Below are 55,827 nucleotides of genomic sequence, written 5' to 3' on the forward strand. Positions count from 1 at the left end.
CGCCGGCGATTCCCTCCGCGAGGGCCGTGGCGCTCCGGCGATGGAGAGGGGTCTCGGTCATACGGGGGCTTCCTTTCGGTAGACGGTGCGGCCGGCGACGTCGGTGCGCAGCACCGGGAGGCTACGCAGCTCGTCGATGGGGACGGCGGTGGGGTCGGTCGGCCACAGCACCCAGTCGGCGCACGCGCCCGGCGCGATCACGCCACGATCGTCCTCGGCGAAGGCGGCCCGGGCTGCGCCGGTCGTGTACGCGGCGAACGCCTCGTCGAGGGTGAGGGCTTCGGCGGGATCGAGAGGGCGATCGTCCCCGGCGATGTGCCGCGTGACGGCTTGCCACATGAGATGCCGGGGGTCGAAGGCGAAGAACGGGCCGTCGGACCCGAACGCCACGGTGGCTCCGCTGTCCTGCCAGCTGCGGAGGGGATTGGCCCGCTCCGCCCGTTCGCCGAGGGCGGCGCGCAGGCCGGCGCCGTTGTGCCAGATGATCGACGGCTGCACCGAGGCGATCACCCCGGCCCGCGCCGCCTGCGCGATCGCCTCCGGCGGTGTCTCGAGGTATCCGTGGATGACCTGGAATCGCAGATCCGGCACGGCCTCGCCCGCCTGACTCGCGGCATCCACCGCGAGGGCCACGGCCGCGGAACCGACCGCGTGGGTACCGACGCCCCACCCGTGCGTGCCGCACCAGGCGACCAGTCGCCGGTACTGGTCCTCGGGAAGACGTCGCAGACCCGTGTATCCGGATGCGTCCCAGGGGCGGTCGAGCCAGGCCTGCCCCTTCAGCGCCTCGCCGTCCAGGTACACCTTGATGCCTCCGAGCGAGAGGACATCGTCGCCGAACCCGGTCGCCACGCCAATGCCGGCGAGCCGGGCGATCAGGTCGTCGATCTCCGACGCCTCCCCGGTCGCCAGCTCGAGGTACGGCATCGCGACGGTGCGCATCGTCAGGAGTCCGCGTTGGCGTGCCACCTGGTACGCCCTCATCTCGTCGGGGGTGACCGCGGGGTCGACGACGGTGGTGATGCCCAGCGCGTGCAGGAGCGGCTGGACCCGCTCCACGGCCCGGATCCGATCGTCGAAGGGCGGGTGCTCGGGCCCGTCGTCATCGAAACTGTCGCGCATGGCCGCGATGAATCGGTCGACGCCCTCGCCTGGCTGCAGGTAGTCCAGGGCCTTCAGGCCCGCTCGCTGCATGTGCATGTGGGCGTCGATGAGCCCGGGCGTGACGACACCGTCCAGCTCCTCCTCGCGCGCCCGACCCGCCCAGCGCTCACGGACCTCGGTCAGGCTTCCGACGTCGCGGACGCGATCCCCGAGCACGACGAAGGCGTCGGCGGCGGGCTGCTCCGAGGTCATCGTGACCACGTGGCGGGCGCGGTAGAGCACGACATCCATGCGCGTCACGCCTCCGGGATCGCGATGACGACGCTCTTGGTCTCGAGGAACCCGCGCAGTCCCTCCTCGCCGAGATCGCGGCCGAGGCCCGACTCGCCGGTGCCGCCGAAGGAGAGGGCGGGATCGAACAGGTTGTACGTGTTGATCCACACCGTCCCGGCATCCAGGGCCGCCGCCATCCTGTGCGCACGGCCCAGGTCGCGCGTCCACACGCCCGCCGCGAGGCCGTACGCGGTGTCGTTGGCGATGCGGATGGCATCCGCTTCGTCGTCGAACGGGATGATCCCCACGACCGGGCCGAAGATCTCCTCGCGCGCGATGAGCATGTCGTTGGTGACGCCGGTGAACAGCGTCGGTTCGACGTAGAAGCCGGGCTCGCGCACGCCGCCGCCGGCGACCAGCGTCGCTCCCTCGTCGACACCCGCGCGGATGTACCCGAGCACGCGCTCGCGCTGCTCCTCCGAGACAAGCGGTCCGACGGTGATGCCGCCGTCCAGGCCGTCGCCGACGGGGACGCGGGCCACCGCCGCGCTCATCCGCTCGGTCATCTCGGCGAGGACCGACCGCTGCACGAGCAGGCGGCTCCCCGCGGTGCACATCTGCCCGGAGTGACCGAACGACGCGCGCATCGCGGTGAGGACCGCGGCATCCAGGTCGGCGTCCTCGAACACGATGTTGGGGCTCTTGCCGCCGAGCTCGAGCGTCACGCGCGTGAAGTCCTCGGCCGCGGCGTGCGCGACCAGCCGGCCGACCTCGGTCGAGCCGGTGAAGGTGATCTTGGCGATGCCCGGGTGCGCGGTGAGCGCGGCCCCGACCGAACCGTCGCCCGTGAGGATGCTCACCGTACCGGCGGGGACGCCCGCCTCGGCCAGGATGCCGCCGAGCCGAAGCAGTGTGAGAGGGGTGTCCTCCGCGGGCTTGGCGACCACGGGGCAGCCCGCGGCGAGCGCCGGGGCGAGCTTGAACGCGGCGGTCATGATCGGGAAGTTCCACGGCAGGATGATCGCGACCGGGCCGACCGGCTCCTGCACCGTGTAGACGTGGTGCCCGCCGCCGTCGACGGAGACGACGGTGCCCCCCAGCCGCGAGGGCGCGCCCGCGAAGTGGCGGAACGTCCGCGCCGCCATGGCGGTGTCGGCGCGGGAGCGCTCGATCGGTTTGCCGTTGTCGCGGGTCTCGAGGACGGCGAGTTCCTCGAGCCGTTCCTCGATGAGGTCGGCGACCCGGTTCAGGATCCGTGCCCGCTCGAGCGGTGCGAGCCCGCGCCAGCGCCGGTCGGCGTGCGCGGCGACGGCGGTCGCGACCGCAGCGTCGACGTCCTCGGCGGTGGCGTCGGCCACGGTCGTGAGCACCTCGCCGGTGGCGGGGTCGATGACGGCACGCGTGGCCCGCTCACCCCGTGGCATCCACTCGCCCCCGAGGAGGAAGGGCTCGTAGTCCGGGAGGGCGGTGACGGTGGTGCGAAGGCTCATGGTCGTCCTCAGAAGATCTCGAAGTACTCGCGCTGCTCCCAGTCGGAGACGTGGCGAAGGTAGCGGGCGAACTCCGCCCTCTTGATGGTCGCGTACCAATCGACCACGACGTCCCCGAGCGCGGCTCGGAAGACGGCGTCGGCCTCGAACGCGTCGACGGCGGCCCCGAGGGATGCCGGCAGCGACGGGGCGTCGGTGCGGTACGGGTCGGCGGTGGGTGCCGGCGGGATGAGACCGCGCTCGATGCCGTCGACGCCGCTGATCAGCTGCGAGGCGATGTAAAGGTAGGGGTTTGCGGCGGGCTCGCCGGACCGGTTCTCCAGCCGCGTCGCGGGGTCGCCCACGCCGCCGACCGCCCGCACCATCGCGCCCTTGTTGTCGATGCCCCACGCGATGCGGTCGGGGGCGAGCGAGTTCGGCTGGTAGCGCTTGTACCCGTTGACGGTCGGGGTCGTGAACGCCGCGGCCGCTGCGGCGTGCTCCAGGATGCCGCCGAGGTAGGCCGAGCCCACGAGCGACAGCGTCGTCCCCGGCGCGTCGGGCACGAACGCCCCGCGGCCGGTCGCGCGCTCGGTGAGCGACTGATGGAGGTGCCAGCCGGTCGATGCGCCCTCGGCTCCCTGCGGGCGCGACATGAAGGTCGCGTGGTAGCCGAGCCCCGCGGCGATGCGCCGGACCGCGGTGCGGCACAGGACGATGGCATCCGCGATCTCGGCGGCCGAGCCGGCCTCCATCGTGATCTCGAACTGGCTCGGACCGAACTCCAGCTCGATCGAGCGGAGCGGCAGGTCGAGCAGCGTCAGCCCGCGGTACAGCGCGTCCACGAGCGGCTGCATGCGGTCGAGCCCCTCCTCGAGCAGCAGCTGCGAGCCGCGCGTGGTCGGGGCCGCGATCGACGCGGCGCCCGGACGGCCCGGTGCGCCCACGTGCTCGGTGGCGAGCCCGGCGTCCTCGGCGCGGAAGACGTGGAACTCCAGCTCGGCACCCACCGTCATGTCGTAGCCGCGCGCGGCGAGCGCGGTCAGCTCGTTGCGCAGGATCGTGCGGGTGCAGAAGGGCACCGGGCTGCCGTCGGGGAAGTGCAGGTCGCAGAGGATCCACGCGGTCCCCGGCGCCCACGGCAGCACACGGAAGGTGGTGGGGTCGGGCACGAGGACGATGTCGCCGGCGCCACTGAAGCCTCCGACCCCGACGCCCGTCTCCGCACTGAACACCGAGAAGACGGACTGGCCCGAGGTGTCCTTCAGCAACAACGAGCTGGGCGCCGTGACCCCCGACCGCATCGCGGCGGTGAGCCCGCCCCGGGCGATCGTCTTGCCGCGGAGGATGCCGTGCTGGTCGACGAACGAGAAACGCACCATGTCGATGCCGAGTTCGTCGATGACCCGGCGCATCTGTCCTGCCGCGGCGTACTGGGCCTCGCTCCACAGACCGTGCCGGTGCACGAAGCCCTCGCGGTCGGCCGCGAGCATGGGCCGCGCGGAGATTCCGCCGCCGCTCTCGGAGACGGGGCGCTCGTCGACGTTCCGCTCACGCATCGACGGTCTCCTCGGCGGTGGCGCTCGACGCCGCCCACGGCGAGGCGGCGCGGCGCTCCTGCTCGCGCTGGACCCAGCGCTCCTGCCACGCGTCGTTGGCCGCGATCGTGTCCATCGCGAGGGGACCGGTGAGCCTCGCGGCGTCCTCCTCGCTCACGGGGTGCGAGGGCGTCTGCCCGCCCGCGGCGAAGGCGTCGATCGCGCGCAGCAGCAGACGACGGTTGGCGGTCACGGCGCGGTCCGAGACACCGAGGCGCTCGACGGTCCGATCCTGGATCGGCCCCATGCTCTCCACGGCCCACTGGTCGTGGACGTTGATGTCCAGACCCATACCGGTGTACGTCAGTTCCTCCTGCTCCTGCGGGTCGAAGCCCCAGTTGTTGTCCCGGTTGCGGGTGGGCCGGTAATCGGGAAGCGTCACGCCCTCCAGCCGCTGCTGCAGGAGCGTCTCCTTGTCGGTGACCTCGGCGAAGTCGTACCAGATCATGTACCAGTAGTGATGCTCGTCGTCGATCGGCACGTGCCACTGCGTGAACACCTTGGTGTTGCCGAACGGGACGACGAACGCGTTCGGGAACAACAGGTTCGTGACGCGGACGTGCTTGATGTCCTCGGTGAGCTGCCGCAGCGCGAAGACGCGGAGGCCGTGCTCGGCGCTCTCGACCTCGATGTCGGGGCGGTAGCTCTCGCCCACGAGCATCGAGAGCTTCTTGCCGGTGCCCTCGACCTCCTCGGCGAACTGCTGCCCGTACATCTCGCGCGGGTCCTCCTGGATGAAGCGGTGCAGGAACGACACGTGGCTCGGGTCGATGCCGCCCTCCAGGCCCTGCAGCCAGTTGCAGTCCCACAGGCCCTTGAACGCGAAGGTGTACTCGTCGGGGGCGACGAAGCAGTCGTAGTGCGGGAACGGCGGCGGGTCACCCGCCCCCATGTAGGTGAAGATGATGCCGTTCTTCTCCACGCACGGGTAGTTGGCGATGCGGATCTTGCCGAGGAACTGGCTGTGCTCGGGCTCGGCCGGCTGCTCGACGCAGCGACCCTCGCCGTCGTAGAGCCAGCCGTGGTAGAGGCACCGGATGCCGTCCTCCTCGAGGCGGCCGTACGACAGGTCGACGCCACGGTGCGCGCAGTAGCGGCTGATGAGCCCCCAGCCCTCTCTCTTCTTGAACAGCACGAGGTCTTCGCTCATGATGCGGACGGCTTTGACCGGTCGCTCCCCCGGCATCTCCGAGACGAGCGCGGCGGGCTGCCAGTACGAGCGCAGCAGGTTGCCGAGGGGAGTGCCGGGACCGGACCGGGTGATCTTCTCGTTGTCTTCCTGCTTCAGCATCGCCGTCGCCCTTCGTGATCGGTGTCGGTTGTGTCCGGGGCCTTCAGGCCTGGAGCACGAGGAGGGGGCACGCGGACCGCGAGACGCAGACCATCATGCAGTCGTTCGCGGCGCGCTCCTGGGCCGTGAGGACGAAGTCCCGGTGCTCGACCTCGCCCTCGAGCACGCCCGTCTCGCAGCTGCCGCAGATGCCCTCCTCGCAGTCGGAGAGCACGTCGACACCCGCTTCGCGGATGACCTCGAGCACACTCTGCTCGGGCTCGACGGTCAGCTCGACGCCCGTGAGCGCGAGGCGCACCGCGAACGGTCCGCCGGGCTCGTACTCCACGACCGGGGCGGTGAAGTACTCCAGGTGGAGACGACCGGATGCCTCGGGCACCAGGCGCGTGACCTCCTCGAGCATGCGCGCGGGTCCGCACGCGTATACCGCGGCGTTCGGGTGCGCCGCGAGCTCGGCCACGAGGTCGGCGCGCACGCCCTCGTCACGGGCGACGACGTCGACCGCCCCGCCGGGGATCGCGCCGAGGTCGTCGAGGAACGCCATCCGGGTACGGGAGGCACCGAGGTACAGCACCCGCCACGGCACGCCCGCTGCAGCGGCGGCGCGCACCATGGGCACAATCGGCGTGATGCCGATGCCGCCCGCGAGGAACAGGTACTCGTCGGCGGGGTCGAGGCCGAAGTGGTTGCGCGGTCCGCGGAGCGTCACGACATCGCCCGGGCGCAGCCGCTCGTGCACGGCGCGGGAACCGCCACGGCTCTGCTCCTCGCGCAGGACCGCGACCCGGTAGCGCGCCGAGCCGGGCTCGCCGCACAGGGAGTACTGCCGGACCGGGGCGCCCGTGAGCGCAAGATCGACGTGGGCGCCGGGCGTCCACTCGGGCAGCGGCCCGTCCACGCCCTCGAGTTCGACCGCCATCACGTCGGCGGTCTCGAGCGTCAAGGAGCGCACGCGGGCGCGGAGCTCGGTGGCATCCTCTCGCGTGGTCATGTTTGGATCCTAACAGATGTGGATTGGATCCCGACTGCGCGACCTGGGAGCCAGGTGGGCGTGGATTGCGTGGCATCCGGGTCCCCTTCTGCTAGGTTCGCAAGTCGCGGGAGCGCGACCACGACCGACGAAGAGGGGCAGCATGGCCGCACGGGGGGACACCGATATCTCGGCGACGGGAGGGCACGCCCTCGTCGACGAGATCGCCGCGAAAATCCGGGAACGCATCATGTCGGGCGATATCCCCATCGGCGCTCAGCTTCGTCAGGCCGAGCTCGCGAACGACTTCGGCGTGAGCCGCACCCCGGTGCGCGAGGCGCTACGCCAGCTGCAGACCGGCGGACTGATCGAAGTGCTCCCCAATCGCGGCGCCGTCGTGCGCGTGCCGGCGCCGTGGGAGGTGCGCGAGGCCTACGAGGTACGCGCCGAGCTCGAGGCGCTGGCCGCCGCGCGGGCGGTCGAGCGCATCTCACGGGGCGATGTCGCCCGGCTGCGCGAGGCGAACCAGGACATGTACGACCGCTCGCTCGCGCGCGAACGCGGCGAGGCGGACCCCGCGCTGGCCAGCCGCCGCGAGAACGACGTGTTCCACAACACCATCGCGCAGGTCTCCGCGAACGCGCGCCTGGCCCGTGCGATCGAGGAGATCAACGAGACCTTCCCCCGCAACGTGTCGGCCCAGCTCCTCGTGGGCGACGACCGTCACCGCGAAGAGAACTTCCAGGAGCACGTGCGCATCATCGAGGCGATCGAGCGCGGCGACGCCGAGGCCGCCCGCCGCGAGATGCGCGAGCACGTGCTGAAGGCCGGCGAGCAGCTGGCCCGCTGGTACGAGCGCCGCTCCGCGACGGTGTTCACGGGCTGAGTGCATGGCCCGGAAAGGTCGGGCCACGTCCACGTCGCGGAGAACAAGAATCCCCCCGCAAGGCGAGGGGATTCTGGGATAGGCACGACGGTCCAAGCCCGTCGCTCTGCACTCCACGGTACGTTCTAGGTCGTGTCGAGTCAACCTGATGTCCGGCGGCTCCTCCTGAGTGAGCCCCGATTGCGGCCCTATCTGGACGACGCCGGCGAGGATCTCGAGCGCGCCTGGTCGACCTATCTCTGGGCGAACGAACTGTCCGGCGCGCTCCACGCCCAGATCTCGCTGGTCGAGGTAGCGATCCGCAACGCTCTGGATCGTGCGGTGTCCACATGGAACGTCAGGAACGGCGGATCGGCAGAGTGGACTCTCGCGGGCAATGCCCAAGAGCCTCTCTATGCACTACTGAAGGACGACCTCAACAAGGCCCGAAGAGCCGCCGCACGTGAGGCAGGGCTTCGCACGACCGGTCACCCTCGACACGGAGCGCTCGCTGGGCACGATGACATCGTGGCGCAACTGATGTTCGGCACGTGGGTCAAGCTGCTGCAGCCCATGTCGAAGGTCGAATCACCTCATCGTCAGGTGGCCTTGTGGTCAGCTGGCCTGAACGCTGCGTTCCCAGGGGCGGACCAATCTGACGCGGGGAGGGCGAAAATCGGTGAGCAACTCGACAGCATTCGGCGTCTGCGAAATCGCGTTGCGCATCACGACAACCTCCTCAGCGTCAAGACGAGTAGCCGCCTGAACCAGATGCTCTCGCTCGTGCACAAAGCCAATGCGGCCTACCCCAGGCTCGTGATGGCGAACAGCAGTGTCCGGCGCATCGCCCGCGACGACCCCCGGCGGGTCAAGTAGCCGAAGGCGTTACGCGAGCCTGCCTCATTCTCGGACTCCTGCCCTCAGGCGCCCTCGCCGCCAGGCACCTCCCGCTCCAGCGCACCCGATATCCCGCGCACGGCTGGCGGCGCTCTATCGCACCCCGCGCGTCGACGTCATTTGCCACCGGCTCCACGTCGCTTACTCAGACTGGCGTGACCGCTGGTGTCACGTCAGTCTCAATAAGTTCGAATCGAGACTCACTGATGTGTACCGAATCGCTGTAATGGAGTCTCGGACGAATCATCCGGAGACGCATCAGGGCGGAGCGTCCCCACTCGGCCGTCGTCGCCCGCACCCCTAGGTCTCGTCAGTTGCAGAACTCGGCGGGCAGATACGCGCCCCCCACGTCGATTGCCCACACGAAACCCTCCGGCGTCACGCCCACGCCGATCTCGCGACCCGCGTCATGCAAGACGTACATCGATCCATACGGAGTATGGGCATTTGGCGCGACCCGGTACCCCAGCGCTTTCAAGTCCGATTCGGACGAGCCGAGCGTGATGCCTTCGGCCGTCGCCGGAGCCCCCTCGACCTTTGCCGATATCTCGCCGCCTCCGGCGACGAGGAAGATGTAGTGGGCGGGATTCTCGCCCCACACGGAAACGAACCAGTCCTGCGAACTCCCATCGCAGCGCAGCGCGTGGCTGCCGAGAGCTGGCTCGACCGTGGACCAGGGCCCGTCGAATGTCGCCGGTCCGATGCCCGCCCCTGAGATAAGCCATGGTTTCGGTGCGAGAGCCTGAGGATTCAGGGAGATCCTGAGTGCGCGGGTCTCACGGGATGCTGCTTGATCCGCCGAATAGTCGGTGAGGTCGATGAGTAGACCCAATCCCGAGAAGAGGATCGTCACCTGACCGAGCAGCTTCCCGGCGCTCTTCATCGCGGCCGACGGCTCCAGACCGCGCCGCGCGAGCTCGGCGGCATACGTCTTCATGATGAGATCCGTGTTCCCGTAGGCGCAATTCAGCACGGCCGCAGACACTCTGATGGCGTCGCCGCCGGCGGCGTTCACGCCGGAGGCGCACGTTGCGAAGATAATGCCGAAGGCGACAAGCCCGTCGGATTTGGCTGCGCCCATACCCGCAATGAGACGGGCGCCCGTAGACGCCATGTACTGCTCCATGCTGGGAGCCGGGAGCTCCAGCAAGAAATCCGAGGCGAAGCCCGTGAGCGCGGACGCAGGGATGCCGAAACTGATCTCCTCACCCGAGCCGACGAACCGTCCGGAATTGAACAGTTCGGCAATGGATTCTCCGATGGCGCTGTCGACGCCGCCGATGGTGTCGATCGCGGTTGCGAGGTTCTGCTCGTACGTCGAGTTGTACTCCCACACCGGATCAACCGCCAGATTCACCGGGAACCCGTAGCCGCGGTTCGATCGCGCCTTCAGGACGAGCACGTCGGGATTGCTCGCGTCGTGCCCCGCGCAGAAGCGCACAGAATCTTCCACAGCGAAGCTGACGGGGATGTCGCTCACCCAATTGGGCGTCGATTGATCGCACTCGGGCAGCTCGACCCGGGACGACAAGTAGCTCGCAGCTGTCCAATAGATGGCGTTCGCACCGTTGGTGGCGGCTTGCCCCAGCCACTCGCCCGCGTTCCGAGCTACCTCGCCGACCTTCTGACCCGCTTGAGCGGCCGCGTCGCGTACTGATGTCAGCGCTGCAGTAGTCCCCAACACGAAGTCGTTCCACAACGAGAAGTGGTGGACGATCGCTGTCGCCGTTCTCCGGTCCGCCGAAAGGGTCGTCGGAGTTGCGTACCAGGCCCCATACTCCTCGTTCCAGTAAGCGAACGTCGGGTTCGCGTCGTTCGGCAGAGGCGCGGCATATGTACGACTCAGGGTTGCACCCTCAGCAGGGAGTTCACCATCGAGTGAAACCTCGACCGGGGTTCCGAAGACGACATCGAGACCGCCCGCGATTTCGGACATGCCGTCGACGGCCGCCAGTGCCTCGCCCTCGGGAGCGGGCACCACGACTGTCGGCTGAACATCGCCCGGGACCGTGGCGGTGAGCGCAGTGGCTTGACCATTCGACGCGTCCGGGGATGGAATGCAGGCCGATAGACCGAGGACGAGCGCGGACGCCATCCCGACAGCAACAAGTCGCCTCACGATCGGATGACGATTCACGGCCAGCATCCCCCCGGTGTAGTCGTTGCCGAAGCATATCCGGACGGCCGCGCTGGTCGCATCAGCTTCGGCGCTGCTGCATTCAGCCCACGATGCAGACCGATGGACGGAAGCTCAGCGCACGATGGCCCTCAGCCCACCACCAGCGGCGCCGCCATCAGCACCGCCGACGCGCCCATCGCCAGCGGCGGCAGCCGCGTGACGAGGGGCCGGTCGCGATGCGCGGTGACGAACAGCACCACGCCCCCGACGGCGTACCCGACCACCCCGACGAGGGTGATGGCCACGAGCGGCAGGGCCCCCGCCCCGTGATGAGAAGAACCCGTGGATGCCGGGACGTGCGCCGCGAGCAGCAGCGCCGCCATGAGCACAGCGCCCAGGGCGTCAAACGCCCGCATCCTCCGCTCGGCACCGCGCCGCGCCGGCCCCGGAGCCACCGAGATCAACGCCGCGAGAAGCAGCACCGCCGCCCAGAACACCACCGGCACCCGCGCGCCGCCGACGACCATGTCGCCCATCGCGAGGAGCATCACCGCTGCGATCAAGAGCTCACGCACGCGTGACGCGGGGCGGTCGGCGGCGACGCAGCACGCGCCCGCCGCCGTCGCCACCAACGCCCCGGCATGCAGCACCTCCCCCATCAGTGCCCGTGGTGCTCGTGGCGTCCGTCGTGCCCGTGGTGGTGCTCGTGCCCGCCGGCGTCGTGCCCGTGGAGCGCGTGCCCCTCGGCCACCGCACCGCCCGCTCCCGGCGAAGGCGCATGGCAGTGATCCCCACCCGACGACGGGGGCAGGTCGAGCGAGGGGTTGCGGGTGAAGAAGCCGTCGGGCTCGAACCGCAGGCCGATGCGGTGCACCGGCATGATCGGCCACTCTTCAGGCTTGGGGTAGTGGTGCACGCCGACGATCGGCCAGAGCACCAGCTCCGCCCCGTCGAGCGGGCGGTCCGCCTGCTGCCACTCCGTGATGCCCTCGGCCTCGAGCGGCGCCTGGTTGGGGTAGTCGCCAGTGATGAAGCGCTCGTTCGGGTCGTACGCGGTGGCCCACAGGTGCTTCGAGACGAACGGCGCCTTGCGAGCGACGATGCTGCCGGGCTTGGCGAAGAGACGTGTGGTGTGCATCGCCGACAGCCGGTAGGCGGTGTTCTCGCCGAAGCGGTTGGTGCGCTCGGTGTTCTCCACCCGCCAGTGCACCGCACGAGACGCGTCGGCCATACGGCCGGCATCCTTCTCGGACGCGATGACCTCCGACACCATCTTGACGGCGTTGCCCCAGGGGTTGAGCTCCTCGTCCTCCTCGACCTCGGCGTGCACCTCGACCAGGCGGTTCTTCGGGCCGTCGATCGCGGTGTCCATCCGCACCGCGAAGTAGTGCTGGTGCGTGGGAGCCTGGACGTTCGGGCTCACCATGCGGCCGTACGCCGGCATCTTGCCGTCGTCGATTCCCGAGACCGACAGGATGCCGGTGAGCTTGATCTCCAGCTCGATCGAACCGTCCTGGTACAGCGACCAGTAGAAGCCGTAGTCGTAGTTGGCGACGGTCGCGAAGAACGAGATCACGAGGCGCCGCGAACGGCGGACATCCGCCTCGCCGGTGCGTGTGTTGACGTGCTTCCACAGGATCGAGGAGTCCTCCTCGTGCAGGCACACGCCGTTCGTGATCGTCTGGGCCTCGCCGAGCCCGTCGAGCACGTGGGCGTCGAAGTAGTGGATCTCGCCGAGGCAGTCGCATCCGAGTTCCAGGGATGCCGTGAGGGGCCCCGCGCCGTACTCGCCCCAGTCGAAGAAGTTCTTGCGGTACGCCGTCGGGTCGGAGTCCAGGTACGGCACGTACATCTCATTGACCGCGGCGCGGCGGAGGACCGGACGCTCGACATCGCCGTCGCGGTACGCGATGTCGTGGAGGACGAGCCCCTCGCGGTGCGTGAATCCGATGCGGAACGACCAGTTCTGCCACGTGACCCGGTGCCCCTCGACGGTGAAGCCGGGACCCTCGGGCTGGGTGATCTCCAGCGGCGCGACGTGTCGGTCGGGTCCCCACGTGCCCGACCGGTAGTTGCCGCCCTCGCTCGCCATGGGGATGACGCCGTGGTCCTCGATGCGGATGATGTCCAGCGTCTCGAGGTCGAGGATCGGCACGAGGCCGGCGACCGGCCGGGCGTAGCCGTTGTCATCCGCGCTCTCGCGGTACCAGACCGTGCCCCACGACAGCCGGCGGTCGACGAGGTCCTCCGGTTCGAAGCCTGTGATGGACTCGGGATCGACCCAGACGTGGGTGGTGTCGGTGATTCCGCGCTTGGCGAGGGCCTCCTTCAGGAGCGGATGCTCGCGGGCCGCGCGGGCGATCGCGCGCGCCTCGTCGCTCGAGACGCCGGGGCGCTTGGCATCCACCGGGTTCCAGGATGCCAGCGAGGCCTCGGCGCGGTCGGTGCCCGAGGTCCAGCCGGTGACCTCCCACGCGGCGTGGGCCGCCGGGTTCATGACCACCAGTCGCACGGGACGCCCTTGACCCGGCGCGAGGCTGCAGGCCAGATGCTCTTCGACCGCGATGCCCCAGAACCGGGGCTCGGAGCCGATGCGCTCGTCCGCGCGCACGAGCGCGGTGATCTCGACGATCTCGCTCGGGGTGAGGGGGTCGCTCCAGTGCCGGTCGGCGGTCATCGGGTCTCCTTGGTGCGGTGGGGCGGGTGGGGCTGGTCGATTCAGGATGCCGGGACGAGGACGGCGACCCCGTCGGCGCGGGGGTCGCTCGCGGCGTCGCGCACGCCGAGCCCCCCGACACGGCGGACGATCTGGACGTGACCGGCCTCGTCGGCGGGCCCGGGGAAGGCGGCGACGCCGATTCCGAGGGAAGCGGCGCGCTCGATGACCTCCGGGCGGACTCCCGGTTCGGTCACGAGCGTCAGCCGATCCCGACCGAGGTCGCGGTCACCGATCACCCACCGCGGGCGAGCGAGCAGCTCATCCAGATCGGTGTCGGCGTCGGTCGCGTCGGGCAGCAGCTGCGCGAGAATCCACGGCTGGGCGCGACCGCCCTGGCATCCGGCGATCACGGTCACGTCGCCGCGATCGACGATCGCGGGGGCGAGGGTGTGCGGCGGGCGGGCACCGGGGCGGATGGCCGCGGGCGAGGCCGGATCGATCGAGAACGCGCCCCCGCGGTTGTGCAGCAGGATCCCGGTCCCAGGATCGAGCAGTCCGGCGCCGAAGGTCTGGTAAACGCTCTGGACGATCGTCACGGCGTAGCCGTCGTCGTCGATCGCGACCACGGCGGCCGTGTCACCCTGCGGACGCGGCTCGCCCGGACCGGCGAGCGGGCGGGCATCGAGCGCGAGCAGCGCCTCGAGGTCGACCGGACCCGCGGCGGGGTCGCCGAGGTGCGCGGCGCGCGCCTGGGCGCCGCGCACGCTCGCCTCGAGCAGTCCGGCCGCCCCGGGCGCGCGCTCGCTCGCCGCGGCCACTCCCACCAGGATCGCCCCGACCGACGGCGGCGGCGCGACGCTGTAGTCGGCGTCGCCGATCCTGCGCGTCAGCGCCTGCACGACCTCGGGGCGATAACCGGCGAAATCGTCCTCGGTGTGGGTGCCGCCGTGGGCGCGCAGGGTCCGCACGAGCGAGCGCGCGATACCGCCCTCGTAGAAGTCGCGGGGGTCGACCGCCAGGCGGCGCAGGCTCGCCGCGAGAGCCGGCTGGACGAGGGCATCCCCCTCGGTGAGCAGCACGCCGTCGCGCGTGAACAGCGCGCGCAGACCTTCGTCCGCCCGGATGGCCTCCGCCCGCGAGACGAGGGCACGCGCCAGACCGGCGCTCACCGCCGTCCCGGCCTCGGCCACGTCCGCGGCCGCTTCGAGCGCGCGTGAGACCGGCAGCACCGCGCCGAGGTCGGCGATCGCGGCCCACCCGGCGAGCATGCCGGGGACCGTCACCGACCCGGCCCCGGCGCGCGGCACCTCGCGCCAGGACGCTGCCGCCTCCGCGATCGCGGCGGGGGCCGTTCCGGCGGCGACGACCGCGGTCGTCGTTCCATCCGGGCGGCGGACCAGCGCGATGAGGTCGCCGCCGACGGCGCACTGGTGGGGATAGACCACCGTCAGCATGGCGGCGGCGGCGAGCGCCGCGTCCAGGGCGTTGCCTCCCGCCGCGACGGCGGAACGGCCCGCCTCCACGGCGGCGGCGTGCGGAGCGGCCACGGCGATGGTCATGTCAGATCCCCCGTCGTGCGGTCGAGATGAAATCGAGGTCGGGGCGCTCGACGCCCTCGCACAGGTCCGCGACGGCATCGCCGATGGCCGGACCGAACTTGAAGCCGTGCCCCGAGCACGCCGACACGGCGATGACCTCCGGGCTGTCGGCGAGCGGACCGATGACGAAGCGCTTGTCCTCGGTCATCGTGTACAGGCAGGCCGCCGCCTCGACGGGCGCGGTGTCCAGTGCGGGGACGTACGCGTGCAGGAGATCGCGGAGCGCGTCGACCTCTGCGGGGGTCGGCGCGGCGACGGGCGTCTCGGGATCCCACACCTCTCCGGCATCCACCCCGAGCTTGACCCCGTTGCCGTCGGCATCCGGGATGCCGAAGACGAGGCCCTCGAGCCGGTCGACCGAGAACGCCCCGAGAGCGGGCGGTATGCCGGCGGACTGCCCCGCGCGGACCGTGACGGTGAGGATGCGCCACACCTCGAGGAGGTCGGACAGCTGCGGCAGGAGGCGCCCAGCCCACGACCCGCCCGCGACCACGAGACGCTCCGCGCGCACGACACCGCGGTCGGTGCGGACCTGCACGCCTCCCGAGGCGGAGTCCCACCCGAGCACCTGCTCGGTGTCGCGCACGTCGGCGCCGGCGGCCACGGCCAGCGTCCGCAGCGCGACGAGCGCCCGCTCGGCCTCGACCACCCCGGCCGACGGGTCGTACACGGCCCGGTACCCGTCGGGCACGACGAAGGACGGCATGAGGGATGCCATCTCACCCCGGTCCTCGACGAGGATGCAGTCCGGTCCCTGCAGCTGCGACGCACCCTCGTGGGCGTACATACCTCCGGTGCGGTGGATCAACGTCTCGCCGGAGGCCCGTTCGAGCCCCTCCCACGCGTCGAACGCCTTCTCGACCAGCGGGTTCCACACCGGGTTCGGATACGCGCGCCGGATCATCCGGGTGCGGCCGTGCGAGGAGCCGCGGGCGTGCCCGGCGGGGAAGCGATCGATTCCGACGACGCGCACACCGCGCCGGGCGAGGCTCGCGACAGTCGACATCCCGTGGATGCCGAGTCCGAGCACGACGACGTCCGCCGAGACGACCGCGGTCACCGCGAGCGTCCCGTGGCGATCGCCTCGACCCCGTCGACGAGGGCGGCCAGGTCGGCGGCGTCGTTGTAGATGTGCGGGGAGGCTCGGACGACGCTCGGCACTCCGCGGTCTCCGAGGTCCCACTGCCCGTGGGTCGCCGGGACGGACACGACCCGCACCCCGCGGCGCGCGAGCTCGACGACGGCATCGGCCGAGGCCAGGCCCTCGATGACGAAGGTCACGATCGCGGAGCGCGCGCCCTCGGGGTCGGCGACGGTCACACCGTCCAGATCGGCCAGGGCGGCGCGCAGCCGCGTGCCCGCGTCGACGAGCCACGCCTGCGTCTCGGGGATGCCGCGTTCGGCGGCCTCATCGAGGGCGGTGCCGAGACCGAGCCGGGCGGCCACCGCACCCTCCCACGTCTCGTAGCGACGCGCCGACGCATCCAGATCCCATGCCGTGCTCGACGTCCAGCGCGCTCCCCGCACGTCGGGCGCGGCGGGAAGCAACCGCTGGCACAGGGCTTCGCTGACGTAGGCGAAGCCGGTGCCGCGCGGAGCACGGAGGAACTTCCGGCCGGTCGTGACCATGACGTCGCACCCGATCTCGCCGACGTCGACGGAGAGGTGACCGACCGACTGGGTCGCGTCGAGGATGTACGTTCCGCCGTAGCGCTGCACGACCTCCCCGATCTGGGCGGCCGGCTCGACGAGACCGGACGAGGTGGGCACGTGGGCGACCGTCACGATCGACGGTACCCCGTCCGAGAGCAGGGTCTCGAGCGCAGCGACGTCGACGCGACGCCGATCGTCGTACGGCGCGATCACCAGGTCGATGCCCTGCTCGCGCGCCAGGCTCATCAGGTGCAGCGCGTGACTGACGTACGTGCTGCTGGAGGCGACGATGCGCTGCCCGCGACTCGGGCGCAGAGCGTCGAGCATGACCCGCAACCCGGTCGAGGCGCTGTCGAACAGGGCGATCTCGTTCGTCGAGGCGCCGACGAGCCCCGCGGCGGAGGCGTAGACCGCGTCGACATCGCCGCGTCGCTCGGCCGCGGCCTCGTAGCCGCCCTTGGCCTCCTCGAGACGGAGGTGCTCGACCACCGTGGCGACCACCCCGCGCGACGGCAGCGCTGCGCCGGCGGCGTTGAAGTGGCTGGCGAGCGTCGAACCGGTGGTGCGCTCACGCTCGGCGACGACGTCGATGGAGGATCCGTCCGCGGTGTGCGCGGGTGCCGATGCCGTGACGGCGTCTGCGGTGGGGAGTGGGTTCATGGGGGACGGGATACCTCCGAGTAGGATCCAAACATACTACATGTGGATCCAATCCATGATTTTCGATCCCGGAGGTGCCGTGTCCCGCATGCTCGCCTACGTCGCCCCCGCGCCGACGGACGCCGTCACCGCCCTCGGCGCGGATGTCCTGGCATCCTTCTCCGCGCTCTCCCGCGTGCACGCGGACGGCTGGGGTGCCGCGTGGCGCACCGCCACCGCTGTCTCGACCCGTGTCGTCGCCGGACGGCCCGCCACGCGAGCCGACCTGGCCGGCGCCGTCGCCACCCCGACGACCGCGGCCCTCCTCTACCTGCGCTTCGGCAGCTCCGGGACCGGCACCACCGAGGCCGAGGCGCAGCCGTTCCTCGCCGGCGATGCGGCTTTCCAGCACAACGGAGCACTCTCTCCACCGGACCGGCTACGAGCCGCCCTCACCCCCGAGGAGCGCGGCGGTCTGCGCGGGGGCAACGACAGCGAGCTCTACTTCGCCCGCCTCCGGCGAGCCCTCACCCCCGGGGCCGACATCGACCCGACGCGGATCGCGGATGCCGTGGCCACCGTGCGGGCGCTCTTCCCGGACGCATGCCTGAACGCCCTGCTGCTCACCCCGCGGGTTCTGATCGCGGTGCACTCCTCCGCCGGCCGCCCGGCGCCCCTCGCCGCCTTCGCCGCCCGAGGACTCGACGCCTCCACCCTTCCGTCCGGTCACGGCGACGGGTACAACCGCCTCTTCACCCGTCGCACGGCCGCCGGGGCCCGGGTCGTCGCGACCACCGGCATCCCGCTCGACGGCTGGGAGGCCCTGCCCGATGACGCGGTCTCGATGGTGACGCCGGCGGGCCTGGCATCCGTGCCCCTGCCACCCCCGGCGGCGTGAGCAGCCGGAAGCGCCGCCCGCGGGGGACGCCGAGCGACGGTCCTCGGCGACTCACGCGGTCTAGCGTGGAGGCATGGCTCGCATGCGCGTGGAACCCGACGACGCCCCGACGGCGCGTCTCTCCGACGGCTCGATCGCGCGGGTGACCGCCTCGACCTTCGTCTCGGGGTCGGAGCTCGTCGTCGACGGCACCCCGCAGTCGCACGTCGACCTCGACGATCCGACCCACCTCCACTTCGAATACGTCGCGCGCATGGCTGCCGTCATCGACCGACTGCGGATGCCGGGACAGCCGCTCACCGCGGTTCACCTGGGCGCGGGGGCACTGACGCTCCCCCGCTACGTCGAGGCCACGCGCCCGGGGTCCCGACAGCAGGTCCTCGAACTGGAACCGGCCCTGTGGGACCTGGTGCGCGAGAACATCCCGCTCCCCCGGGGGGCCTCGATCCGCGTGCGCATCGGCGACGCCCGCGCCGGCCTGGGGCGCCTCCCCTCGGGACTGCGCGGCGCGGTCGATCTTCTCGTGAGCGACGTCTACTCGGGAGCGCAGACCCCCGCGCACCTGACCACCGTGGAGTTCTACCGCGAGGCCGCGGCGCTGCTCGCACCCGACGGCGTGCTGCTGGTCAACGTCTCCGACGGTCCCGGGCTCGCCTTCGCACGCCGACAGGTCGCCACCGTGCGCGACGTGCTCCCCGAGGTGATCGTGCTCGCCGAGGTGCAGGTGCTCAAGGGCCGCCGGTTCGGCAACCTCGTCGTGGCGGCCTCGTCCGCGCCGCTGCCGGTGGAGTGGCTGCCGCGCCTCATGGCCGCCGGACCCCACCCCGCGAAGGTCGCCCAGGGGGCGGAGATCGACGAGTTCGTGCGCGATGCGCGCCCCGCGACGGATGCCGATGCGACGCCGTCGCCCAAGCCCTCGGCCTCCATCTTCGAGCGCTGACGAGGGCCATCCCGACGCTCCTCCGGGCGGGTTCGCGGCGCGCCGGTGTGGCGAGGCGGAGCATCGGGCACCGGCACCGCAGACTGGAAGGCATCGGCCATTCGAGAGGAGCGACGGTGAGCTACATCCACGGGTACGACCCCGACACGTTGCGCGAGATCACCGACTCTCGCGAGTGCGCGGAACGGCTCGAGGAGATCGGTTCGCAGCGCAGCCTCCCGGCCCTCCTCGAGCGCACGTGGCTGCTGAAGGTGCTGGACCGTTTCGACGAGGCCCTGACCGTGTCGGAGCAGTCCGTGCGCGTGGCGCGCATGGCCGGGACCCGACGCGATCTGCTGCGCGCCCGCATCCTGCACGCCACGATCCAGCAGTGCCGCGGCGCCTTCGCCGCCGCCGAGCAGGAGCTGACGGCATGCGCCGAAGAGGCCGAGGGACAGGGCTGGGCCGGCATCGCCGCCTTCGCCCTGCAGCACCGCGGCAAGGTGCACTACGACGAAGGCGACTACGAAGCCGCCCGCAGCGACTTCAAGCGCGCGCTGTTCCTCCGCCAGAACGCGGGGGCCAGCGACGCCGAACTCGAGTCGACGCTCCTCGCGATCGACGCGGCCGACCGGCGACGCTCGCGCGCGGTCGTGGCGAGCTGACGTCGGAGCCCCTCTCTACGATTCCCGTCATGTCCGATCTGCAGCGTGTGCGAACGTGGGCGGAGGCACTGATCGCCCTGCACCTCGACGATTCCTGGTCGTTCGCGTTCGACAACGCCAAGCGCCGGGCGGGCCTGTGCGACTACACGCGTCGGCGCATCAGCGTCTCGCGCTACCTCGCTGCCCGGTACGACGACGACACCAATCACCAGACGCTGCTGCACGAGGTCGCCCACGCGCTCGCGGGGGCACCCGCCGGCCACGGCCCGGTGTGGAAGCGGGCGGCCCGCGAGCTCGGCTACGTCGGCGGCACCACCCACGCCGGCGAGACCGCGAACGAGCTGGCGCCGTGGGTGGGCACGTGCCCCGCGGGCCACGTGGCCTACCGGCACCGCCGCGCGACCAGACCCACCTCATGTGCGAAGTGCGCCCCCTCGTTCGACCCCCGGTTCGCGCTGACCTGGGTGCGCCGCGAGATCAGCCCCGCGACGCGTCTGGCGGCGGCGACACCGCGCTGAGTCCCGGGCAGCGACGTCGCCGGACCGCGCGACGTCGCCGTGCCGCGGCCTCCCGCCGTGCCGCGCCTCCTCGCGACCTCGCCGTACCGCGCGACGTCGCCGTGCCGCGCGGGTCGTCGTGCCGCACGGCCTCCCGCAGAGGTCTCACGCGGCGGTGAAGACGCCTCCGCGCAGAACCGGGACGACGGATGCCGCGTCGCGCTCCGCCGCGGCGAGCACGAGGTCGCGCTCGCCCGCGTCGGCCCGCAGGCGCCCGGTGCCACTCGCGGTGAGGAGGTGACGCACCGCCACGCGCAGCGCCCGGAATCCTTCACCCGCCACCGCCGCATCGGGCGAGGCGTGATCGATCCCGAGGTCGCCGAGCGCGGCGACGACGGCCCCCGCCCCGAGGAGGTCCTCGACGGCGAATCGAACCCCGGGCTCCGCGGCATCCGCGTCGCCCGCCGCGATCACGGCGATGCTCGTCCGATCGCCGCGCGAGCGCTGCACCTCGAGAACGTGAGCGGCGACGGCGGCGGCGTTGCGGATCCCGGCGACCACGACGCGGGCACCCGCCCGCTCCGCGGCCAGAGCCACGCGCCCGGCAGCGTCGGCCGAGGGGACCGCGAGCTCGCGCCCCTCCTCGACGGCTGTCAACGCCCGCGCCGTGAGGCCCAGGGTCTGCACCACGACGACGACGTGCGACGGGGCGATCCGATCGAGCCCGGCCTCACCCCACTCCAGGCGCACCTGGTAGTTCGTCTGCGCGAGGGCGTCGGGGGTGTTCGGCATCCCTCGAGCCTACGATGAGCGCCCCGCATCGCACGGCCCGTCAACCCGGCGGCGTCCGTGCGGGAAGTTGGCACAATGCGAGCATGCGCATTCTGCTGAAGTTCGAGATCGACTGCGATCCGGATGCCGCCTGGCGAGCCCTCCACTCCCCCCGCGCGGTCGCGGAACTGTACGGCCCGCTCCTGGACGTCGAGCCCCTCGAGGAGGCGCCGACGTCGTTCGCCTCGGGCGCGGACCTCCCCGTGCAGATGCGCGCGGCGGGGGTTCTGCCGCTGGGGCGTCAGCTGATCTCGGTGGCCGACCGGGAGACGTCCGACGGGAACGGCCGGGTCCGCGTGTTCCGGGACTGGGGTGTGCCCCTCACCGGCCCCCTCGCGGCCCTGGACGTCTGGGATCACCAGATGGCGGTCTCGGCGGTTCCGGGCGACCCGAACCGGACGCTCTGGCGGGAACGGCTCACGATCGGCGGCGCCGCCGCACCCGCCCTGTGGCCGGGTCTCTGGGCGGTGTGGCAGTGGCGCGCGGCCCGCATCCGCGCGCTCGCGCCGACCTGGGCGCACGACCCCGAACCGCGCGGGGACGAGGCCGCCCCCGCACGGTGAGCCGCGCCGTCAGACCAGGCCGTGACGGTAGGCGAAGACGACGAGCTGCACCCGGTCGCGGAGCGCGAGCTTGGTGAGGATGCGGCTGACGTGCGTCTTGACGGTCGCCTCCGACAGGAATTCGCGCGCGGCGATCTCGGCGTTGCTGAGCCCCGCGGCGGCGAGCGCGAAGATCTCGCGTTCCCGGTCGGTCAGGGCGTCGTAGGTCGCCGGCAGCGGGTCGGCCGAACCGCCCTGCGCGATGTGCGCGAACAGTTCGCGCGTGGCCTGCGCCGCGATCACCGCGGAGCCGGCGTGCACCGTCCGCACGGCGGACAGGAGGAACTCCGGGTCGGAGTCCTTCAGGAGGAACCCGCTCGCACCGTGCTGGATCGCCCGAGCCGCCGCCTCGTCGAGGTCGAACGTGGTCAGCACGACGACTCGGGGCGCACCGGGATCGCGCAGGATCTCCGTCGTGGCGGCGAGCCCGTCCATCACCGGCATCCGCACGTCCATCAGCACGAGGTCGGGCCGGGTGGCACGGACGACCTCGATGCCCTCGCGGCCGTCGGAGGCTTCCCCGACGACCTCCAGGTCGGGCTGCGAATCCAGCACCATCCGGATGCCGGCGCGGAACAGCGCCTGGTCGTCGACGAGCACGACGCGGATCGGCGTGGTCATAGGGTCAGGTCCTTCCGCGGGACGGGTGCGGGACGGCATCCACTCTGCCGCGAACGCACCGCGGGAGCGAACGGACCCCTCACGACGACGTGCCGATCGGCAGGGTCGCGCGGACGACGAAGTCCTCCCCCTCCGGCTGCGCGGACAGCGTCCCGCCGGCGAGCTGGGCGCGCTCGCGCATACCGATCACGCCGTGTCCGCCCGTTGTCGGCGCGGCGCCAGCGGCGCGGCGGTTGCGCACCGACAGCTCCACCCTCTCCGGATGCCACGCGAACCGCACGCTCACCCGACGGTCGACGCCGTGGCGCAGGGCGTTGGTGAGCGCTTCCTGCAGGATCCGGTACAGCGCGAGCTGGACGGCCGCCGGAGGCTCGACGCCAGGACCCGGATCGACCATCGTGTGCAGCTCGACACCGGCCGCGCGCACCTGCGCGTAGAGGGTCTCGACGTCGGCGAGGGCGGGCTGCGGACCGTCGGCTTGACTGTGACGCAGCTGAGTGAGCAGCAGTCGGACATCGGTGAGGGCGGCGCGGGCGGTGGACGAGATCGTCGACAGGGCCTGCGTCGCAGCCGCGGGATCCTGCGCAGCGGCGTACCGCGCTCCGTCGGCCTGGGCGATCACGACGGCGAGCGAGTGGGCGACGACGTCGTGCATGTCGCGGGCGATGCGCACCCGCTCCTGCTCGGCGACGGTGGCCTCCTCGGCGGCGCGTTGCGCGCGCGCGTTCGCCGAGGCCCGGGCGGCTGTGCGGACCAGGGCGCCGGTGACCCAGGAGAGCAGGAAGGCGAAGCCCGAGCTCAGCAGGACCGCGAGGACGGCGAAGGCGTCTTGGGGGTGGTACACCTCTGCCCCGCCGCGCACGATCAGGTAGACGGTGACCACGACCGCCCCGCCCACCGACGATGCCAGTCCCGCCCAGAACACGCGGCGGCTCCCGTACGCGGCGGTGCCGTAGAGCACCGCGAAGATGACGACGTCGGTGGGGGTCGGGGAACGCAGGAACGCCATCTGCGCGATCGCCCCGGCCCAGGCCAGGGCGAGTCCGACGCCGGGGTGCAGCCGCCGGAACGCGAACGCCGCTGCGAGCAGGGCGACGAACAGCACCGCGCCGAGGTTGCCGCCGATGTCGCCGGGCTGGAGTTCGAGCACGATCGCGATCAGGCCGAAGAGACCGGCCGCGACGAGGTCGACGACCAGTTGGTAGCGGAGCAGGGGACGCAGGGCGATGCGCATCCCCGTCACGCTACGCGGGCGCCGGGCCGTCGGCATCCGTCGTCAGATGTATTCGGTCGGGGTGCCGGCCCTCCGACGACGGGCCCGACCCGAGCCGTCCTGCGGAGAACGTCGATGACACGCCGTCCTGCGGCATCCCCCACGGCGTGTCCACCCCGACCTCCGCACGACGGCACGCCGACCTGCGCGGCCAGAACGCCGTACCGCGTCAGGCCGGGAAGTCGGCGGGCTCGATGGGACGCGCCTCGAAGAAGGTCTGCAGCACGATCGTGGTGCGGGTGTTCACCTGCGCGGCCGCGCGGATGTCGCGGATCAGCGTCTCCAGGTCGCGCGGGGTGGGCACACGGACGAAGAGCATGTAGGCCGCGTCGCCGGCGATGGAGTGGCACGCTTCGATGGCGCTGAGGTGGGCGAGCAGTTCGGGGGCGTTGTCGGGTTGGGCCGGGTCCAGCGGTGTGATCTCGACGAACGCGGCGAGCGGCCGGCCGAGGGCCTCGGCGTCGAGCACGGGACGGTAGCCGCGCACGATCCCGCGGGCCTCCAGCCGCCGCAGCCGTGACTGCACCGCCGACACCGACAGCCCCACCCTCTCGGACAGGTGGGCGAGCGTGGCGCGCGCGTCGAGCGAGATCTCGCGCACGATGGCGGCGTCGACGGTGTCGTCGAGTCGCGCGCGGCGAACGGAACCGTCGGGCATGGGGCCGACAGTACCAGTGCCCGCGCGATTGCACGCTCGCGTTGGATGAACATTTTCCGCTAGCATGCGTGTTTGACCGGAATATTTCCCGCATCTCGATGGGAGGCCGCCATGACCCTCGCAACTTCTCCGCGCTCGACGCACGACCTGCTCGCCGACCACACGGCCGATACGGTCGAGCACTCCCCCGCGTGGACCCTGCTGAAGGATGCCGCGACCGATCTGCAGTCGCTCCAGGCTCAGGACGGGTCCGTCCCCGAGGCAGCCGATCGGGCCCGGGCCGCCGGGCTCGTCGCCGACATCGTCGCCGCGATCACCGCCCTCACCCCTCTCTTCCCTCACGACGAGGCATACCTGCGCGCTGCCGTCGCGGACTTCGAGCGGTGGGCGGATGCCGGGTTCGGCGTGCCCGATTTCCTCGACTCCCTCGTGGCCTTCCAGCCGCAGCAGCATCGGGTCGACGGCATCCGTCACCTCGTCGTCTTCCCCATGTACACCCAGAACGGATCGCGCGACCGGCACGTCGAGGCCGTTCTCGTCGAGGTCATCTGGCCGGAATTCATCGCGCGACTGGAGACCGAATACACCAACGGGCTCTTCGTCTCGCTGCGCCTGGTGGACTTCACGCCCGGCTACGACACCAACTCCGCCGTGCTCTTCCCCGAGACCGTCGCGATGCGCGAGGTTCCGACCTTCACGTGGGGCGCGATCTTCCAGGACCGCGAGGCCGCCCGGTACCGCCGGGTGACGCGCGCCGCCGCCGAGATCACCAAGCTCGACCTGCCCGAGGGCGCCGCGCGGCTGCTCGACGATCAGGACCTCGCCGAGCGCACCTTCGTGATGTGGGACATCATCCACGACCGCACCCACATGCGCGGCGACCTGCCCTTCGACCCGTTCATGATCAAGCAACGGATGCCGTTCTTCCTCTACTCGCTCGAGGAGCTGCGCTGCGACCTCACCGCGTTCCGCGAGTGCGTCGAGATCCACAAGCGCCTGTCGGCGCGGGACGACCTGGATGCCGCCGAGCAGGCCATGCTCGAGCACGCCGAGCTCGTGCAGTACGCCGTGATCTTCGACCGCATCTTCCGCTTCGCCATCACCGGCTCGCGCGTGCGCAACTACGACGGCCTCGGCGGTCAGCTGCTCTTCGCCTGGCTGCACCAGCGCCGCGTGCTGCATTGGACCGACACGTCGCTCGCGTTCGACTGGGACGAGGTCCCCGCCGCGGTGGTCGCGCTGGCCGATGCCATCGACGACCTGTACTGGCGCTCGATCGACCGACCGAAGACCGCGCACTGGCTGGCCGCGTACGACCTGGTGCGGTCGGTGGTCACCCCTCACCCCGCCTCGGTGTGGGCGCGCGGACTACCGGACGAGGTGCTCGCCGGGCTCCCCAAGGGGTACACGGATGCCGTGCTGGACGACGAATTTCCCCTGTCCATGTTCTTCGAGGCGCTCGAGAAGAAGATGCGACCCGTGATCGCCTCGACCGAGGGCATCACCGGACGTGACTGAGCCCTCCGGGTCCCCCGTCCGCGGTCGCGGCTGACCGTCCGGCGGAGTCCATCGACGACACGCCGACAGGGGTGGCGGTCGCACCGGCGTGTCGGCCACGATGTCCGCACGACGGTACGCGACGGCGCGCCGTCGGCCGCAACGGCATCCAACGAGGGAGTGGGAGGGGCCATGGACACGGACACCGGCGTGTACGGCCGCACGGTGCTGCTCGCCGGCGGCACGAGTGCGGTGGGGCGCAGCACGGCCCGCGCGCTGCGCGAGGCGGGCGCGACCACGATCGTGGTCGGCTCCGACGCCGGGCGCCTGTCCGAGGTGGCCGAGGAGATCGAGGGGGTCGTGACCGAACGGTGCGACCTCACAGACCCGGATGCCGTGAGCGCGCTGCGCGACCGGGTTCACGCCGCGCACGGGGATGTCGACGGCATCCTGCACCTCGTTGGGGGCTGGCGGGGCGGCGGCGGGCTCGCCGGGCAGAGCGATGACGATTTCGCGTTCCTGCTGCGCTCGTTCACGGCGCTGCGGAACGTCACCCGGACCTTCGACGCCGACCTTCGGGCTTCGGATGCCGGCCGACTCGCGATTGTGTCGTCGACCGCGGTGGCGCGTCCCCTCGCGGGCGGTGCCAACTACGCCGCGGTGAAGGCGGCTGGTGAGGCATGGACGCGGGCGGTCGCCCAGGGCTTCGCGAAGGCAGCGCGCGACGCCGGGCGGGAGCCCTCGGCGGCGGCGGTCGTGTTCCGCGTGAAGAGCCTCGCGGGCCTCGAGGACGCCCTCGCGCTCGCCTTCCTCGGGCTGTGGGGCGACCCGGCAGCCGACGTCAACGACGTCGTCATCGAGCTCGCGGAGGCCTGAGCAGAAGCCGCCCCCTCGCCGAACGAGCGGCCGCCGGCGTCCGCAGACTCGGACACCTCCGCGTCACGCGTCGGAGCCCGGGGCCCGTTCGGGGGCGTCGCGCGCGGGAATCTCGGCATCCGGTACCCCACCGGCCCGCGCCGCGAGGGAGGATGTCTCTTCGCCCGCTGCCGGCACGGCGGTCGCCTCCGCGGCGGGATCCGCGGGCGCCGCCTGGTACCGGGCGGAGAGCACCCGGTAGGAGCGGGTGAGGAACGCCCCCGCACCCACGACCACCATGATGAGCCCGGCGAAGACGAAGACGAGGGCGATCCCTCGCCCGATGCCGTCGCCGAGCAGCCAGCCCCACGTGGCGCTTCCGTCGGGACCGTCCATGTACGGGATGATCACGAACTGCGCGATGGGCGCGATGAGGAACGCCGTGATGGGCGCCGAGGCGGACTCGAACGCGGCGGCGAAGCCGAACACCCGCCCCTGCGTCTCGAAGGGCACGACCTTCTGGATCACCGTCTGCTCGGCTGCCTCGACCGCGGGGATGAGCGCCATGTACACCCAGATGCCCACCCCGTACAGCCACCACCAGTCGCGCAGGGTGAAGGCAGCACCGAGCACCCCCATACCGATCACGATGAGCAACATCGTCCGGATGGGGTTGCGCCCGAGCCCGAACTTGGCCACGAGCGCGCCACCGATGATGAAGCCGGTTGCGGTGACCCCGAGCACGAGACCCCAGGCCTCGACCGTGAACAGTTGGAGCCCGTACGGGTCCATCAGTGCGAGGTAGACGCCGCCGATGAGGTTGTTGAACGTCGAGAAGATCAGCAGGGCGAACAGTCCCGGTGAGGCGCGGACGGCGCGGACCGCACCGCGCACATCGACCGCCGGCTGGCGCTCCCCCGTGGACTCGGGGCGCTTCTCGGGGATGCGGATCGTGAACAGGTGCACCAGCGCCACGAGGGTGAGGGCGATCGCGATGGCCAGTGTCCAGCCCATGCCGAGCTGACCGACGGAGAGCCCGCTGAAGACGCTCGTGACGACGAACGACAGGCCCTGCACGGTGCCGACGAGTCCATTGGCGTTGGCCCGACGCTCCTCGGGGATGAGCAGCGTCACCGTGGTCGACAGCGCGATGTTGCGCATGTTCTCGACGACGGCTCCGCCGAGGACGACAGCGGAGAAGATCCAGAACCAGGGGCCGCCGAGATCCAGCAGCGCGCTCTCGGGCAGTGCGAGCCACAGGGCCCCGGCGAGGAGGAACGCCACGAGGGTCACGACACCCGACACGACCATGACGCGGTGCTTGCGGTGGCGGTCGACGACCGTGCCGAACAGCATGGCGAACAGGGCCAGCAGCAGCATGTAGGCACCGCCGATGATGCCCGTCGCCAGCACCGACCGCGTCTCGAGGAACACCCAGAAGGTGAGCGCGAACCAGAGGTAGCTCGTCGTGACGTTCGCGGCGGCGGTGTTGACGAGCACACCGAGGAATGCCCGACGGCCGGCGTCGGGCCCCACGATGGGGGCGCCGGCCGCGGCGGGGGACGGTGACGTCTCGGACATGCCGATCACGTTAGCCACCCCCTCCGACATCGGCCAGAGCCCCGGCGTCGGCCGGCCTCGCCGTGACTACGCTGGAGGGGTGACCCCCCTGCATGACACCGCCGTCCGCGGCTTCGCGTCCGACAACTACTCCGGCATCCACCCCGACGTCCTGGCCGCGATCGCCGCCGCGAACGAGGGCCACCAGGTCGCGTACGGCGAGGACGTCTACACCGCCCGTCTCCAAGAGCTGTTCAGGGGTCTTCTCGGCGAGGGCGTCGAGGCCTACCCCGTCTTCAACGGCACGGGCGCCAACGTCGTGGGTCTGCAGTCGATGCTCCCCCGCTGGGGCGCGGTGATCTCGGCATCCACCGCGCACATCAACGTCGACGAGGGCGGGGCTCCCGAGCGGGTCGGCGGCATCAAGCTGCTCACCGTCCCCACCGAGGACGGCAAGCTCACCCCCGAACTGGTCGACCGCGAGGCGTGGGGATGGGGCGATGAACACCGCGCCCAGCCGTTGGTCGTCTCGATCACCCAGTCGACCGAGCTGGGAACGCTGTACTCCGTCGACGAGATCCGTGCGCTCGCCGACCACGCGCACGCGCACGGCATGCGCCTGCACATGGACGGCGCTCGCATCTCGAACGCCGCCGCCGCCCTCGACGTGCCGCTGCGGGCCTTCACGCGCGACGCAGGGGTCGATGTGCTCAGCTTCGGTGGGACGAAGAACGGCGCGATGATCGGCGAGGCGATCGTCGTCCTCGACCCCGAGGCATCCACCGGTCTGACATACCTGCGCAAGCTCGACATGCAGCTGTCGAGCAAGATGCGGTTCGTGTCGGCGCAGCTGGTCGCCCTGCTGGAGGACGACCTGTGGCTGCGCAACGCCCGCCACGCGAACGCGATGGCGCAACGGCTGCGCGCCGGTGTCGAGGCGGGTATCGCCGACGGTTCCATCCACGGAGTCGCGTTCACGCAGCCCACGCAGGCCAACGGCGTGTTCGCGACGCTGCCGGAGGGCGTCGCCGACCGGCTGCGCGAGAGCTTCCGGTTCTACGACTGGGACGAGATGCGCCGGGAGGTGCGCTGGATGTGCTCGTTCGACACGACCGCGTCCGACATCGACGTGTTCGTCGCCGCGATCGCCCGCGAGACCGCGCGCTGAGACCGGGCCGGCCGACCCGTGTGGGCCGTGGCATCGATGAACGGATGCCACGGCCCCCGACGTCTCAGGCGCCGGCGAGCCAGTCGCGGTAGGCGTCGAACGTCGTCGGGCGACCGAGGAACGTCTCGACGAGGTCGCGGGCGTCACGCGTGCCGCCCGGCTCGAGGATCTCGCGTCGATAGCGCGCAGCGGTGTCGACGTCGAACAGGTCGTCCCCGAACGCCGACAGGAGGTCGCGCGCGATGACGAGGCTCCACTGGTAGGTGTAGTAGCACGCGCCGTAGCCGGTGAGGTGCCCGAAGCCGGCGTACGAATGCGCACCCTCGAGCGGCGTGATCGGGCTCGCCGCCCGGTAATAGCCGTCGACCACCGTCGCCAGATCGGTCGGGCGGTCCACGTGGAGGCGGTACGACGTCGTGGCGTGCCCGAGCTGGCGCGTCACCTCGAGAGCCCGGCCGAAGGCGTCGGCGGTGCGCATGCGCGCGACGAGGTCGGCGGGGATCGGCTCGCCGGCGTCGTTCACGGCGAAGGAGGCCAGTGCCCCGGCATCCCACGCCCACTCCTCGAGCAACTGACTCGGCGCCTCGACGAAGTCCCACTCGGTCGCGACGCCGGTCCAGCGGCCCCAGCGCTGATGGCCGCCGAGGATGTCGTGCACGAGGTGACCGAACTCGTGGAAGAACGTGACCACCTCGTCGTGCTCGAGCAGCCCGCGCGAGAAGTTGCACAGCAGCACCGACTCGGGCAGCGAGCGGCCCGCGATGCCGGGGACGAGGCCGAAACACGCGGCGTGGCTGTACTTGCCGTCGCGCGGATGCAGGTCGAGGTGGATGCGCCCCAGACGCTCGCCCGCACGGACGACGTCGTAGGTGCGTACGTCGTCGTGCCAGGAGGGCGCTTCGACCGGCACGTAGTCGACATCGAGCAGGCGCCCGGTCGTGGCGAGCACCCCGTCCAGCACGCGGTCGAATCGGAAGTACGACCGCACGAGCTGCGCATCGACGTCGTACTCCTCGCGCTTGAGGGCGCCGAGGACGTACCAGAAGTCGGCGATCGTGACCGCCTCGACGGCGGGGTCGTCGCGCCGCAGCCGCTCGAGCACGCGGGCATACTCGGCGGCGGCCGCGGGCGCTGCGGCATCCGCGATGCGCGCGAGGAAGGACGCCACGGCGGCGCTCGATCCGATCATCCGCGTCTCGGTCTCGTAATCCGCCCAGTCGCCGTAGCCGAGCAGCGCCGCCCGCTCGGCGCGCACCGCCAGCAGCTCGGCGAGCACGGGCTCGTTGTCGGGCCAGGCCAGATCGTTGTACGTCGACATCAGCGCATGGCGCACCGAGCGGTCGCGCGCGTACTCGCGGACGGGCATGAGGTCGGTGTACTCGGTCGTGAGCGTCACCATGCCCTCCTCGTCGGCGGGGTGCTCGGCGAGGAAGTCGGCGGGGAGACCGTCGAGGGCCGATGCGGGCACACGGATCGACCTGCGGCCCTCGCGGATGTTCCGCGAGAACGTCAACGACAGCTCGGTGTCGCGGTCGGTCAGTTCTCGCACCCGATCGCGGTCCGCGTCGTCGAGGTCGACGCCACCGCGACGGAAGTCACGCCGGACATGGGCGAGGAAGCGCAGCTCGTCGGCGGCGAGGCCGGCTGGGTCGGCGTCGGCGAAGACACGCCACAGGTCGCGGTCGAGCAAGCGGCGCGATTGGGCCGCATCGACGGCCTGCGCCTGCTTCTCAGCGGCAGCGCGCACCGCGGCGTCGGGGTGCGATTCGCTCAGCAGGTGCGATGGGGCGGCGGCTTCGGCGAGGGCGATGTCCGCCTCGTTCCAGAGTGCGAGGCGCTCGCCGAGCGTCAGGTCGGGTTCGGCGACGAGGCGCGCGTCGATGGCCGCGACGCGTTCGAGCCGTTCCGTCGGGCGCGTCTGGACGAACGCGCGCCATCCGTCGAGGTCGCGCGGGAGGGAGAGAGGAGCGAGCGGGGAGTCCGACATCCTTCGACCCTAGGCAGGGCCGCCGACGCCGGCAACGACCGACGTGCCGACGGGGGAAGGGATGCCGCGACCTCCCGATCGTGGAGGAGGGGTACCGCGGGCCGCTTGCCCGCCTGTCCGGCCTGAATCCCCGGTCAGGACCCCGGTCGCCCCAGCACGACGGTCTTCACCGACGGCTGCCAGTGCCGGGCCACGTATTCGACGGCTTCGTCGACACCCAGCGCCCGACTGGAGTTGCCGACGCGAACCCACAGGTCGGTGGCGGAACCGCCGTCCTTGGGCTGGGTGAGGAAGACCGGTTTCGGAGCGGGACGGCACACCACGACGCACACCGCGGGGGCGCCCTCCCCCGGCGAGGCGAAGACGATGCGAGGCTGCGCGGCGGCGTTGCGACCGAGCGCGGTCGAGAGCATGTCGCGCAGCCACAGCTCGAAGCGGTCGTGGTCGGGGGTGCGGAGCGTGGCCATGTCGCGATCGAGGCCGATCGCGGTCCCGTCGTCGGCGGCACCGATCACGAGCGTTCCGCCCCGCGAGTTGAGGAACGCCGCGATCGACTTGGCGATCGCGACCTCCATCCGCGTATCCTTCCGGTTCTCGCGGACGTTCCAGCGGGCGGTCTCCTTGAACTCCACCCGATCGGACTCGCCCGCCCGCAGCAGCGCCGCGACATCGATGTCGCCTCCGTCCCGACGGGCGGTGGCCACCGCCGCCGCGACGACCGCCGACAGTGCGATGCTCGCGCCGACCGAGAACAGGATCGTCGTCGGCACCCACAGTCGTGCCGCGCCGCCGACCCACGCCGACAGCAGCAGTCCGACGCTCACGCCCAGCACCCCGATGACCGTCATCGTCGGGAGGCTGAGCGAGCGCGCGGGGCCGAAGAGACGCCGCAGCACCACAGCGATGATCCCGGCCAGTGCCAGGACGACGGGCAGCGCGATCGCGAGGTCGACGAGGGAGGTGTCCATCGGCATCCGGTCCGAGCGGTCAGCGCAGGGCGCCCACCGAGGCCAGCCCGAGCCGGATGAGCGTGCCTCGCCCGCCTTCCATCTCGGCGGAGAGGGCATCGGATGCCGCCTCCTCGGGCGAGAGCCAGGTCACTTCGAGCGCGTCCTGCCGGGGTTCGCACGTGCCGGTGACGGGGACGACGAAGGCCAGGGACACGGCGTGCTGTCGGTCATCGTGGAACGCACTGACCCCGGGCAGCGGGAAGTACTCGGCCACCGTGAAGGGGGCCGGCTGCGGCGGAAGCAGCGGGAAGGCCATCGGGCCGAGGTCGTTCTCGACGTGACGGAAGAGCGCGTCGCGGACCGTCTCGCCGTAGCGCACACGACCCGAGACGAGCGTGCGCGTCATCTCGCCGAGCGGCGTGGCCCGCAGCAGGATGCCGACCTGTGTCACCGCCCCCATGCCGTCGGTGCGGACCGGCAGCGCCTCGACGTAGAGCATGGGCAGCCGTCGACGGGCCTCGGCGAGCTCGACCTCGCTGAGCCAGCCGGGGTTCGTGTTGGGCCCGGGCGCCGAGGGCGCACCCGAGAAGGGCGTCGAGAGCGATTCGCGCTCGTCGCCGTTGTCGCCGGGATCGGGGTCGGGTGTGCGCACGGGCATGCTCCCTGTATATCAACCGTCCGGGGGGATGCCTACGTCGCCGGACGGATGCCGGGGAGCCGGACGGAGGTCCGGCGAAGGCGCCGCCGGCGTGTCGGAGGCGTTTGCCACAATGGCCGCATGAGCGAGCGTCCGATCCTCGATCCGTCCGTCGTCCGCTGGTCGGTGCCGCCGACCGAGATCGGCGACCGGCCCGTGCTGCTCCTGCTCCACGGCTACGCCGCCGACGAGCACGACCTCTTCGGCCTCGTCCCGTACCTGCCGGGCGACTTCGCGATCGCGAGCGTCCGCGCGCCGCTCACGCCGCCGTGGCCGACGCCGGGCGCCTCCTGGTACCCGATCGAGGGTCTGAACGGCCGCGATCCCGCCGCCATCACCCGGGCGGCCGAGTCGCTGCTCGCGTGGATCGCCGACCACGTCGGCGACCGTCCGGTGGGGCTCCTCGGCTTCTCTCAGGGCGGAGCCGTTGCGGTGCAGACCCTGCGCGTCGCCCCCGACGCGGTGTCGTTCGCCGTCGTCCTGGCCGGCTACGCCGCGGGCGGCGAACTGCCCGGCGATGCGGTTCTGGCCGCGCGGCGCCCGCCCGTGTTCTGGGGACGCGGCTCCCGCGATGACGTCATCCCGCCCCCGTTGATCGACATGACCGCTCAATGGTTGCCCGCCCACAGCGCACTCACGGGACGGGTGTACCCGGGACTGACGCACTCGGTGTCCGAGGACGAGCTCGCCGATGTGCGCGCGTTCCTCGACGCACGGCTGGCGGACCGCGCCGCTCCCGCTTGACGGTTCCGCGACCAGCGAACGTCAACCCCGGCCCGATGTCGGAGGTCCGGGAGAGGATGTCGGCATGGCCGACGTTCTCGACAGGTTCGGTCCTGCCACGCAGGACTGGTTCCGCGGTGCGTTCTCGTCACCCACGACCGCGCAGAAGGGGGCATGGGAGTCGGTGGCATCCGGCCGCAACGCCCTCGTGGTCGCGCCGACCGGCTCGGGCAAGACGCTGTCGGCCTTCCTCTTCGCGATCGACCGGGTGTTCCGTGAGAAGGCGCCCGATGTCGCGGATGCCGCTCCCCCGCGCCGCGGCGCGAAGAAAGCCGCGAACACCGCGCGCACGCGGATCCTGTACATCTCCCCGCTGAAGGCGCTGGGCGTCGACGTCGAGCGCAACCTGCGATCACCTCTCGTCGGGATCGGACAGTCCGCTCGACGACTGGGGATCGACGTGCCCGCGGTCACGGTGGGGGTTCGGTCGGGCGACACGACCTCCAGCGATCGCCGCAAGCTGGTCACCGACCCGCCCGACATCCTCATCACGACCCCCGAGTCGCTCTACCTCATGCTCACGAGCCAGGCCGCCGAGACCCTGCGCGGCGTGCACACGGTGATCATCGACGAGGTCCACGCGGTGGCGGCGACCAAGCGCGGTGCGCACCTGGCGGTGAGTCTGGAGCGGCTGGACGCGCTTCTGGAGGCCCCCGCGCAGCGGATCGGCCTCTCGGCGACCGTCCGCCCGATCGACGAGGTCGCGCGCTTCCTCGGCGGCGCCCAGCCGGTCGACATCGTCGCACCCAAGGCGACGAAGGCCTTCGATCTGTCGGTCGTCGTGCCGGTCGACGACATGCTGAACCCGCCGCCCCCGCCGGGGGCCCCGGCCCCCGACGATGCGACCGACGGCGAATGGTTCTCCGAGAGCACCGAGATGTCCGGATCCGTGTGGCCGCATGTCGAGGAGGCGATCGTCGACCGCATCCTCGAACGGCGCTCGACGATCGTGTTCGCCAATTCCCGACGCCTCGCCGAGCGCTTGACGGGACGCCTGAACGAGATCTACGCGGAGCGCCAGGGCATCGACGTCCCCGAGCCGACGGTCCCGGCGAGCATGATGGCGCAGGCCGGGTCGTCGGCGGGGGTCGCCGCGATCCTCGCGAAGGCGCATCACGGCTCGGTCTCGAAGGAGCAGCGGGCGCAGGTCGAGGACGAACTGAAATCGGGCACGCTGCGCTGCGTCGTCGCCACGAGCAGCCTCGAGCTCGGCATCGACATGGGCTCGGTCGACCTCGTGATCCAGGTCGAGGCGCCGCCGAGCGCGGCATCCGGTCTCCAGCGCGTCGGACGCGCCGGTCACCAGGTCGGCGAGGTGAGCCGCGCGGCGCTGTTCCCGAAGCACCGCAGCGACGTGCTGCACACCGCCGTGGTCACCGAGCGCATGCTCTCGGGCAGGATCGAGGCGATCGCCGTACCGCAGAACCCGCTCGACATCCTGGCGCAGCAGACGGTCGCGGCCTGCGCCCTCGGCGCGATCGACGTCGAGGAGTGGTTCGAGACCGTCAAGCGCAGCGCCCCGTTCCGCTCGCTCCCTCGCTCGGCGTACGAGGCGACCCTCGACCTGCTCGCCGGGCGCTACCCCTCCGACGAGTTCGCCGAGCTGCGTCCGCGTCTGGTGTGGGATCGCGACGCCGGCACCCTCACGGGGCGTCCGGGGGCCCAGCGCGTGGCGGTCACGAGCGGCGGCACGATTCCCGACCGCGGACTGTTCGGCGTCTTCGTCGCGGGCGAGTCGCAGAACGCCCGTGTGGGCGAGCTCGACGAAGAGATGGTCTACGAGTCGCGCGTCAACGACGTCTTCACCCTCGGCACGACCAGCTGGCGCATCGTCGAGATCACGCACGACCGCGTCAACGTCGTGCCCGCCTTCGGGCAGCCGGGCAAGCTGCCGTTCTGGCACGGCGACGGTCTCGGCCGACCCGCCGAGCTCGGCGAGGCCCTGGGCAAGTTCTCGCGCGACATCGCCGGTGCAGACCGCGCGAAGGCCGAAGCGCGCCTGCGCGAGTCCGGGCTCGACGACAACGCCATCACCAATCTGCTGGCCTATCTCGCCGAGCAGCGCGAGGCGACGGGGAGCCTGCCCACCGACCGCACGCTGACCGTCGAGCGCAGCCGCGACGAGGTCGGCGACTGGCGCATCATCCTGCACTCGCCCTACGGCCTGCAGGTGCACTCTCCGTGGGCGCTCGCGGTCAACGCACGGATCCGCGAGCGGCTGGGCGTCGAGGGCGCCGCGGTCGCGAGCGACGACGGGATCATCGCGCGGGTGCCGGATGCCGCGGCCGAGCCGCCCGGCGCCGACCTCTTCGTCTTCGAACCCGACGAGCTCGAGCAGATCGTCACCGACGAGGTCGGCGGATCGGCGCTGTTCGCGTCTCGGTTCCGCGAGTGCGCCGCTCGCGCGCTGCTGCTTCCGAGACTGAACCCCAACCGACGGTCGCCCCTGTGGCAGCAGCGTCAGCGTTCCGCTCAGCTGCTCGAGGTGGCCCGGCGGCATCCGTCGTTCCCGATCATCCTCGAGACCCTGCGTGAGGTGCTGCAGGACGTCTACGACCTCCCCGCGCTCCTGCGCGTCGCGCGGCAGATCGGCGAACGGCGCATCCGCCTGGTCGAGACGACGACGAGCCAGCCGTCGCCGTACGCGCGCGATCTCCTCTTCGGTTACGTCGGCGCATTCATGTACGAGGGCGATTCGCCCCTCGCCGAGCGCCGCGCGGCGGCCCTGTCGGTCGACCCGTCCCTGCTGAGCGAGCTTCTCGGCAAGGTCGAGATGCGGGAGCTTCTCGACCCCGACGTCATCGCGCAGTTCGAGCGCGAAGCGCAACGCCTCGACCCCGACCGGCGGGCACGCGGCGTCGAGGGCGTCGCCGACCTGTTGCGTCTGCTGGGCCCGCTCGACGCCGCGGAGGTCGCCGCCCGACTCGAGGGAGGCTCCGCGACCGAGGCCGCAGCGCACCTGCAGACGCTGGTCGACGATCGGCGGGCCATTCCGATCACGATCGCGGGGATCCCCCGCGTCGCCGGCATCGAAGACGCGGGCCGCCTGCGCGACGCCCTCGGCGCGGCGCTGCCGATCGGCATCCCGAACGCGTTCCTCGAGCCCGTGGCCGATCCGCTCGGCGACCTCGTGGCGCGGCACGCTCGCACCCACGGTCCGTTCACCACCGACGCGGTGGCCGGGCGTCTCGGAGTCGGCGTCGCCGTCGCGCGTCTGACGCTGCAGCGGCTGGAGTCGCAGGGGCGACTGGCGAGCGGGTTCTTCCTTCCCGAGGCGGTCGGCGGCCGCGGCGACGACACCGAATGGTGCGATGCCGAGGTGCTGCGGCGCCTGCGCATGCGGTCGCTCGCCGCGATCCGCGGGAGCGTCGAGCCCGTCCCCCCGGCGGCGTACGCCCGCTTCCTGCCCGTATGGCAGCACGTCACCCGCCCGCTCGAAGGTGTCGACGGCGTGCTCGCCGTCGTCGAGCAGCTCGCCGGCGTGCCGATCCCGGCGAGCGCGTGGGAGTCCCTGGTCCTCCCCTCGCGCGTGGCCGACTACACCCCCGGGCTCCTGGACGAGCTGACCGCGACCGGCGAGGTGGTCTGGTCGGGCCACGGCACACTGCCCGGCCGTGACGGGTGGATCGCGCTGCACCCCGCCGAGGCGGCTCCCTTCACGCGGCAAGACCCCGATGATCCCGAGGATCCCGCGCCGGACTCGCTCGAGGCCCGTCTGCTGGCGGCGCTCGACGGCGGCGGCGCCTACTTCGCCGCGCAGCTGAAGCAGCTGGTGGGCGCCGAGAACGAGCAGTCCGTGAACGACGCGCTGTGGGCGCTGACATGGGCGGGGCGCGTGACGAACGACACCTTCGCGCCGGTGCGCGCACTGCTCGGCGGTGGTGGTCAGGCTCACCGGGTGGCCCGTCGCGCGCCGCGCGCACGCATGTATCGCGGCGCGACCCTGCCCCGCCCCGCCGCGGCCCCGCGGCCGCCGTCGCTCGGCGGGCGCTGGTCGCTCCTGCCCGAACGGGAACCGGATGCCGCCGCCCGGGCGACCGCGACGGCGAGCCTGCTGCTCGACCGGTACGGCGTCGTCACGCGCGGTGCCGTGCAGTCCGAGGGCGTCCCCGGCGGGTTCGCCCAGGTGTATCGCATCCTGGCCGGCTTCGAGGAGGCCGGGCGCTGCCGCCGCGGGTACGTCATCGAGAAGCTCGGTGCCGCGCAGTTCGCGGCGTCGGCGACCGTGGATCGGCTTCGGGAGTTCGCCGCGGTCGCGGACCCGCCGCCGCTGCGGACCGTGACGCTCGCGGCGACCGACCCGGCCAACCCGTACGGCGCCGCGCTCGGGTGGCCGTCGCTCGAGGGTGTGAGCCACCGACCCGGGCGCAAGGCCGGCGGCATCGTGGTGCTCGTCGACGGTGAGCTGACGCTGTACCTCGAGCGGGGCGGACGCAGTGCCCTGACGTTCACCGACGATGAGGCCCGGCTGCAGGCCGCGGCGCGCGACCTTGCCGACACCTCGCGACGCCGCCGGCTCGACACCCTCACGGTCGAGCAGGTCAACGGCGAGTTCGTCTACGGCACCGCGGTGGGGCGAGCCCTGCGCGAGGCCGGCTTCGTCGAGTCGCCCCGCGGTCTCACGCTGCGCCGACTGACCGCCGGAGACGCGTTGCGCGAGGCCGCGCGTGCCTGAGGGCGACACCGTCCACCGGGCGGCCGCGAAACTGTCGGCGGCGCTCGCGGGCCGCGCCGTGACGAGGTTCGACATCCGCGTCCCCGGCAGCGCGACGGCCGACCTCCGCGGCGAGACGGTTCACGAGGTGGTCGCGCGGGGGAAGCATCTTCTCGAACGCATCGGCGAGTACACCCTCCACTCCCACCTGAAGATGGAGGGCCGGTGGGACGTCTACCGGCCCGGCGAACGCTGGCGGCGCCCGGCCTTCAAGGCGCGGGCCATCGTCGGGGTGACCGGTGTCGAGACCGTCGGGTTCGACCTCGCCATGGTCGAGGTGCTGCCGACGGCCGACGAAGACCGGGTCGTGGGGCACCTGGGTCCGGATCTTCTCGGCCCCGACTGGGACGAGGCCGAGGCCGTGCGCCGCGTTTCCGCTGACACCCGCGCCGCCCACGTCGCGCTCCTCGATCAGCGCAACGTCGCGGGTTTCGGCAACGTCTACGCCAACGAGCTCCTCTTCGTCCGCGGCATCGCCCCGACCACCCCCGCCAACCGGATCGACGTGCCGGCCACGATCGCGCTCGGCCGACGGATGATCCAGGCCAACCTCCCCCGCGCCGAGCGCACCTTCACCGGCGACAATCGGCCGGGTCGGCGCATGTGGGTCTACGGCCGCGAAGGCGCGCCCTGCCGACGCTGCGGGACGCCGATTCGAGCGACCGCCCTCGGCGCCTCGGCCACGAGCGAGCGCGACGTCTTCTGGTGCCCCACCTGCCAACCGGAGTGAGAGTGTCCGCGGGGCCGCTGTCAACCCGCCGACGCCCTGCGGCCAAGCGTGCGAGAACGGTCTGAGACAAACCGGCGTGACGGAAAAGTCCGTGGTCCGGCGGGAATCCGCCGGGGCGTCGGCGCCGAACAACCATGCACGGGAATGAGATCGAACCCGCATCGGTTGTCACACAAGTCGGCTCACCCGAGAGCCGATCGGAGGGGATCGTGGGAAAGAACTACATCGACATCGAGAACGACCACGGCGAGACGCTGCGATACCGCAAGCACGTCAACGGTCGTGGACTCGTCGCGCACGGCGCGAAGGTCCACCCGTCGGCACTGGTGGAGAACGGCGCGTACGTCGAACCCGGAGTGCAGATCGCGGCCGGTGTCCGTGTCGGGCGAGGGGCGTGGATCGAGTCGGATGCCGTGATCGGGCCGGAAGCACGCATCGAGCCGCACGCGCACATCTGCGCGGGAGCGGTGATCGGCGCGGGCGCGCACATCGGCGTCCGCACCCAGGTCGGGACCAACGCCCGCGTCGCCGTCGGTTCGCTCATCGGGGACGACGAGGTCATCAACGACGGCGAAGCCGTCGCCACCGACCGACGAGGTCTCCGCCTGGCCGCCTAGGTCCGCCGCTTCGAGGCATCCATCGCCCGCACGTCTCTTCGGAGCGTGCGGGTTTTTCTTTCCTCCCCCGACTCGTTCGCTATCGAGGCGATGAAAGGCCGTTTCGCCTCGTCATCGAACGATGTCGGTCGAATGTGATTCGACGTCGAGAGATTCCTCCGGACCGGACTCTCGGCGTGCGAGGAGGGCGACGGTCAAGCGAGCACCGTCAGAACGAACCCGATGAGCGGGAGCGTGCCCTGCACGGCGGCCGGGCGCAGGTACTTGCGTCCCGAGGTGAGGAGCACGAGGGCGGCGGCGAGCATCGAGCCGAGCGAGAACAGCAACAGCGTCCGCCCGGCGACATCGCCCACGCCGTTCACCGCCCAGAGCACGACACCCAGACCCGCACCGATCGCGAGGAACAGGTTGTAGAAGCCCTGGTTGTACGCCATCGGCTTGGTGGTGTCGGCAGCCTCCTGCGAGGTGAGGCCGAAGATGCGCCACACACTCGGGTGCGACCAGCGCACGCTTTCGAGGACGAAGATGTAGACGTGCAGGAGGGCAGCGAGCCCCGCGACGACGAGCGCCAGGATGCCGAGCATGCCCCCACGTTAGCCTGGGGGCATGACTAAGAGCGGAAGCGGAGCACGGGGATCCCGCGGCGGTGCCCGCCGCACGCGTCCGGGTTCCCCTGCCCGCGCCGGAGCCGCCGCCCGCCCGGCACGCCGGCCCGCCGCCAGGCCCGCACCTCCCGCGGTTCCCGTCGAGGAGCCCCGCACGTTCACCCTCGGGGCCGTGCCGGGTGCGACGCCGGGCAAGTGGATCGGCCTCTGGCGGGATCGGATGCCGCACGTGCCGCTCGCCCTGCGCGAGATCGCGGTGTCGGCGCAGCGTGTCGCCCTCGACGACGTCGATGCGGCCCTCGTACGGCTTCCGATCGAGCCCGCCGACGACCTGCACGTCATTCCGCTGTACGAGGAGCTCCCGGTCGTCGTCATGTCGACGCAGTCCGCGCTGACCGCGGCCGATGAGGAGATCGCGATGGGCGATCTCGCCGGGGAGGTCGTGATCGTGCCCGCAGACGACGTGCTCGGCGCGACGGTCCCGGATGCCGTGCCCCCGAGCTTCGCGCCCCCGGCTGACACCGCCGAGGCGATCGCGACGGTCGCGGCGGGCATCGGCGTCGTGATCGTGCCGATGTCGCTCGCGCGGGCGCATCAGCGCCGCGACGTCGAGTATCGGGTCCTCGCGGAGGGGCCGGTGTCGACGGTGGCGCTGGCCTGGCGTCGCGAACGGACGACCGACGACGTCGAGACCTTCGTCGGCATCGTCCGCGGCCGCACGGCGCGCTCCTCACGCTGACGCGGCGACCCCTGAGCGGGCACCGCGGCGCCGCCGATCAGCGCTTCGTCGTCCGCCGCACCTCGTCGACCGTCGCCCCGCCCCGAAGGCCCCGCTGACGGGCACTGCGCAGCACCGCCTCGGCGTCGACGGTCGTCCCCTCCGACAGAGCGTGGAGGTCGATCCGCACCGGGGTCGGGAGGCGCTGACGCTCGCGGTCGCGGCGGGCCGCGGCGGCCGCCTCGACCTCGTCCACCGCGTCACCCGCGAGCGTTCGTACGGTCAGCCCGCAGTCCAGGTCGGCGGCGGCGGCGCGCAGCACGACGACGACATCGGCGAGATTCTCGACGTCGGTCACGAGCAGGGTCGAGGTGGTCATGCTCCCATTGTCGCGGGAGGTCACACGGAAGGGGGCCGTCGGGACGGCCCGCATAGAATCCCTGGGTGACCGGTCCCTTCCTCTACGTCTGCGCGCGCCCGCAGCGCGAGGCCGCGAACGCGGAGTGGGCGTCGTTCCGCGACGGTCTGGGCCTCGACGGAGCCGACCTGATCCACCACGATCTCGTCCGCGAGCCGCTTCCCACCGATCTCGACCGCTTCGCCGGCGTCGTGGTGGGCGGAAGTCCGTTCAACGTCACCGACCCCGCCAAGACCGATGCGCAGCTCCGGTTGGAGCGCGACCTGGAGGCACTGGCATCCGTCGCGCTCGAGGGCCGGACGCGGGCGATGTTCACGTGCTTCGGCATCGGGGTCGTCACGCGTCTGCTCGGCGGTGTCGTCACACTCGACCATCCCGAGGACACCGGCCCCGCCGAGATCACCCTCACCGCGGACGGCAGACGCGATGAGCTGTTCGGCATCCTCGCCCCCCGCTTCCACGCCCTCACCGCCCACAAAGAAGGCACGGCGCACGTCCCGCCGGGAGCGACGCTGCTGGCGAGCAACCCCGCATGCCCGGTGCAGGCCTACCGGGCCGGTGCTGCGCTGTGGGCGACGCAGTTCCACCCCGAGCCCACCGTCGACGCCTTCGTCGCCCGCATGGCCGTCTACCGGGCGGCCGGCTACTTCGATGCGGACGCCTTCGACGAGGTGGCCGCGCACGTGCGTACCGCGTCGGTCGAGCAACCCGCCCTGCTGCTGCGGACGTTCGCCGCGCACGCCCGGGCGGAGTGAGCCGCCCGCGCCCGGCCCGGCGCCCCGCGCGCCGACCCTGTCAAGCCGCGGCGAAGAAGGGGGCGCCTTCTCTAGGGTTCCAGACATGAACGCGAGAGATCAGACGACCAGCACGACGCGGGGGGCGGATCTCGCACGGCAGATCGTCGTCCTGTCGACGGTGTCGTTCATGCTCATCGCCGCCGTCGTCGGCGCGGGCGCGTTCGGCAACACCGCCGTCGAAGACCAGCAGGGCGGCGCCTTGGACACCGATGGGTCGTACCTGGCTCCGGCAGGGCCGGCTTTCTCGATCTGGTCGGTCATCTATCTCGGCCTCATCGCCTACGCGGTGTGGCAGGCGCTCCCGCGCCAGCGGGCCTCCGTCCGCCAGCGCGCGATGGGCTGGCCGATCGCCGTGACCATGATGCTCAACGGTCTGTGGCTCGTCGCGGCCCGGTTCGGCACGCTGTTCCTCACCGTCGTGGTGATCGTTCTGCTGCTCGCGGCGCTGGGCTGGGCGTTTCGAACGGCCGTCGTGACCCGCGATCCCCGCGGCGGCGTCGTCGACTCCGTCCTGATCGACGGCGTCACCGGATTGCACCTCGGCTGGGTGACCCTGGCGACCGTCGCCAACACCGCAGCGTGGCTGACGACGGTCGTGCCGCCCGTGTGGGAGGAGTCGGCCGACGCGATCGGCATCGCGGTGCTCGTCGTGGTCGCGCTCATCGGTCTCGCGATCGCGTGGCGCAGCGATTGGCGCGTCGCTCCGGCTCTCGCCCTCGCCTGGGGCCTCGCCTGGCTCGGGGTGGAGCGTCTGAGCGGCGAGCCGGCCAGCACGCCCATCGCCGTGACCGCGGTGATCGTCGCCCTCGCCGTGCTGCTGCCCCCGCTGGCCGTGTCGGGCCTGCGTCTGATCCGCCCCTCGATCGACTGAGCGCCCGAACCTCGTCCCACTTATTGCGGTCTCCGGCGCGCCCCAGCCGTGAAAAGTGGGACACGCTGCGACCACAAGTGGGACAAGGGAGGCCCCGCCCGACCCGAGGTCCGGCGGGGCGCGCGCGCGTCGGTCAGAGAGCGGGCGCGGCGATCGCGCTGCCGCCGGCCGGCACGGTCAGCGTCGCCTCCTCGAGCGTCACACCGTCGACGGTCGCGAGCAGCACGCCCGCCCCGGATGCCACCGACACCGCGGCCACGGCATCCGACAGGTTCACCACCACGACGAGGTCGCCCCGGCGCAGCTCGTAGACCCGGCCGCCTTCGGCTTCGGCGGTGCTCGCCGACAGCCCGTCGCGGGAGGGATCCGTCAGCTCGGGCCGCTCGCGCCGCAGCTTCGCCAGTTCGCGGTACAGGCCGAGCAGCTCGGCGTGCCCGTCCTCGTCCGGCTCGGACCAGTCGAGCTTCGACCGCTCGAACGTCTCGGGGTCCTGCGGGTCGGGCACGACCGACTCGTCCCAGCCCATCTTCTCGAACTCCTCGACGCGGCCCTTCGCCGTCGCCTCGCCGAGCTCGGGCTCGGGGTGCGACGTGAAGAACTGCCACGGGGTCGTCGCCCCCCACTCCTCACCCATGAACAGCATCGGCGTCCCGGGCGCGGTGAGCGTGAGGACGGCGGCCGCGGCGAGACGGTCGAACGGCAGCGACTGCGACAGACGGTCGCCGGCGGCGCGGTTGCCGATCTGATCATGGTCCTGGGCGAAGGTCACGAGACGCCAGTTGGGCACCGCGTCCGGGACGGGGTGCCCATGCGTGCGCTCGCGGAACGTCGAGTAGGTGCCGTCGTGGAAGAACCCGCCCTCCGACACCTTCTCGAACGCGTTCAGCGCCGCGAAGTCCTCGTAGTACCCGATCGTCTCTCCGGTGAGGGCGACGTGAGCGGTGTGATGCCAGTCGTCCGACCACTGCGCCGTCAGCCCGTATCCGCCCGCCTCGCGCGGGAGGATGAGCTTCGGGTCGTTCATGTCGGATTCGGCGATCGTGGTAAGCGGGATGCCGCGGTGCGCCGACAGGGCGTCGGTGCGCTCGGCGATCTCCTGCAGCACGTGCACCGGGCGCTCATCGAGCAGGGCGTGAACGGCATCCAGGCGGAGTCCGTCGACGTGATAGTCGCGCATCCACATCAGCGCGTTCTCGACGATGAAGGACCGCACCGCGTCCTCGTCGAGGTTGACCGAGTCGCCCCACGTGTTGCGGCTGCCCTCGCGCAGGTACGGACCGAACTCGGGCAGGTAGTTGCCCGACGGACCGAGGTGGTTGTAGACCACGTCCTGCACGACGGCCAGACCCGCGGCGTGGGCGGCGTCGACGAAGCGCTGGTACGCGGCCGGGCCGCCGTAGGCCTCGTGCACCGTGTACCAGAGCACGCCGTCGTACCCCCAGTTCCAGAGCCCGTTGAAGCCGTTGACGGGCAACAGCTCCACGTGGGTGACGCCGAGGTCGACGAGGTGGTCGAGGCGCCCGATCGCGGCATCCAGGGTCCCCTCGGGCGTGAAGGTGCCGAGGTGCAGCTCGTAGATGAGACCGCCCGCGAGCTGACGGCCGGTCCACGCGGCATCCGTCCAGGTGTGACTCGAGGGATCGAACCACGCGGACGCCTCATGCACGCCCGCGGGCTGTCGACGCGATCGGGGGTCGGGGCGCAGGTCGTCGCCGTCGCCGAGGACGAAACCGTAGCGCTCACCGTCGGCCAGGCGCACGTCGGCGCTCCACCAGCCGCCGGATGCCGGGGCGAGTTCGAGGTCCTCCACGATCTGCTCGCCGCTCTCGTCGAGACGGCGCAGCCGCACCCGTTCGGCCTGGGGGGCCCACACTTCGATGCTCATGGCATCCTCTTTCTTCGTTCACGCGCGTGAGGTGTGCAGATGTGTCGCCGCAGGTTCTCCGCGGGCGATCCCTTCGGACGGTTCACGCGTCGGCGGTCAGGAACAGGCGGGCTCGTCGACCAGGAGCGCCACCGGCAGGTCTGCCAGCACCTCCGACAGGAGCACCGGGCCGCCGGGGAACCGGCGACCGGTCAGCACGTCGACCGCGGGGACGTCGGGGCGCAGGAGCACGGTGTCGCGCCAGCCGCCGGCCGCGCGGAGCCCGTGCGGGAGCCGGGTCGCGACCGCCGACACACCGCCCCGGTCGAAGGCGACGACGTGAGCGGATGCCGCGCCCGCCGCCTCGAGGGGGCGGTACAGCGAGAAGCGCTCGGTGCAGTCGCGCCGCACGCGCAGCGCGCGGGAGGTCACGAGGAGCTTCGCGCGGCCGCTCTCGTCGACGGCCGGGGTGTCGGCGCCGTCGGCGTCGATCTCGGCGAGGAGGCGTGCGCGCTCGTCGAAGTCGACGGGGCGACGGTTGTCGGGGTCGACGAGCGACTGCTCCCACAGCTCCGAGCCCTGGTAGACGTCGGGCACCCCGGGTCCCGTGATCTGCAGCAGCTTCGCGGACAGGCCGTTCGACCAGCCGTCGGCGGCGATCTCGTCCACGAAGGCGCGGACCCGGGATGCCGCCGACCCGGTCGCCGCGTCCACCACGGCGTGCATCCGCGCTTCGAACGCCTCGTCCTGCTCCCACCAGCCCGTGACCTCGGACGCCTCACGCGCGGCCTTCTCGGCGTACGCGTGGAGACGCTCGCGGTACTCGGCGAGCCCTTCGGGGGTGGATGCCGACGCCGGCCACGCGCCCACGATCGCCTGCCACAGCAGGGCGTCGAACGGTCCGTGTCCGGTCGAGGCGATGGCCCGGAACTCCTCGAGTACCTCGGCCCACCGCTCGGGGATCTCGGCGAGCACCGCGATACGCGCGCGGGTGTCTTCGCCGCGCTTGGTGTCGTGCGTGGACAGCGTCGTCATGGCTGTGGGCCACGAGGCCTGGCGTCCGGCCTGGGCCGCGTGGAAGCCGTCGACGTCGAGGGAGAACTGTCCGGGATCGCCGCCGACCTCGGTGAGCGAGCCGAGACGCGTGAAGCGGTAGAAGGCCGTGTCCTCCACGCCCTTGGCCATGACCGGGCCCGTGGTCTGCTGGAAGCGCCACGCGATCTCGAGATCGGTGTCGGCGAGCACGGGCACGAGCCGTTCGATCACGTCGCCGAGCTCGGGGCGGCGCACCTCGGCTTCGCCCGCGGCGGCGTCGAGGTGGCGCCGCCCCGCCGGAAGGTACGAGCGGTACACGGGGAAGCAGGCGAGGATCTCGGCGAGCGCGTCCTGGAGGTCCTCGACGGCGAACTCCTCCCGCAGCGGAGAGGGGAGTCCGCGGACGATGCGGCGGATCTCGGACACCTGGATCGTGTCGGCGATCCGGCGCTTGGTGTCGTGGATGAGGTCGTGCCACCCGGTCAGCTCGGGCAGGCCGCTCTCGCGGCGCAGGCGGGCATCGAGGCCGTTCAGCGCGGCCTCGCCCGCGGGGTCGGTGAGCACGCGGTCGATCTCGGCGAGCGCGTCGTAGCCGGTCGTCCCGGCGGTCTTCCACCACGAGGGCAGGGCTTCGCCGTGCTCGAGGATCTTCTCCACCAGCACGTAGCCGGCGTCGGGTCCGCCCGCCTCGGCGAGCGCCGCGGCCAGCAGGTCCAGATATCCGCCGGGGTCGACGAGGCCGTCCGGGTGGTCGACGCGCAGCCCGTCGGCGAGCCCCTCCCGCACCCAGCGCAGGATCTCGGCGTGCGTGGCCTGGAACACCTCGGGGCGCTCGACGCGCACGCCCGCCAGGGTCGTCACCGCGAAGAAGCGCCGGTAGTTCAGGTCGGCGGCCTCGTCCTGCCAGAATCGCAGCTCGAAATGCTGCGCCTCCAGCAGCGCGGTGACGGCGTCGCGCGACCCCGCGGCCGCGGCATCCGTCCCCGTTCCCGGTGCGACCGGGAAGACGTGGTCGTAGTACCGGATCAGGCCGTCGGGGGCGTCGGGCGCGGGCGTCGGGTCGTACGAGATCTCGCCGATCACCTCGGCGAGGTCGGCCCCGAGCACGGGCACGCGCACCCTGCCCCCGCCGAACTCCCAGTCGATGTCGAAGGCGTCCGCGTGCGCCGAGGCACGCCCCTGACGGAGCACGTCCCACCACCATGCGTTCGCGCGCGGGTCGGACACACCCATGTGGTTGGGGACGATGTCGATCAGGATGCCGAGCCCGTCGGCACGCGCGGCCTCGGCGAACCGGGCGAGCCCCTCGGCGCCGCCCCGCGCCGGGTCGACGCGGGCGACGTCGACGACGTCGTAGCCGTGGTCCGACCCCGGCGTCGCCTCCAGCAACGGCGACAGGTACGCCCACGACACCCCGAGATCACGGAGGTAGCCCGTGATCTCGGCGGCGGTGTCGAGGGGGAAGGATTCGCGGATCTGCAGGCGGTAGGTCGAAAGCGGATGCCGCATTCTGGATCAGAGCTCCGGTTTGGGTGCCTGCCCGGGCAGGTCGTCGGTGGCGGTGATGGCGATCTGCGCGGTGAGCGACGCGGCGACGGTGTGGTCGATCTCGGGCTCGGGCAGGTGGTGCTCGCGCAGCACGATGAGCGACTTCGGCTCGAGCTGCAGCGCCTCACCCGGCGCGATCGGCTCGGTGTTGGCGCGCTCGCCCGCGGTGTCGACGTACACGTCCCACTCGGGCGAGTACTGGATCGCGGGGACGTGGAAGTCCACCGGCTCATCTCCGGCGTTGAAGAGCACGAGGAAGTGGTCGTCGCTGATCGTCTCGCCGCGGCGGTCCCGCCCGCGGATGCCCTGGCCGTTGAGGAACACGCCCACGGCGCGACCGAAACCGGAGTCCCAGTCCTCGGGCTGCATAAGCGTGCCGTCGGGGCGCAGCCACACGACGTCGGGGATGTTGTCGCCCTCCTCCATCTTCACGGGGCGACCGTCGAAGAATCGGCTGCGACGGAAGGTGGGGTGCTCCTTGCGGAGGCGCGCGAGGGCTGCGGTGAACTCGACGAGCGGGTGGTCGACACTCGACCAGTCCACCCACGTGATCTCGTTGTCCTGCGCGTAGCCGTTGTTGTTGCCGCCCTGGGTGCGGCCGAGCTCGTCGCCGTGCAGCAGCATCGGAACGCCCTGGCTCAGCAGCAGCGTCGCGATGAAGTTGCGCTGCTGCTGCGCCCGGCGCTTGAGCACCTCGGGGTCGTCGGTCGGCCCCTCCACGCCCATGTTGCTGGAGCGGTTGTGGGATTCGCCGTCGTTGTTGTCCTCGCCGTTGGCGTCGTTGTGCTTCTCGTTGTACGAGACGAGGTCGCGCAGGGTGAAGCCGTCGTGCGCGGTGACGAAGTTGATGGATGCCACGGGCCGACGACCCGAGTGCTCGTAGAGGTCGGCGGACCCGGTGAGACGTGACGCGAACTCCCCCAGGGCCTGCGGCTCACCGCGCCAGAAGTCGCGCACGGTGTCGCGGTACTTGCCGTTCCACTCGGTCCACTGGGGCGGGAAATTACCGACCTGGTAGCCGCCGGGACCGACGTCCCACGGCTCGGCGATGAGCTTGACCTGCGAGACCACCGGATCCTGCTGCACGAGCTCGAAGAAGGTCGCGAGGCGGTCGACGTCGTAGAACTCGCGCGCGAGGGTCGAGGCGAGATCGAAGCGGAAGCCGTCGACGTGCATCTCCAGCACCCAGTACCGCAGCGAGTCCATGATGAGCTGCAGGGCGTGCGGGTTGCCCACGTTGAGGCTGTTGCCCGTGCCGGTGTAGTCGGTGTAGTACCGCTTGTCGTCGTCCTCGAGGCGGTAGTAGGCCTCGTTGTCGATCCCGCGCATCGAGAGCGTCGGGCCCATGTGGTTGCCCTCGGCCGTGTGGTTGTAGACCACGTCGAGGATGACCTCGATGCCGGCCGCGTGCAGCGCCTTGACCATGGCCTTGAACTCCTGCACCTGCTGGCCGTGGTCGCCGGTCGAGGAGTAGGTGTTCTGCGGGGCGAGGAACGCGATGGTGTTGTAGCCCCAGTAGTTCGACAGCCCCTTCTCCTCGAGCGTGGAGTCGTTGACGAACTGGTGCACGGGCATGAGCTCGATCGCGGTGACGCCGAGCTTGCGCAGGTGGTCGATGATCGCGGGATGCGCGATGCCGGCGTACGTCCCGCGCAGCTCCTCGGGGACGTCGGGATGCAGCTGGGTGAGGCCCTTCACGTGCGCCTCGTAGATGAAGCTCTCGGCGTAGGGGGTCTTGGGGTGCCGGTCTCCGGTCCAGTCGAAGAAGGGGTTGATGACCACGCCCTTCATCATGTGGGCGGCGGAGTCCTCGTCGTTGAACGAGTCGGGGTCTCCGAACTCGTAGCTGAAGACGGGCTGGCCCCAGTCGATCTGGCCCTCGACCGCCTTGGCGTACGGGTCGAGCAGGAGCTTGCTCGGGTTGAACCGCTGGCCGTTCGCGGGGTCGTACGGACCGTGCACGCGGTAGCCGTAGCGCTGTCCCGGCTGGATGTTCGGAAGGTACGCGTGCCACACGAACGCGTCGACGTCCACGAGCTCGATGCACGTCTCCGTCCCGTCCTCGTCGAAGAGGCAGAGCTCGACGCGCTCGGCCCCCTCGCTGAACAGGGCGAAGTTCGTCCCATTGCCGTCATACGTGGCCCCGAGGGGATAACTGGATCCTGGCCATACCTGCTGCACGACGCTCACGATAGACCAGCAAAGTTGCGGGCGCCGGGCGCGCACGTCGTCGTTGACAGCACCCCCGCCGACGACTATGCGCGCGGGGTCCTATGCGCGCGCCGGCGGGTGGACCAGCAGGTCGACGCGATCGTCCAGATAACGGGCGAGCGGGACGTATCCGCCGCGCGCGCTCCACCGCACGAGGGGCTCGCCGTCACGGAGGGCGAGGGGTGCCGTGCTCGCGCCGAGCGCCAGCGGATCCACCGCAGTCCAGCCGATGTGCACCGTCTCCCCCTCGGGCACCCCACCCCGCTGAGCGGCGGCGGCCAATTCGGCGCGTCGCCGCTGCGACTCCGCCGCGAACCCGCGGCGTACCTCGGCCCGCGAACGCACGATGTCGCCGGTGGCGAGCACCGCGTCGTCGGTGAGCAGCAGCACGCCCACATGCCAGGCGCTGCCGCGGTCCACGATCCGGGGGGCCCGGCGGATGCCGAGGACGCGCCGACCTTCCTGGAGTTCGCCGATCCGTTCGCGCGGGACCCCCGCGAGGCGGGTCCGCGCCGCCGCGAGCACCTCGGTGAGGCGCGTCGCCCCCTCCGCGTCGCTCACGATCCCGCGTCCTCGTCGAGGACGGCGCGGGCGCGCTCGAGGTCGTGGGCCGCCGCCTTCTCGGCCTCGCGGGCGGCCGTCGTCTCGTGCTCCGCGTCGCTGACGGCCGACTCGGCCGCCTCCGCGTCCTTCTCGACGCGCGCCATCTCAGTGCGCAGCGCCTCGAGCCGCTCCCGGATGCGATCGGCGCGCTCGCGCGCGGTCGCCTCCCGCGTCTTCGCCCCCGCCAGCGCGCGATCCGCTTCCGAACGCGCACGTTCGGCCTCACGCACCGCACGCTCCGCTGCCTTGCGCGCGCGCCGCTGTGCGAGATCGTCCCGCGCGGGAGCGTCGACGACGGTTCCCCCCTCCGGAACCGAACCGGCCACCGCGGCGCGCGGATCCGCCTCGGCGGCCAGGTCGACGGATGCCACCAGCCGACCCGTCAAGACCATCGCGGCCGCCTGAGGGTCGATGATGGCGGCGTTGACCGTCTTCTCGACCGCGTCCCGCATGGCCGGACTCAGCGGTGAGCCGGCCTCCGCGGCGAGGTCGCCCGCACGCCGGGCCAGCGCGGCCACCAGCTGACGGCGCTGTCGACCGAGGCGCGTGAGCTCGGCGGCATCCACGTCGTCCTGCGCCTCGCGCAGCGCCTGCGAGAGTTCGACGGCCTCGGCCAGCTGCCCGTCCCGGGCGAGCAGGTTGACGGCCCACGCGGCGAGGGTGGGCTTGCGCAGCTTCGCGATGCGGCGCCCCACCGGGCCGCCGACCTCCTCGGCGCGGGCGTTTCGAGCCGCCGTGAATTCCGCCGGCGGAAGCACGAGGAGATCGGCGGCGGCCTCGTCGAGGAGGGTCGCCGCGTCGCTCATCCCCCCATTCTGTCCCGTCGCGTCAGAGCGGGACCACCCCCGGGCGAGGACCGCGGATCTGCCGGTGCAGGCGTTCCATCCGGGCGTCGAGTTCGGACGCCGTATCGGCGGCATCCTTCAGCTCGGCGAGCAGATCGGCGGGAACGAGCCGGTCGTACTTGTAATAGATCTTGTGCTCGAGGCTCGCCCAGAAGTCCATGGCGATCGTGCGGAACTGCACCTCGACGGGCACGTCGACCCGACCGGTCGAGAGGAACACGGGCACGTCGACGATCACGTGCAGGCTCTTGTACCCGTTCGGCTTCGGCCGGGCGATGTAGTCCTTCACGTCGCGCACGGTGATGTCGTCCTGCTGCGTGAGCAGGTTCGACAGGCGATAGGCGTCGTCGACGAAGCTGCAGGTGATGCGGATGCCGGCGATGTCGGTGATCGCGCTGCGGATCGAGTCGAAGTCGGTTTCGATGCCTTTGCGGCGGACTTTTTCGACGAGGCTGTCCGGTGACTTGACCCGGCTCGAGACGTGCTCGATGGGGTTGTAGTCGTGCATCTCCTGGAACTCCTCACGGAGGATGGAGATCTTCGTCTCGACCTCGGCGAGACCGAAGCGGTACTCCATGAGGAAGCGCTGGAACTCGTCGCGCATCGCGCGCAACGAAGCCCCGGACACCGTGATCTGCTGATCGTCCAGCGGGTCGGACATGTCGTCGACCGTAGCGGGGACTCCTACGAGCGTGCTGGGAGGTCAGCCGCTCGCGGGCTTGGGGGCCCGAGGGATGAGTTCGCCGTCCACGACGTCGATCCCGGTGAGCTGTTCGAAGACGTCGGGGAGGTCACCGGTGTCGTCCGGGTCGGAGGGGAAAGGGAATCGGCTGTCGCTCACGGCGGGGTCCTTTGAGTGGATGACCACACCCTGACAGAGCGGCGAGGCGCGACGGGTGGCCTTGACACCCCCGACGACGGCGCCTAGTTCCGTGGGATGCCGCCGGTATCGTGGACGGCATGGGAACGATCTTCTACGGCGGCGGCGGCACGGCGGTCCACATCGAGGACCGGGCGCTGGCGCATCTCAAGGTCGTCATCTCGACCAAGCTGCGCCGCGGTGAGAGCTTCACGCTCTCGTGGCAGCACCCCGAGGGCCAGCCGCGGGGGCGGAGCACCCTGTGGCTGCACCCGGCGATCCCGCTGCGCTTCGTGTTCGACCAGGCCGAACCCACCACGCTGAGTCGGGAGTGGGTCGAGCGCCTGGCGGATTCGGCCAACTCCTCGGGGGGCATCCTGCTCGTCCCGGAAGACATCGCCCCGGCCGAGGACGCACCCCAGCGCTGAGGTCAGCCCTCCTCGACGAGGGTGTCCTCCGAGGGCTCGGGAGTGATCGCCAGGCCGTTGGGGCCGGATGCGGCGAGCATGAGGTCTTCCACCCAGACACGGTTGATCCGCGGTTGCCGACTGCCGTAGAAGTGGAACTGGATCGGCACGGACGGGTGCATCCAGAAGCTGCGTCGTCCGCTTCCGTCGCCGACCTCGACGTCGAACATGAACGACTCCGATCGGCGCAGCTTGTTCATCACGACGATGCGCAGATGCGCCAACGTGCGGTCATCGATGTCCACGGCGTTCGCGACGGTGTCGTAGATGAATCGGCCCATGACAGCGAGCCTATCCGAGACGCATGGTGGCCGCCGCGCGAATGCCACGGCACAGCCCCGCGAATCAAGCCCCCCGTGACAGACCGGCGGCGACGTTACCGTTCTGATCGTGGGAACGCTTTACTACGGCGACGTCGCGACCCCCATCGAGATCGAGGATCGCGCGCTCGCCCACGTCAAGGTCGTCATCGCGACCAAGCTCCGCCGCGGCGAGAGCTTCACGCTCTCGTGGACGCACGGCCCCGGTCAAGAGGTCGGTCGCAGCACCGTCTGGCTGCACCCGTCCATTCCGCTGCGCTTCGTCTTCGACGATCCCGAGCCGGCGCTCCTCAGCCGGGCGTGGGTGGAGGAGCTCGCCAACTCCGCCAATTCCTCGGGCGGACTTCTCCTCGTGCCCGAACCGGGGACCGACGACTCGCCGGCCTGAGTCAGACCGGGCGCTGGTCGAGGATCTCCCGGGCGCCTTCTTCGACGGCAGTCGGGATCACGAGGGGCCGACCGGCGGAGAAAGCCTCCCACTCGCGCAGGACCACCGTCTCGATATGGGCGGGGTCCTCGCCCGGGTAGTCCACGCGCAGTCGTGAGACGACCGAATGGAGGGAGGCCACCGGCACTCCGTCCACCGTATGGACGGCGTCGACGGCGGTCGCGCTCGCGCACGCCTCGATCACGTTGTCGTCCATTTCTTCATGGTTTCACGGACGCCGGGTGATTCCTAATACTCAGAATTCAACTAGGCTGCCTAGCTTCTTATGCACCGTGAGCGTTTCGCTCAGAGGACGACGTCGGCCGCGATCGGGGACGGCTCGACCTCGACGTGCGGGTCGACCTGATCCACGGCATCCTGAAGTCGCCCCAGGCACGCGATCACCGTGGCACACTCCTCCGGCGACATGTCGACGACGGCCGCCATCATGCGCGAGTGCATCGAGCCGAGGGTTGCCCGCACCTCCGCGTCGCTGGCCACGGTCGCGACGATGTAGATGCTGCGGCGGTCCGTGGGGTGCGGGACGCGCGTGACGTGTCCGGACTTCTCGAGCCGATCGATGATCGCCGTCGTGGACGCGGTGGACACGCCCAGGTACCGCGTGAGTTCGCTCGGCGACACCTGGCGGTCCTGACCGGACGCCCGAAGGAGGTAGCGGAGCACGAGAAGTTCGTTCTCACCCATGGACATCGACTCGCGGGTCCGGCGACGCATCGCGACCTCTGCGGCGCGGTAGACCCGGAACGCCTGCAGCACATCGACGGCGCGGCGGCGGCGGTCCTCTTCGCTCGCGCCGTACCAATAACGCGACGCCTGCGAGCCGTTCTCCACCCCCGCATCCTATGTCAGCCGAGCACGGCGGAGGCCCTGCCGCTTCGCATCACTGACAGGTACGATGATGAATATATCGGCCCGCTACTTGATCGGTAGCTGAGATACAAGAAGGACGAGCAATCCCGAACAGGGGGTGACGAACGCATGACCACGCCCGAAGACGTGGTGAAAGCCGCCAGAGACCTGTCCGAATCCGGCGCCGCCTCCGAGCGCGTCGCGCTGCACTCTCTCGGAGTCGGGCCCAACGACGCGCGGGTGCTCCGGTTCCTCCTGGACCGCGAGGAGTCGACCGAGCCGGTCACCCCGCGGCTTCTGGCCGACATGCTCGGCATCTCCTCTGCCGCGACCACGGCTCTGATCGACCGTCTTGCCGATGCCGGCTGGGTCGAGCGCGTGCCGTTCCCCGGAGACCGCCGGTCGATCGTGATCCGCCCGACGATCGGGGAGACCTCCCCCGCCCGGAGCCTGCTCTCCGTCCGCCGGTCGTCGGTCGCCGAGGCGGCATCGAGGTTGGGGGCCTCCGAGCGTCGCGTGGTCGCGGAGTTCCTCGACGAAGTCGCCCGGGCCGAGAGGGCGCACACGCAGCGCCTGAGCCCGCGGACGGAGGAGTCCCGCCCCGCCTGAGCGACGGGGCGGGCCCGGTTACCCGTTCGAGCGGCCGGTCTCCTGCTGCAGGCGCTCGATCTGCTCGGACGCCTCGGCCTTGGTCAGGTCGGCGGTGATCTCTTCACCGGCTTCGCGCGCAAGGGTGTCGAGGTAGCTGCGCTGCGGTGCGGTCATGCGCTCGTCCCCGGTGACCCAGTCGGACGGGTCCTTCTCTGCGGGGTTCTCGCCCTCGCGCGGAGCGCCGAGGGTCTCTTCTTCGTGGTCCTGTTCGTGGTCCTGGGAAGCATCGGTCATGGCGCCAGGCTAGGTCGGCGAGGCGACCGGGCGTCCGGGATTGACAGTGCCGGCCCCACGGGTGCGGCATTGTGGAGGGATGCCCGAGGACGCACGCCCGGCCGATGTGCACGTCGAGACGTTCCGACGCGGCACCGCGCAGACGAGGGTCACCGTCGCGTCGACGGGCGCCTCGGGTCGCCCCTTCGTGCTCGTCGCCGGGATCGGCGTCGCCGCGAGCTACTTCGAGTTCCTCGCGCCGTTGCTGGCGGAGCACGGGGATGTGTACGCGCTCGATCTGCCCGGATTCGCGGGGGTTCCGGCATCCGGCGACGAACCGACCGCGGCGTTCTTCGCCGATCAGGTCGACGGCGTGATCGCCCACTACGGTTTGCGCGACCCGGTTCTCCTCGGACACTCGATGGGCGCGCAGGTGGTCACCGAGGTGCTGGCCCGCCGTCACGACCTGTCGCACGCGGTGCTCGTGAGCCCCGTGGTCGACGAGGAAGCATCGTCGCCGGTCGTACAAGCGGTGCGGTTCGCCCAGTCGACGGCCCGCGAGTCCCCCCACATCGCGGTCCTGGCGATCTCGGCCTATCTCCTCTGCGGTTTCCTCTACTTCGCCGAGGTGCTCCCCCACATGCTCCGATACCGGATCTCGGACCGGATCGGCCGCGCCGGCGCTCGTCTGCTGCTCATCCGCGGCGAGTTCGACCGCCCGTCCCCTCGACGTCTGCACTCGCGCCTCGTCGCCCGGGCACGGCACGCCCGCCGATGGGAGATCCGCGGGGCCGCCCACTCCACGGTCAACGGCCACGCCGTGGGCGTCGCAGACCTCGTCCTGCGCC

54 protein-coding genes (2 of these 54 only partly in view) are annotated in these 55,827 nt (G+C 71.3%); 21 read left to right on the plus strand and 33 right to left on the minus strand.

Annotated features, from left to right (window positions below; genetic code table 11):
* The 6 genes in view from LL239_RS06750 to LL239_RS06775 are tightly spaced (at most 43 nt apart) and all read right to left on the minus strand, a layout consistent with a single transcriptional unit that may run on beyond the window.
* Positions 1–61, minus strand: partial view of an amidase gene (locus LL239_RS06750; RefSeq protein ID WP_228162686.1) — the start only. It extends 1,367 nt beyond the left edge of the window; 61 of the gene's 1,428 nt are visible here — the first part of the coding sequence; the start codon lies at positions 59–61; the stop codon falls past the left edge of the window.
* A complete protein-coding gene (locus tag LL239_RS06755; RefSeq protein WP_228162687.1) occupies positions 58–1,395 on the minus strand; it encodes an amidohydrolase in 1,338 nt (445 codons plus the stop codon). The genes LL239_RS06750 and LL239_RS06755 overlap by 4 nt, the downstream gene beginning before the upstream one ends.
* A gap of 5 nt (positions 1,396–1,400) precedes the next feature.
* Positions 1,401–2,867: an aldehyde dehydrogenase family protein gene (locus tag LL239_RS06760; protein WP_228162688.1), complete on the minus strand. Its 1,467-nt coding sequence runs from the start codon at positions 2,865–2,867 to the stop codon at positions 1,401–1,403.
* Positions 2,868–2,875: 8 nt separating this feature from the next.
* A complete protein-coding gene (locus LL239_RS06765; RefSeq protein ID WP_228162689.1) occupies positions 2,876–4,405 on the minus strand; it encodes a glutamine synthetase family protein in 1,530 nt (509 codons plus the stop codon).
* Entirely contained in the window at positions 4,398–5,735 is a 1,338-nt protein-coding gene (locus LL239_RS06770; protein ID WP_228162690.1) for a Rieske 2Fe-2S domain-containing protein, read from the minus strand. The genes LL239_RS06765 and LL239_RS06770 overlap by 8 nt, the downstream gene beginning before the upstream one ends.
* Before the next feature lie 43 nt (positions 5,736–5,778).
* Positions 5,779–6,726, minus strand: a complete 948-nt coding sequence (locus LL239_RS06775) for a PDR/VanB family oxidoreductase (RefSeq protein ID WP_228162691.1) — start codon at positions 6,724–6,726, stop codon at positions 5,779–5,781.
* A 142-nt stretch (positions 6,727–6,868) separates the two neighbouring features.
* Between LL239_RS06775 and LL239_RS06780 the strand changes: the two genes are divergently transcribed.
* Together LL239_RS06780 and LL239_RS06785 are read left to right on the plus strand one after the other, a co-directional pair.
* Positions 6,869–7,591, plus strand: a complete 723-nt coding sequence (locus tag LL239_RS06780) for a GntR family transcriptional regulator (RefSeq protein WP_228162692.1) — start codon at positions 6,869–6,871, stop codon at positions 7,589–7,591.
* Positions 7,592–7,723: 132 nt separating this feature from the next.
* Positions 7,724–8,446 (plus strand): Abi family protein, encoded by a 723-nt coding sequence (locus tag LL239_RS06785; protein ID WP_228162693.1) that lies wholly within the window; start codon positions 7,724–7,726, stop codon positions 8,444–8,446.
* A 331-nt stretch (positions 8,447–8,777) separates the two neighbouring features.
* Here LL239_RS06785 and LL239_RS06790 read toward each other — a convergent pair whose 3' ends face one another.
* The 6 genes from LL239_RS06790 to LL239_RS06815 form a co-directional block, all read right to left on the minus strand.
* On the minus strand, positions 8,778–10,613 hold the full coding sequence (locus LL239_RS06790) for a hypothetical protein (protein ID WP_228162694.1): 1,836 nt from the start codon (positions 10,611–10,613) through the stop codon (positions 8,778–8,780).
* 122 nt (positions 10,614–10,735) lie between these two features.
* Positions 10,736–11,245: a hypothetical protein gene (locus LL239_RS06795; RefSeq protein WP_228162695.1), complete on the minus strand. Its 510-nt coding sequence runs from the start codon at positions 11,243–11,245 to the stop codon at positions 10,736–10,738.
* Positions 11,245–13,263, minus strand: a complete 2,019-nt coding sequence (locus LL239_RS06800; RefSeq protein WP_228162696.1) for a primary-amine oxidase — start codon at positions 13,261–13,263, stop codon at positions 11,245–11,247. The genes LL239_RS06795 and LL239_RS06800 overlap by 1 nt, the downstream gene beginning before the upstream one ends.
* Before the next feature lie 41 nt (positions 13,264–13,304).
* Positions 13,305–14,804, minus strand: coding sequence for a gamma-glutamyltransferase (locus LL239_RS06805; protein ID WP_228162697.1), 1,500 nt, complete (start codon positions 14,802–14,804; stop codon positions 13,305–13,307).
* Between the two features lies 1 nt (position 14,805).
* Complete coding sequence (solA, locus tag LL239_RS06810) at positions 14,806–15,903, minus strand: N-methyl-L-tryptophan oxidase (protein ID WP_228162698.1); 1,098 nt, start codon at positions 15,901–15,903, stop codon at positions 14,806–14,808.
* Positions 15,900–17,156 carry an aminotransferase class V-fold PLP-dependent enzyme gene (locus tag LL239_RS06815; RefSeq protein ID WP_228162699.1) on the minus strand — a complete coding sequence of 419 codons (1,257 nt, stop codon included), beginning with the start codon at positions 17,154–17,156 and terminating at the stop codon, positions 15,900–15,902. The genes solA and LL239_RS06815 overlap by 4 nt, the downstream gene beginning before the upstream one ends.
* 55 nt (positions 17,157–17,211) lie before the next feature.
* Here LL239_RS06815 and LL239_RS06820 point away from each other — a divergent pair, with 55 nt between their 5' ends.
* The 4 genes from LL239_RS06820 (at position 17,212) to LL239_RS06835 (ending at position 20,135) form a co-directional block, all read left to right on the plus strand.
* Complete coding sequence (locus LL239_RS06820; RefSeq protein WP_228162700.1) at positions 17,212–18,033, plus strand: class II glutamine amidotransferase; 822 nt, start codon at positions 17,212–17,214, stop codon at positions 18,031–18,033.
* Between the two features lie 73 nt (positions 18,034–18,106).
* Positions 18,107–18,973, plus strand: coding sequence for a spermidine synthase (locus LL239_RS06825; protein ID WP_228162701.1), 867 nt, complete (start codon positions 18,107–18,109; stop codon positions 18,971–18,973).
* Between the two features lie 116 nt (positions 18,974–19,089).
* Positions 19,090–19,617, plus strand: a complete 528-nt coding sequence (locus LL239_RS06830; RefSeq protein WP_228162702.1) for a hypothetical protein — start codon at positions 19,090–19,092, stop codon at positions 19,615–19,617.
* 29 nt (positions 19,618–19,646) lie between these two features.
* On the plus strand, positions 19,647–20,135 hold the full coding sequence (locus LL239_RS06835) for a SprT-like domain-containing protein (protein ID WP_228162703.1): 489 nt from the start codon (positions 19,647–19,649) through the stop codon (positions 20,133–20,135).
* Positions 20,136–20,279: 144 nt separating this feature from the next.
* Here LL239_RS06835 and LL239_RS06840 read toward each other — a convergent pair whose 3' ends face one another.
* A complete protein-coding gene (locus LL239_RS06840; protein ID WP_228162704.1) occupies positions 20,280–20,906 on the minus strand; it encodes a 2-phosphosulfolactate phosphatase in 627 nt (208 codons plus the stop codon).
* A gap of 83 nt (positions 20,907–20,989) precedes the next feature.
* On the opposite strand from LL239_RS06840, the gene LL239_RS06845 reads away from it, so the two are divergent.
* Positions 20,990–21,508 (plus strand): hypothetical protein, encoded by a 519-nt coding sequence (locus LL239_RS06845; protein WP_228162705.1) that lies wholly within the window; start codon positions 20,990–20,992, stop codon positions 21,506–21,508.
* Between the two features lie 9 nt (positions 21,509–21,517).
* On the opposite strand, the gene LL239_RS06850 is transcribed toward LL239_RS06845, so the two are convergent.
* From LL239_RS06850 to LL239_RS06860, 3 genes are all read right to left on the minus strand, one after another.
* Entirely contained in the window at positions 21,518–22,168 is a 651-nt protein-coding gene (locus tag LL239_RS06850; protein WP_228162706.1) for a response regulator, read from the minus strand.
* A gap of 79 nt (positions 22,169–22,247) precedes the next feature.
* The gene (locus LL239_RS06855; RefSeq protein WP_228162707.1) at positions 22,248–23,402 is read right to left on the minus strand and encodes a sensor histidine kinase; all 1,155 of its coding nucleotides are present in this window, start codon (positions 23,400–23,402) and stop codon (positions 22,248–22,250) included.
* 208 nt (positions 23,403–23,610) lie between these two features.
* Positions 23,611–24,099 (minus strand): Lrp/AsnC family transcriptional regulator, encoded by a 489-nt coding sequence (locus tag LL239_RS06860; RefSeq protein ID WP_228162708.1) that lies wholly within the window; start codon positions 24,097–24,099, stop codon positions 23,611–23,613.
* A gap of 111 nt (positions 24,100–24,210) precedes the next feature.
* Here LL239_RS06860 and LL239_RS06865 point away from each other — a divergent pair, with 111 nt between their 5' ends.
* The gene (locus LL239_RS06865; protein ID WP_228162709.1) at positions 24,211–25,617 is read left to right on the plus strand and encodes a DUF6421 family protein; all 1,407 of its coding nucleotides are present in this window, start codon (positions 24,211–24,213) and stop codon (positions 25,615–25,617) included.
* 171 nt (positions 25,618–25,788) lie between these two features.
* On the plus strand, positions 25,789–26,472 hold the full coding sequence (locus LL239_RS06870) for an SDR family NAD(P)-dependent oxidoreductase (RefSeq protein ID WP_228162710.1): 684 nt from the start codon (positions 25,789–25,791) through the stop codon (positions 26,470–26,472).
* 63 nt (positions 26,473–26,535) lie between these two features.
* Here LL239_RS06870 and LL239_RS06875 read toward each other — a convergent pair whose 3' ends face one another.
* Entirely contained in the window at positions 26,536–28,032 is a 1,497-nt protein-coding gene (locus LL239_RS06875; RefSeq protein WP_228162711.1) for an MFS transporter, read from the minus strand.
* A gap of 79 nt (positions 28,033–28,111) precedes the next feature.
* Between LL239_RS06875 and LL239_RS06880 the strand changes: the two genes are divergently transcribed.
* A complete protein-coding gene (locus LL239_RS06880; RefSeq protein ID WP_228162712.1) occupies positions 28,112–29,179 on the plus strand; it encodes a threonine aldolase family protein in 1,068 nt (355 codons plus the stop codon).
* Positions 29,180–29,243: 64 nt separating this feature from the next.
* Here LL239_RS06880 and LL239_RS06885 read toward each other — a convergent pair whose 3' ends face one another.
* The 3 genes from LL239_RS06885 to LL239_RS06895 all read right to left on the minus strand — a co-directional run bounded on the left by LL239_RS06885 (position 29,244) and on the right by LL239_RS06895 (position 32,774).
* A complete protein-coding gene (locus LL239_RS06885) occupies positions 29,244–31,166 on the minus strand; it encodes a M3 family metallopeptidase (protein ID WP_228162713.1) in 1,923 nt (640 codons plus the stop codon).
* 134 nt (positions 31,167–31,300) lie between these two features.
* Positions 31,301–32,134 (minus strand): AlbA family DNA-binding domain-containing protein, encoded by an 834-nt coding sequence (locus LL239_RS06890; RefSeq protein ID WP_228162714.1) that lies wholly within the window; start codon positions 32,132–32,134, stop codon positions 31,301–31,303.
* 19 nt (positions 32,135–32,153) lie between these two features.
* Entirely contained in the window at positions 32,154–32,774 is a 621-nt protein-coding gene (locus tag LL239_RS06895) for an NUDIX hydrolase family protein (protein WP_228162715.1), read from the minus strand.
* A gap of 120 nt (positions 32,775–32,894) precedes the next feature.
* On the opposite strand from LL239_RS06895, the gene LL239_RS06900 reads away from it, so the two are divergent.
* The 4 genes from LL239_RS06900 to LL239_RS06915 all read left to right on the plus strand — a co-directional run bounded on the left by LL239_RS06900 (position 32,895) and on the right by LL239_RS06915 (position 39,657).
* A complete protein-coding gene (locus tag LL239_RS06900) occupies positions 32,895–33,557 on the plus strand; it encodes an alpha/beta hydrolase (RefSeq protein WP_228162716.1) in 663 nt (220 codons plus the stop codon).
* A 64-nt stretch (positions 33,558–33,621) separates the two neighbouring features.
* Positions 33,622–38,271, plus strand: coding sequence for an ATP-dependent helicase (locus LL239_RS06905; RefSeq protein ID WP_228162717.1), 4,650 nt, complete (start codon positions 33,622–33,624; stop codon positions 38,269–38,271).
* Positions 38,264–39,040: a DNA-formamidopyrimidine glycosylase family protein gene (locus tag LL239_RS06910; protein ID WP_228162718.1), complete on the plus strand. Its 777-nt coding sequence runs from the start codon at positions 38,264–38,266 to the stop codon at positions 39,038–39,040. Before LL239_RS06905 ends, LL239_RS06910 begins: the two co-directional genes overlap by 8 nt.
* Positions 39,041–39,249: 209 nt before the next feature.
* Positions 39,250–39,657, plus strand: a complete 408-nt coding sequence (locus LL239_RS06915) for a transferase (RefSeq protein WP_228162719.1) — start codon at positions 39,250–39,252, stop codon at positions 39,655–39,657.
* A 194-nt stretch (positions 39,658–39,851) separates the two neighbouring features.
* On the opposite strand, the gene LL239_RS06920 is transcribed toward LL239_RS06915, so the two are convergent.
* Positions 39,852–40,241 carry a DUF1304 domain-containing protein gene (locus tag LL239_RS06920; RefSeq protein WP_228162720.1) on the minus strand — a complete coding sequence of 130 codons (390 nt, stop codon included), beginning with the start codon at positions 40,239–40,241 and terminating at the stop codon, positions 39,852–39,854.
* 22 nt (positions 40,242–40,263) lie between these two features.
* Between LL239_RS06920 and LL239_RS06925 the strand changes: the two genes are divergently transcribed.
* Entirely contained in the window at positions 40,264–41,001 is a 738-nt protein-coding gene (locus LL239_RS06925) for a LysR substrate-binding domain-containing protein (protein WP_228162721.1), read from the plus strand.
* Between the two features lie 37 nt (positions 41,002–41,038).
* On the opposite strand, the gene LL239_RS06930 is transcribed toward LL239_RS06925, so the two are convergent.
* Positions 41,039–41,359, minus strand: a complete 321-nt coding sequence (locus LL239_RS06930; RefSeq protein WP_228162722.1) for a hypothetical protein — start codon at positions 41,357–41,359, stop codon at positions 41,039–41,041.
* A 65-nt stretch (positions 41,360–41,424) separates the two neighbouring features.
* On the opposite strand from LL239_RS06930, the gene LL239_RS06935 reads away from it, so the two are divergent.
* Together LL239_RS06935 and LL239_RS06940 are read left to right on the plus strand one after the other, a co-directional pair.
* Positions 41,425–42,153 carry a GMP synthase gene (locus LL239_RS06935; protein ID WP_228162723.1) on the plus strand — a complete coding sequence of 243 codons (729 nt, stop codon included), beginning with the start codon at positions 41,425–41,427 and terminating at the stop codon, positions 42,151–42,153.
* An 85-nt stretch (positions 42,154–42,238) separates the two neighbouring features.
* On the plus strand, positions 42,239–43,066 hold the full coding sequence (locus tag LL239_RS06940) for a tryptophan-rich sensory protein (protein ID WP_228162724.1): 828 nt from the start codon (positions 42,239–42,241) through the stop codon (positions 43,064–43,066).
* A 133-nt stretch (positions 43,067–43,199) separates the two neighbouring features.
* Here the strand turns inward: LL239_RS06940 and treZ are convergent, their stop codons facing one another.
* The 7 genes from treZ to LL239_RS06975 form a co-directional block, all read right to left on the minus strand.
* A complete protein-coding gene (gene treZ, locus LL239_RS06945; protein ID WP_228162725.1) occupies positions 43,200–44,951 on the minus strand; it encodes a malto-oligosyltrehalose trehalohydrolase in 1,752 nt (583 codons plus the stop codon).
* Between the two features lie 96 nt (positions 44,952–45,047).
* Complete coding sequence (gene treY, locus LL239_RS06950; RefSeq protein ID WP_228162726.1) at positions 45,048–47,474, minus strand: malto-oligosyltrehalose synthase; 2,427 nt, start codon at positions 47,472–47,474, stop codon at positions 45,048–45,050.
* Positions 47,475–47,480: 6 nt separating this feature from the next.
* Positions 47,481–49,703 carry a glycogen debranching protein GlgX gene (gene glgX / locus LL239_RS06955; RefSeq protein ID WP_228162727.1) on the minus strand — a complete coding sequence of 741 codons (2,223 nt, stop codon included), beginning with the start codon at positions 49,701–49,703 and terminating at the stop codon, positions 47,481–47,483.
* An 81-nt stretch (positions 49,704–49,784) separates the two neighbouring features.
* On the minus strand, positions 49,785–50,285 hold the full coding sequence (locus LL239_RS06960; protein WP_228162728.1) for a glutaminase: 501 nt from the start codon (positions 50,283–50,285) through the stop codon (positions 49,785–49,787).
* The gene (locus LL239_RS06965) at positions 50,282–51,133 is read right to left on the minus strand and encodes a transposase (protein ID WP_228162729.1); all 852 of its coding nucleotides are present in this window, start codon (positions 51,131–51,133) and stop codon (positions 50,282–50,284) included. Before LL239_RS06965 ends, LL239_RS06960 begins: the two co-directional genes overlap by 4 nt.
* Positions 51,134–51,155: 22 nt before the next feature.
* On the minus strand, positions 51,156–51,833 hold the full coding sequence (locus tag LL239_RS06970; RefSeq protein WP_228162730.1) for a GTP pyrophosphokinase: 678 nt from the start codon (positions 51,831–51,833) through the stop codon (positions 51,156–51,158).
* A gap of 42 nt (positions 51,834–51,875) precedes the next feature.
* On the minus strand, positions 51,876–52,013 hold the full coding sequence (locus LL239_RS06975) for a hypothetical protein (protein WP_228162731.1): 138 nt from the start codon (positions 52,011–52,013) through the stop codon (positions 51,876–51,878).
* Between the two features lie 119 nt (positions 52,014–52,132).
* Between LL239_RS06975 and LL239_RS06980 the strand changes: the two genes are divergently transcribed.
* The gene (locus tag LL239_RS06980) at positions 52,133–52,459 is read left to right on the plus strand and encodes a DUF7882 family protein (RefSeq protein ID WP_228162732.1); all 327 of its coding nucleotides are present in this window, start codon (positions 52,133–52,135) and stop codon (positions 52,457–52,459) included.
* 2 nt (positions 52,460–52,461) lie between these two features.
* Here LL239_RS06980 and LL239_RS06985 read toward each other — a convergent pair whose 3' ends face one another.
* A complete protein-coding gene (locus tag LL239_RS06985) occupies positions 52,462–52,779 on the minus strand; it encodes a DUF7882 family protein (protein WP_022879211.1) in 318 nt (105 codons plus the stop codon).
* A 109-nt stretch (positions 52,780–52,888) separates the two neighbouring features.
* Here LL239_RS06985 and LL239_RS06990 point away from each other — a divergent pair, with 109 nt between their 5' ends.
* Positions 52,889–53,206 carry a DUF7882 family protein gene (locus LL239_RS06990; RefSeq protein WP_228162733.1) on the plus strand — a complete coding sequence of 106 codons (318 nt, stop codon included), beginning with the start codon at positions 52,889–52,891 and terminating at the stop codon, positions 53,204–53,206.
* A 1-nt stretch (position 53,207) separates the two neighbouring features.
* On the opposite strand, the gene LL239_RS06995 is transcribed toward LL239_RS06990, so the two are convergent.
* Both LL239_RS06995 and LL239_RS07000 read right to left on the minus strand, forming a co-directional pair.
* Positions 53,208–53,462, minus strand: coding sequence for a three-helix bundle dimerization domain-containing protein (locus LL239_RS06995; protein WP_228162734.1), 255 nt, complete (start codon positions 53,460–53,462; stop codon positions 53,208–53,210).
* An 89-nt stretch (positions 53,463–53,551) separates the two neighbouring features.
* A complete protein-coding gene (locus LL239_RS07000; protein WP_228162735.1) occupies positions 53,552–54,097 on the minus strand; it encodes a MarR family winged helix-turn-helix transcriptional regulator in 546 nt (181 codons plus the stop codon).
* Between the two features lie 147 nt (positions 54,098–54,244).
* Here LL239_RS07000 and LL239_RS07005 point away from each other — a divergent pair, with 147 nt between their 5' ends.
* Positions 54,245–54,724 (plus strand): MarR family winged helix-turn-helix transcriptional regulator, encoded by a 480-nt coding sequence (locus LL239_RS07005; RefSeq protein WP_228162736.1) that lies wholly within the window; start codon positions 54,245–54,247, stop codon positions 54,722–54,724.
* Positions 54,725–54,742: 18 nt separating this feature from the next.
* Here the strand turns inward: LL239_RS07005 and LL239_RS07010 are convergent, their stop codons facing one another.
* Positions 54,743–55,000: a DUF3072 domain-containing protein gene (locus tag LL239_RS07010; protein ID WP_228162737.1), complete on the minus strand. Its 258-nt coding sequence runs from the start codon at positions 54,998–55,000 to the stop codon at positions 54,743–54,745.
* A 79-nt stretch (positions 55,001–55,079) separates the two neighbouring features.
* Here LL239_RS07010 and LL239_RS07015 point away from each other — a divergent pair, with 79 nt between their 5' ends.
* On the plus strand, positions 55,080–55,827 hold the 5' portion of the coding sequence (locus tag LL239_RS07015; protein ID WP_228162738.1) for an alpha/beta fold hydrolase. Its footprint extends 215 nt past the window's final position; 748 of the gene's 963 nt are visible here — the first part of the coding sequence; it begins with the start codon at positions 55,080–55,082; its stop codon lies beyond the right edge, outside the window.

It is taken from the genome of Microbacterium testaceum, from assembly GCF_020781835.1.
Classification (GTDB): domain Bacteria; phylum Actinomycetota; class Actinomycetes; order Actinomycetales; family Microbacteriaceae; genus Microbacterium; species Microbacterium testaceum_H.

What these genes read in the sequence shown, in the direction of transcription:
- LL239_RS06805 (WP_228162697.1), bottom strand. Translation starts at nt 14,804, where the DNA reads ATGACCATCGCCGTGGCCGCTCCGCACGCCGCCGCCGTGGAGGCGGGC.
- LL239_RS06770 (WP_228162690.1), bottom strand. Translation starts at nt 5,735, where the DNA reads ATGCTGAAGCAGGAAGACAACGAGAAGATCACCCGGTCCGGTCCCGGC.
- LL239_RS06860 (WP_228162708.1), bottom strand. Translation starts at nt 24,099, where the DNA reads ATGCCCGACGGTTCCGTTCGCCGCGCGCGACTCGACGACACCGTCGAC.
- LL239_RS06795 (WP_228162695.1), bottom strand. Translation starts at nt 11,245, where the DNA reads ATGGGGGAGGTGCTGCATGCCGGGGCGTTGGTGGCGACGGCGGCGGGC.
- LL239_RS06900 (WP_228162716.1), top strand. Translation starts at nt 32,895, where the DNA reads ATGAGCGAGCGTCCGATCCTCGATCCGTCCGTCGTCCGCTGGTCGGTG.
- LL239_RS06885 (WP_228162713.1), bottom strand. Translation starts at nt 31,166, where the DNA reads ATGTCGGACTCCCCGCTCGCTCCTCTCTCCCTCCCGCGCGACCTCGAC.
- LL239_RS06875 (WP_228162711.1), bottom strand. Translation starts at nt 28,032, where the DNA reads ATGTCCGAGACGTCACCGTCCCCCGCCGCGGCCGGCGCCCCCATCGTG.
- LL239_RS06985 (WP_022879211.1), bottom strand. Translation starts at nt 52,779, where the DNA reads ATGGGCCGATTCATCTACGACACCGTCGCGAACGCCGTGGACATCGAT.
- LL239_RS06890 (WP_228162714.1), bottom strand. Translation starts at nt 32,134, where the DNA reads ATGGACACCTCCCTCGTCGACCTCGCGATCGCGCTGCCCGTCGTCCTG.
- LL239_RS06815 (WP_228162699.1), bottom strand. Translation starts at nt 17,156, where the DNA reads ATGAACCCACTCCCCACCGCAGACGCCGTCACGGCATCGGCACCCGCG.
- LL239_RS06780 (WP_228162692.1), top strand. Translation starts at nt 6,869, where the DNA reads ATGGCCGCACGGGGGGACACCGATATCTCGGCGACGGGAGGGCACGCC.
- LL239_RS06840 (WP_228162704.1), bottom strand. Translation starts at nt 20,906, where the DNA reads ATGCCGAACACCCCCGACGCCCTCGCGCAGACGAACTACCAGGTGCGC.
- treY (WP_228162726.1), bottom strand. Translation starts at nt 47,474, where the DNA reads ATGCGGCATCCGCTTTCGACCTACCGCCTGCAGATCCGCGAATCCTTC.
- LL239_RS06865 (WP_228162709.1), top strand. Translation starts at nt 24,211, where the DNA reads ATGACCCTCGCAACTTCTCCGCGCTCGACGCACGACCTGCTCGCCGAC.
- LL239_RS06930 (WP_228162722.1), bottom strand. Translation starts at nt 41,359, where the DNA reads ATGACCACCTCGACCCTGCTCGTGACCGACGTCGAGAATCTCGCCGAT.
- LL239_RS06920 (WP_228162720.1), bottom strand. Translation starts at nt 40,241, where the DNA reads ATGCTCGGCATCCTGGCGCTCGTCGTCGCGGGGCTCGCTGCCCTCCTG.
- LL239_RS06895 (WP_228162715.1), bottom strand. Translation starts at nt 32,774, where the DNA reads ATGCCCGTGCGCACACCCGACCCCGATCCCGGCGACAACGGCGACGAG.
- LL239_RS06980 (WP_228162732.1), top strand. Translation starts at nt 52,133, where the DNA reads ATGGGAACGATCTTCTACGGCGGCGGCGGCACGGCGGTCCACATCGAG.
- LL239_RS06850 (WP_228162706.1), bottom strand. Translation starts at nt 22,168, where the DNA reads ATGACCACGCCGATCCGCGTCGTGCTCGTCGACGACCAGGCGCTGTTC.
- LL239_RS06755 (WP_228162687.1), bottom strand. Translation starts at nt 1,395, where the DNA reads ATGGATGTCGTGCTCTACCGCGCCCGCCACGTGGTCACGATGACCTCG.
- LL239_RS06870 (WP_228162710.1), top strand. Translation starts at nt 25,789, where the DNA reads ATGGACACGGACACCGGCGTGTACGGCCGCACGGTGCTGCTCGCCGGC.
- LL239_RS06940 (WP_228162724.1), top strand. Translation starts at nt 42,239, where the DNA reads ATGAACGCGAGAGATCAGACGACCAGCACGACGCGGGGGGCGGATCTC.
- LL239_RS06905 (WP_228162717.1), top strand. Translation starts at nt 33,622, where the DNA reads ATGGCCGACGTTCTCGACAGGTTCGGTCCTGCCACGCAGGACTGGTTC.
- LL239_RS06855 (WP_228162707.1), bottom strand. Translation starts at nt 23,402, where the DNA reads ATGCGCATCGCCCTGCGTCCCCTGCTCCGCTACCAACTGGTCGTCGAC.
- LL239_RS06760 (WP_228162688.1), bottom strand. Translation starts at nt 2,867, where the DNA reads ATGAGCCTTCGCACCACCGTCACCGCCCTCCCGGACTACGAGCCCTTC.
- LL239_RS06835 (WP_228162703.1), top strand. Translation starts at nt 19,647, where the DNA reads ATGTCCGATCTGCAGCGTGTGCGAACGTGGGCGGAGGCACTGATCGCC.
- LL239_RS06790 (WP_228162694.1), bottom strand. Translation starts at nt 10,613, where the DNA reads ATGCTGGCCGTGAATCGTCATCCGATCGTGAGGCGACTTGTTGCTGTC.
- LL239_RS06765 (WP_228162689.1), bottom strand. Translation starts at nt 4,405, where the DNA reads ATGCGTGAGCGGAACGTCGACGAGCGCCCCGTCTCCGAGAGCGGCGGC.
- LL239_RS06775 (WP_228162691.1), bottom strand. Translation starts at nt 6,726, where the DNA reads ATGACCACGCGAGAGGATGCCACCGAGCTCCGCGCCCGCGTGCGCTCC.
- LL239_RS06970 (WP_228162730.1), bottom strand. Translation starts at nt 51,833, where the DNA reads ATGTCCGACCCGCTGGACGATCAGCAGATCACGGTGTCCGGGGCTTCG.
- LL239_RS06965 (WP_228162729.1), bottom strand. Translation starts at nt 51,133, where the DNA reads ATGAGCGACGCGGCGACCCTCCTCGACGAGGCCGCCGCCGATCTCCTC.
- LL239_RS06800 (WP_228162696.1), bottom strand. Translation starts at nt 13,263, where the DNA reads ATGACCGCCGACCGGCACTGGAGCGACCCCCTCACCCCGAGCGAGATC.
- LL239_RS06925 (WP_228162721.1), top strand. Translation starts at nt 40,264, where the DNA reads ATGACTAAGAGCGGAAGCGGAGCACGGGGATCCCGCGGCGGTGCCCGC.
- LL239_RS07010 (WP_228162737.1), bottom strand. Translation starts at nt 55,000, where the DNA reads ATGACCGATGCTTCCCAGGACCACGAACAGGACCACGAAGAAGAGACC.
- LL239_RS06995 (WP_228162734.1), bottom strand. Translation starts at nt 53,462, where the DNA reads ATGGACGACAACGTGATCGAGGCGTGCGCGAGCGCGACCGCCGTCGAC.
- treZ (WP_228162725.1), bottom strand. Translation starts at nt 44,951, where the DNA reads ATGAGCATCGAAGTGTGGGCCCCCCAGGCCGAACGGGTGCGGCTGCGC.
- LL239_RS06820 (WP_228162700.1), top strand. Translation starts at nt 17,212, where the DNA reads ATGATTTTCGATCCCGGAGGTGCCGTGTCCCGCATGCTCGCCTACGTC.
- LL239_RS06845 (WP_228162705.1), top strand. Translation starts at nt 20,990, where the DNA reads ATGCGCATTCTGCTGAAGTTCGAGATCGACTGCGATCCGGATGCCGCC.
- LL239_RS06825 (WP_228162701.1), top strand. Translation starts at nt 18,107, where the DNA reads ATGGCTCGCATGCGCGTGGAACCCGACGACGCCCCGACGGCGCGTCTC.
- LL239_RS07005 (WP_228162736.1), top strand. Translation starts at nt 54,245, where the DNA reads ATGACCACGCCCGAAGACGTGGTGAAAGCCGCCAGAGACCTGTCCGAA.